Annotated in this window: 54 protein-coding genes and 1 tRNA gene (1 of these 55 running past the window's edge); 23 read left to right on the top strand and 32 right to left on the bottom strand. The window is 35.4% G+C overall.

The genetic code is table 11. The features are described 5' to 3' along the window. The 3 genes in view from B8977_RS00275 to B8977_RS00265 are tightly spaced (at most 45 nt apart) and all read left to right on the top strand, a layout consistent with a single transcriptional unit that may run on beyond the window. Positions 1–22 carry the 3' portion of a riboflavin synthase gene (locus B8977_RS00275; protein ID WP_084015276.1) on the top strand. 566 nt of this gene lie to the left of the window's left edge, so 22 of the gene's 588 nt are visible here — the last part of the coding sequence; the start codon falls outside the window, past its left edge; the stop codon is at positions 20–22. 45 nt (positions 23–67) lie between these two features. Next, positions 68–1486 carry a sensor histidine kinase gene (locus tag B8977_RS00270; protein WP_159447427.1) on the top strand — a complete coding sequence of 473 codons (1419 nt, stop codon included), beginning with the start codon at positions 68–70 and terminating at the stop codon, positions 1484–1486. After that, positions 1461–2165 carry a tRNA1(Val) (adenine(37)-N6)-methyltransferase gene (locus tag B8977_RS00265; RefSeq protein ID WP_245828370.1) on the top strand — a complete coding sequence of 235 codons (705 nt, stop codon included), beginning with the start codon at positions 1461–1463 and terminating at the stop codon, positions 2163–2165. The genes B8977_RS00270 and B8977_RS00265 overlap by 26 nt, the downstream gene beginning before the upstream one ends. Position 2166: 1 nt before the next feature. Here B8977_RS00265 and B8977_RS00260 read toward each other — a convergent pair whose 3' ends face one another. Beyond that, on the bottom strand, positions 2167–3135 hold the full coding sequence (locus B8977_RS00260) for an ABC transporter ATP-binding protein (RefSeq protein WP_084015273.1): 969 nt from the start codon (positions 3133–3135) through the stop codon (positions 2167–2169). Between the two features lie 117 nt (positions 3136–3252). Here B8977_RS00260 and B8977_RS00255 point away from each other — a divergent pair, with 117 nt between their 5' ends. From B8977_RS00255 to gmk, 5 genes are all read left to right on the top strand, one after another. After that, positions 3253–3915 (top strand): YceI family protein, encoded by a 663-nt coding sequence (locus B8977_RS00255; RefSeq protein WP_084015272.1) that lies wholly within the window; start codon positions 3253–3255, stop codon positions 3913–3915. Between the two features lie 107 nt (positions 3916–4022). Continuing rightward, positions 4023–5249 carry an imidazolonepropionase gene (hutI, locus tag B8977_RS00250; protein WP_084015271.1) on the top strand — a complete coding sequence of 409 codons (1227 nt, stop codon included), beginning with the start codon at positions 4023–4025 and terminating at the stop codon, positions 5247–5249. A gap of 252 nt (positions 5250–5501) precedes the next feature. Then, positions 5502–5801, top strand: a complete 300-nt coding sequence (locus B8977_RS00245; protein ID WP_084015270.1) for a DUF4143 domain-containing protein — start codon at positions 5502–5504, stop codon at positions 5799–5801. Between the two features lie 217 nt (positions 5802–6018). Further along, positions 6019–6879, top strand: a complete 861-nt coding sequence (locus B8977_RS00240) for a YicC/YloC family endoribonuclease (RefSeq protein WP_084015269.1) — start codon at positions 6019–6021, stop codon at positions 6877–6879. Then, the gene (gene gmk, locus B8977_RS00235) at positions 6879–7445 is read left to right on the top strand and encodes a guanylate kinase (protein ID WP_084015268.1); all 567 of its coding nucleotides are present in this window, start codon (positions 6879–6881) and stop codon (positions 7443–7445) included. The genes B8977_RS00240 and gmk overlap by 1 nt, the downstream gene beginning before the upstream one ends. Here the strand turns inward: gmk and B8977_RS00230 are convergent, their stop codons facing one another. The 3 genes from B8977_RS00230 to yiaA form a co-directional block, all read right to left on the bottom strand. Further along, the gene (locus tag B8977_RS00230) at positions 7446–7838 is read right to left on the bottom strand and encodes a DUF1801 domain-containing protein (protein ID WP_084015267.1); all 393 of its coding nucleotides are present in this window, start codon (positions 7836–7838) and stop codon (positions 7446–7448) included. A gap of 2 nt (positions 7839–7840) precedes the next feature. Beyond that, complete coding sequence (locus B8977_RS00225) at positions 7841–8941, bottom strand: T9SS type A sorting domain-containing protein (RefSeq protein WP_084015266.1); 1101 nt, start codon at positions 8939–8941, stop codon at positions 7841–7843. Positions 8942–9072: 131 nt separating this feature from the next. Further along, positions 9073–9549, bottom strand: a complete 477-nt coding sequence (yiaA, locus tag B8977_RS00220) for an inner membrane protein YiaA (protein WP_084015265.1) — start codon at positions 9547–9549, stop codon at positions 9073–9075. 119 nt (positions 9550–9668) lie between these two features. Between yiaA and B8977_RS00215 the strand changes: the two genes are divergently transcribed. After that, positions 9669–11144 (top strand): hypothetical protein, encoded by a 1476-nt coding sequence (locus tag B8977_RS00215; RefSeq protein WP_084015264.1) that lies wholly within the window; start codon positions 9669–9671, stop codon positions 11142–11144. A gap of 48 nt (positions 11145–11192) precedes the next feature. Here the strand turns inward: B8977_RS00215 and B8977_RS00210 are convergent, their stop codons facing one another. Continuing rightward, complete coding sequence (locus tag B8977_RS00210) at positions 11193–12383, bottom strand: phosphoglycerate kinase (protein ID WP_084015263.1); 1191 nt, start codon at positions 12381–12383, stop codon at positions 11193–11195. A 529-nt stretch (positions 12384–12912) separates the two neighbouring features. On the opposite strand from B8977_RS00210, the gene rpiB reads away from it, so the two are divergent. From rpiB to B8977_RS00195, 3 genes are read left to right on the top strand one after another with little or no spacing between them, the layout of a single operon-like run. Then, on the top strand, positions 12913–13344 hold the full coding sequence (rpiB, locus tag B8977_RS00205) for a ribose 5-phosphate isomerase B (protein ID WP_084015262.1): 432 nt from the start codon (positions 12913–12915) through the stop codon (positions 13342–13344). Between the two features lie 47 nt (positions 13345–13391). Further along, the gene (gene rnr / locus B8977_RS00200) at positions 13392–15551 is read left to right on the top strand and encodes a ribonuclease R (RefSeq protein ID WP_084015261.1); all 2160 of its coding nucleotides are present in this window, start codon (positions 13392–13394) and stop codon (positions 15549–15551) included. A gap of 22 nt (positions 15552–15573) precedes the next feature. Further along, positions 15574–16230: a LysE family translocator gene (locus tag B8977_RS00195; RefSeq protein ID WP_084015260.1), complete on the top strand. Its 657-nt coding sequence runs from the start codon at positions 15574–15576 to the stop codon at positions 16228–16230. On the opposite strand, the gene B8977_RS00190 is transcribed toward B8977_RS00195, so the two are convergent. The 3 genes from B8977_RS00190 to B8977_RS00180 are packed head-to-tail and all read right to left on the bottom strand — an operon-like array spanning position 16227 to position 19521. Continuing rightward, positions 16227–17225, bottom strand: a complete 999-nt coding sequence (locus B8977_RS00190; protein ID WP_245828368.1) for a glycosyltransferase family 9 protein — start codon at positions 17223–17225, stop codon at positions 16227–16229. The genes B8977_RS00195 and B8977_RS00190 overlap by 4 nt on opposite strands. Then, a complete protein-coding gene (locus B8977_RS00185; RefSeq protein WP_084015258.1) occupies positions 17212–19092 on the bottom strand; it encodes a monovalent cation:proton antiporter-2 (CPA2) family protein in 1881 nt (626 codons plus the stop codon). The genes B8977_RS00190 and B8977_RS00185 overlap by 14 nt, the downstream gene beginning before the upstream one ends. Positions 19093–19095: 3 nt before the next feature. Further along, on the bottom strand, positions 19096–19521 hold the full coding sequence (locus B8977_RS00180) for a SufE family protein (protein ID WP_084015947.1): 426 nt from the start codon (positions 19519–19521) through the stop codon (positions 19096–19098). 93 nt (positions 19522–19614) lie between these two features. On the opposite strand from B8977_RS00180, the gene B8977_RS00175 reads away from it, so the two are divergent. The 3 genes from B8977_RS00175 to B8977_RS00165 all read left to right on the top strand — a co-directional run bounded on the left by B8977_RS00175 (position 19615) and on the right by B8977_RS00165 (position 21301). Next, complete coding sequence (locus B8977_RS00175) at positions 19615–20562, top strand: 2-hydroxyacid dehydrogenase (RefSeq protein WP_084015257.1); 948 nt, start codon at positions 19615–19617, stop codon at positions 20560–20562. Between the two features lie 23 nt (positions 20563–20585). Further along, positions 20586–20659: transfer RNA gene (locus B8977_RS00170), tRNA-Ala, on the top strand. A 102-nt stretch (positions 20660–20761) separates the two neighbouring features. Next, positions 20762–21301: an NADPH-dependent FMN reductase gene (locus B8977_RS00165; protein WP_084015256.1), complete on the top strand. Its 540-nt coding sequence runs from the start codon at positions 20762–20764 to the stop codon at positions 21299–21301. A gap of 55 nt (positions 21302–21356) precedes the next feature. On the opposite strand, the gene B8977_RS00160 is transcribed toward B8977_RS00165, so the two are convergent. The 6 genes from B8977_RS00160 to B8977_RS00135 form a co-directional block, all read right to left on the bottom strand. Then, the gene (locus B8977_RS00160; protein ID WP_084015255.1) at positions 21357–22055 is read right to left on the bottom strand and encodes a YiaD family glycine zipper/OmpA-like lipoprotein; all 699 of its coding nucleotides are present in this window, start codon (positions 22053–22055) and stop codon (positions 21357–21359) included. A gap of 24 nt (positions 22056–22079) precedes the next feature. After that, positions 22080–22544, bottom strand: coding sequence for a lipocalin family protein (locus B8977_RS00155; RefSeq protein ID WP_159447426.1), 465 nt, complete (start codon positions 22542–22544; stop codon positions 22080–22082). A 187-nt stretch (positions 22545–22731) separates the two neighbouring features. Continuing rightward, positions 22732–23604 (bottom strand): class I SAM-dependent methyltransferase, encoded by an 873-nt coding sequence (locus tag B8977_RS00150; RefSeq protein WP_084015253.1) that lies wholly within the window; start codon positions 23602–23604, stop codon positions 22732–22734. Between the two features lie 22 nt (positions 23605–23626). After that, a complete protein-coding gene (gene mnmG / locus B8977_RS00145) occupies positions 23627–25495 on the bottom strand; it encodes a tRNA uridine-5-carboxymethylaminomethyl(34) synthesis enzyme MnmG (protein ID WP_084015252.1) in 1869 nt (622 codons plus the stop codon). A gap of 37 nt (positions 25496–25532) precedes the next feature. Beyond that, entirely contained in the window at positions 25533–25952 is a 420-nt protein-coding gene (gene ybeY / locus B8977_RS00140; protein WP_084015251.1) for an rRNA maturation RNase YbeY, read from the bottom strand. Between the two features lie 9 nt (positions 25953–25961). Continuing rightward, the gene (locus B8977_RS00135; RefSeq protein WP_084015250.1) at positions 25962–28151 is read right to left on the bottom strand and encodes a patatin-like phospholipase family protein; all 2190 of its coding nucleotides are present in this window, start codon (positions 28149–28151) and stop codon (positions 25962–25964) included. 110 nt (positions 28152–28261) lie between these two features. On the opposite strand from B8977_RS00135, the gene B8977_RS00130 reads away from it, so the two are divergent. Together B8977_RS00130 and B8977_RS00125 are read left to right on the top strand one after the other, a co-directional pair. Further along, positions 28262–29269 carry an aspartate-semialdehyde dehydrogenase gene (locus B8977_RS00130; RefSeq protein WP_084015249.1) on the top strand — a complete coding sequence of 336 codons (1008 nt, stop codon included), beginning with the start codon at positions 28262–28264 and terminating at the stop codon, positions 29267–29269. An 8-nt stretch (positions 29270–29277) separates the two neighbouring features. Beyond that, positions 29278–30066 (top strand): TrmH family RNA methyltransferase, encoded by a 789-nt coding sequence (locus B8977_RS00125; protein WP_084015248.1) that lies wholly within the window; start codon positions 29278–29280, stop codon positions 30064–30066. On the opposite strand, the gene recO is transcribed toward B8977_RS00125, so the two are convergent. The 14 genes from recO to B8977_RS00055 all read right to left on the bottom strand — a co-directional run bounded on the left by recO (position 30048) and on the right by B8977_RS00055 (position 44775). Beyond that, positions 30048–30761 carry a DNA repair protein RecO gene (gene recO / locus B8977_RS00120; protein ID WP_084015247.1) on the bottom strand — a complete coding sequence of 238 codons (714 nt, stop codon included), beginning with the start codon at positions 30759–30761 and terminating at the stop codon, positions 30048–30050. The two genes, B8977_RS00125 and recO, sit on opposite strands and share 19 nt — an antisense overlap. Continuing rightward, the gene (gene porZ / locus B8977_RS00115) at positions 30761–33025 is read right to left on the bottom strand and encodes a type IX secretion system anionic LPS delivery protein PorZ (RefSeq protein ID WP_084015246.1); all 2265 of its coding nucleotides are present in this window, start codon (positions 33023–33025) and stop codon (positions 30761–30763) included. Before porZ ends, recO begins: the two co-directional genes overlap by 1 nt. Before the next feature lie 61 nt (positions 33026–33086). Then, entirely contained in the window at positions 33087–33800 is a 714-nt protein-coding gene (locus tag B8977_RS00110) for an LOG family protein (RefSeq protein ID WP_084015245.1), read from the bottom strand. Positions 33801–33815: 15 nt separating this feature from the next. Beyond that, complete coding sequence (locus tag B8977_RS00105; RefSeq protein ID WP_084015244.1) at positions 33816–35180, bottom strand: exonuclease domain-containing protein; 1365 nt, start codon at positions 35178–35180, stop codon at positions 33816–33818. A gap of 1 nt (position 35181) precedes the next feature. Then, positions 35182–36705 (bottom strand): helicase HerA-like domain-containing protein, encoded by a 1524-nt coding sequence (locus tag B8977_RS00100; RefSeq protein WP_084015243.1) that lies wholly within the window; start codon positions 36703–36705, stop codon positions 35182–35184. Positions 36706–36738: 33 nt separating this feature from the next. After that, entirely contained in the window at positions 36739–37767 is a 1029-nt protein-coding gene (locus tag B8977_RS00095) for an endonuclease/exonuclease/phosphatase family protein (RefSeq protein ID WP_084015242.1), read from the bottom strand. After that, positions 37760–38599, bottom strand: coding sequence for a rhomboid family intramembrane serine protease (locus B8977_RS00090; RefSeq protein WP_084015241.1), 840 nt, complete (start codon positions 38597–38599; stop codon positions 37760–37762). The genes B8977_RS00095 and B8977_RS00090 overlap by 8 nt, the downstream gene beginning before the upstream one ends. 1 nt (position 38600) lies before the next feature. Then, positions 38601–39356 (bottom strand): rhomboid family intramembrane serine protease, encoded by a 756-nt coding sequence (locus tag B8977_RS00085; RefSeq protein WP_084015240.1) that lies wholly within the window; start codon positions 39354–39356, stop codon positions 38601–38603. 3 nt (positions 39357–39359) lie between these two features. Next, the gene (gene mutL, locus B8977_RS00080) at positions 39360–41138 is read right to left on the bottom strand and encodes a DNA mismatch repair endonuclease MutL (protein ID WP_084015239.1); all 1779 of its coding nucleotides are present in this window, start codon (positions 41136–41138) and stop codon (positions 39360–39362) included. Between the two features lie 139 nt (positions 41139–41277). Continuing rightward, complete coding sequence (gene ribH, locus B8977_RS00075) at positions 41278–41754, bottom strand: 6,7-dimethyl-8-ribityllumazine synthase (RefSeq protein WP_084015238.1); 477 nt, start codon at positions 41752–41754, stop codon at positions 41278–41280. Further along, positions 41744–42448 (bottom strand): tetratricopeptide repeat protein, encoded by a 705-nt coding sequence (locus B8977_RS00070; protein WP_084015237.1) that lies wholly within the window; start codon positions 42446–42448, stop codon positions 41744–41746. The genes ribH and B8977_RS00070 overlap by 11 nt, the downstream gene beginning before the upstream one ends. Positions 42449–42578: 130 nt before the next feature. Then, positions 42579–43193, bottom strand: coding sequence for an outer membrane beta-barrel protein (locus tag B8977_RS00065; RefSeq protein ID WP_084015236.1), 615 nt, complete (start codon positions 43191–43193; stop codon positions 42579–42581). A 44-nt stretch (positions 43194–43237) separates the two neighbouring features. Beyond that, on the bottom strand, positions 43238–44026 hold the full coding sequence (locus tag B8977_RS00060; RefSeq protein ID WP_084015235.1) for an ABC transporter ATP-binding protein: 789 nt from the start codon (positions 44024–44026) through the stop codon (positions 43238–43240). After that, positions 44026–44775 (bottom strand): MlaE family ABC transporter permease, encoded by a 750-nt coding sequence (locus B8977_RS00055; RefSeq protein ID WP_084015945.1) that lies wholly within the window; start codon positions 44773–44775, stop codon positions 44026–44028. The genes B8977_RS00060 and B8977_RS00055 overlap by 1 nt, the downstream gene beginning before the upstream one ends. Before the next feature lie 50 nt (positions 44776–44825). On the opposite strand from B8977_RS00055, the gene B8977_RS00050 reads away from it, so the two are divergent. After that, complete coding sequence (locus B8977_RS00050) at positions 44826–45419, top strand: SprT-like domain-containing protein (protein ID WP_143736258.1); 594 nt, start codon at positions 44826–44828, stop codon at positions 45417–45419. Then, positions 45419–46504: a mannose-1-phosphate guanylyltransferase gene (locus tag B8977_RS00045; RefSeq protein WP_084015233.1), complete on the top strand. Its 1086-nt coding sequence runs from the start codon at positions 45419–45421 to the stop codon at positions 46502–46504. Before B8977_RS00050 ends, B8977_RS00045 begins: the two co-directional genes overlap by 1 nt. Before the next feature lie 9 nt (positions 46505–46513). Here B8977_RS00045 and B8977_RS00040 read toward each other — a convergent pair whose 3' ends face one another. Genes B8977_RS00040 through B8977_RS00030 form a run of 3 tightly spaced genes read right to left on the bottom strand, consistent with a single transcriptional unit; the run spans position 46514 to position 51988 of the window. After that, positions 46514–46873 carry a cupin domain-containing protein gene (locus B8977_RS00040; RefSeq protein ID WP_084015231.1) on the bottom strand — a complete coding sequence of 120 codons (360 nt, stop codon included), beginning with the start codon at positions 46871–46873 and terminating at the stop codon, positions 46514–46516. Positions 46874–46890: 17 nt separating this feature from the next. After that, the gene (locus B8977_RS00035; protein ID WP_084015229.1) at positions 46891–48429 is read right to left on the bottom strand and encodes a phytoene desaturase family protein; all 1539 of its coding nucleotides are present in this window, start codon (positions 48427–48429) and stop codon (positions 46891–46893) included. Then, positions 48413–51988 carry a trifunctional MMPL family transporter/lysophospholipid acyltransferase/class I SAM-dependent methyltransferase gene (locus tag B8977_RS00030; RefSeq protein ID WP_143736257.1) on the bottom strand — a complete coding sequence of 1192 codons (3576 nt, stop codon included), beginning with the start codon at positions 51986–51988 and terminating at the stop codon, positions 48413–48415. The genes B8977_RS00035 and B8977_RS00030 overlap by 17 nt, the downstream gene beginning before the upstream one ends. Positions 51989–52175: 187 nt before the next feature. On the opposite strand from B8977_RS00030, the gene B8977_RS00025 reads away from it, so the two are divergent. Further along, entirely contained in the window at positions 52176–53225 is a 1050-nt protein-coding gene (locus B8977_RS00025) for a hypothetical protein (RefSeq protein WP_084015225.1), read from the top strand. Then, positions 53218–54192 carry a Gfo/Idh/MocA family protein gene (locus tag B8977_RS00020; protein ID WP_084015223.1) on the top strand — a complete coding sequence of 325 codons (975 nt, stop codon included), beginning with the start codon at positions 53218–53220 and terminating at the stop codon, positions 54190–54192. Before B8977_RS00025 ends, B8977_RS00020 begins: the two co-directional genes overlap by 8 nt. A 197-nt stretch (positions 54193–54389) precedes the next feature. On the opposite strand, the gene B8977_RS00015 is transcribed toward B8977_RS00020, so the two are convergent. Further along, a complete protein-coding gene (locus tag B8977_RS00015; RefSeq protein WP_084015221.1) occupies positions 54390–55535 on the bottom strand; it encodes a cystathionine gamma-synthase in 1146 nt (381 codons plus the stop codon). Between the two features lie 91 nt (positions 55536–55626). Here B8977_RS00015 and B8977_RS00010 point away from each other — a divergent pair, with 91 nt between their 5' ends. Continuing rightward, the gene (locus B8977_RS00010) at positions 55627–56715 is read left to right on the top strand and encodes an acyloxyacyl hydrolase (protein WP_084015219.1); all 1089 of its coding nucleotides are present in this window, start codon (positions 55627–55629) and stop codon (positions 56713–56715) included. A 16-nt stretch (positions 56716–56731) separates the two neighbouring features. Next, positions 56732–57475, top strand: a complete 744-nt coding sequence (locus B8977_RS00005) for a head GIN domain-containing protein (protein WP_084015217.1) — start codon at positions 56732–56734, stop codon at positions 57473–57475. Positions 57476–57671: the final 196 nt, after the last annotated feature.

Raw genomic sequence — 57671 nt, 5'->3', positions numbered from 1 at the left:
TAAAAGACTTATGAATAAATAACTAATGTTCAGGAGATTAAAACTATCACAAAGGATTTTTGCCGCGATGTTTTTAGTAATTCTATTGACGTCCGTTTCCATTTTGATAATTACAATTTATAATTTCCGACAACAAAATCATAAATATGCAGAAGATCTTCTCAAAAGTAAAGAAAAAGAAGTTATCGCTGCAATTGACTATGAATTAGATCGTTATCCTGATTTAGCAACAGATCAAAATGTTTATGATGTTTTTGAAAATGTAATTTTAGGAATTTCTGACATTCACAAAATAGACATCAATGTTTTTGACACACGAGGAAATTTGATGTTAACAACAGAGCCTGGAACAATTCCTTCACGCGTTTTGCCTCAAAAAGTTTTAGACAGTCTTTCTAGAAATTTAGAATATCTTGAAATCCCTATTGAATTAGCAAAAGGGAAAACTTACTTAACTACCTATCAATACATTAATAATTTCAAAAACGAACCTGTCGCCATTATTAACCTTCCTTACAAAGCTGACAATCATCTGTTTGAAGAAGATATGAATGTTTTATTACAACGCTTTGGGTGGATTATGCTTTTTATTTTAATTGCAGGCGGATTCTTATCATGGCTGATGGCAAATCAAATTACCAGAAAAATAAAAGTAATTTCCTCCAAAATTAAACAAACGGACGTTGTAATTCACAACAAACCAATTATTTACAAACACAATGATGAATTAAAAGGTTTAGTGGATGCTTACAATGAAATGTTGGAAAAACTTAATCAGCAATCCAACATGATGGCAATTACTGAACGTGAAGAAGCATGGCGCGAAATGGCAAAACAAGTTGCGCATGAAATCAAAAACCCGCTCACGCCGATGCGTATGATGATTCAGAATTATGTAAGAAAATATGACCCAAACGACTCGAATTCAGTTGAAAAATTAAATGATTTATCAGATACTTTGGTCACCCAAATTGACACCATGTCTGCGATCGCTGAGGCTTTTTCTGACTTTGCGCGAATGCCTTTGCGAAAAGATGAAAAGATTGAAGTTGTCGATACCATCCGGACTTCTCTTGAAATTTTCCCTGAAAATATCATCACTTTCAAACCTTTGGTTGATGAACTTCCGCTTTATTTTGATAAAATTTACCTCATCCGAATTGTTACCAATTTAACCAAAAATGCAATTCAGGCGATTCCAAACGATAGAAAACCCGAAGTAACGGTCATGCTCCAAAAAGTAAAAGATTGGGTCATCATCCGCATTTCTGATAATGGGATTGGAATTCCGCCACAATTGGGTGAAAAAATTTACGAGCCTAAATTCACAACAACGACAGGCGGAACAGGTCTGGGTCTCGCAATGGTTAAAAAAATCATTGAAGATTACAATGGCGAAATCCGCTACCACAGCGAAGAAAACCGCGGAACTGAATTTACAATCAAACTTCCTTATTTGAATGAGTCGTCATTTGTTCAGGTTTAAACAATTTTCGGTTCTTCAGGAAAAATCTGCCATGAAAATCGGAACAGATGGCGTTTTGCTTGGCGCTTGGGCAAATGCTAAAAATCCAAAAAAAATCCTAGACATCGGAACCGGAACTGGACTGATATTATTGATGTTGGCGCAACGATTTCCACAAACTAAATTGACAGGAATAGAAATTAATGAAAACGCTTTCACAGAAGCTTGGTTCAACATTTCTGAAAGTGTTTTCAAAGAAAGATGCTCAGTAATCCATTCTTCTTTGCAAGAATTTAATTCTGAAGAAAAATTTGATTTGATTGTCAGTAATCCGCCATTTTTTGAATTCACACACAAAGAAAATTCTGCCAGAAATACCGCTAGACAACAATCAGATTTAAGTTTTGAAGATTTGATTTCTCATGCTGAAAAATTATTAAGTTCAAATGGAAAATTTGCGGTGGTAATTCCTTTTGAATCAGAAAATCATTTCGTCAAACTATCAATAAAATTAAATTTATTTCCGGAAAAAATTACGCGGGTTAAAGGAAATGAAAATGCAGATTTCAAACGCAGTTTGATGCTATTTTCCAGAAAACAATTAGAAATAGAAATGGATGAATTAATCATCGAAATTTCAAGAAATATTTACACAGCAGATTACATTTCACTGACGAAAGATTTTTATTTGAAAATGTAATTCATATCAATCTGAAATTTTTAATTTTTAATTTAACAAATTGATTTTCAGTAATTAATATTGAATAAAATTTAAGTTTTGAATTTTTATGAATCGTTTCAATTAAATAATCTCTGCCACGAAATCTCACATCTGAAATTTCAAATTCTTGTCCTGATTCGTCTTCTGAAATTTCTTCCGGATAAATAATTGCTTTTTGGGTTTCTGAAATTTTAATTTGAAATAAATTCCACATTTCGTCAGCATTCAAAATAGAATATTCACCTAACAAACTCGCAACATATTCATTTTCAGGATTATTTCTCAAATTTTCCGGAGAATCATTTTGAATGATTTTTCCATTTTTCAGAATTATTATTTTATCTGAAAATCCCAAAGCATCATTGACATCATGCGTCGTCAAAATCACCGTACAATTCGTTTCTTTTGCCCAATTCCAAATATTTTTGCGGATTTCAAATTTCAAAGGCTGATCCAAATGGCTGTAAGGTTCATCGAGCAAAAGCATTTTAGGATTCGTGGCAATCGCCCTCGCAATTGAAACCCTTTGTCGTTGTCCACCACTTAATTGCGAAGGAAAATGATTTGCAAAACTATCCATTTTGACAACTTTCAACGCTTTCTTTGTATTTTCCGATTTTAAAGGTAGATCAAAGTTACTCAGGTATTTGCCTACATTTTCAGAGACATTTATGGAATCTAACAAATCAAATTCTTGCGGAACAAATTTCATTTTAGAATTTCCTGGAACCAAATTAAATTTTGGTCCGGTAACTTTATCACTTTCGTAGAAAATTTCTCCCGAAACAGTATCTTCCAAACCGTAAATCAATTTAAGCAAGGTAGATTTTCCGCTTCCGCTTTCACCCAAAATTGATAAAATTTCACCAGTTTTAACCTCAAAATTGATGTCCTCTAAAATCGATTGATTTTCATGAAAACTAAAACCTAATTGCCGGATTTCTAACATTGTTTCGCTTATGTTGCAAAAATACTAAACATTTTTCGCCTAGATTGCCAATTCCTTACCATACATCAACAATTTAGGCAGGGTTTTTGAGCTAAGTTTGCCTAAAATTTACAAAAAATGAAAAAAGTACTTTTAACTTTATCTGTTATCGGGATGACATTTCTTGCTTCATGTGGCGGAGGAAAAGACGCTGTAGAAGCTACAGACGCTCAGGAAACTTCAACTGCATCTGAAACTGCAACAGAATATGTTGTAAATACAGCGGTAAGTTCAACTAGCTGGAAAGGTGGAAAAATCTATGAAGATACTTCTAAGCCTGAAGAAGGACACTATGGTTCTGTAAAATTGAAATCAGGAACTGTAACTGTAAAAGACGGTGTGTTGGAATCAGGAAGCTTTGTTGCTGACCAGACTACGTTTGAAAGCGCTGACAAAAATGATTTACCTGATGAAAAAGCAAAATTGGACGGACACTTGAAATCTGGTGATTTCTTGGATGTTGAAAAATTCCCGGAAGCTAAATTTGAAATCACGAAAGTAACTAAATTAGATACAGGTGATTACAACACTGAAATTTCAGGAAACTTGGATTTCAGAGGAGTTCCTAAAAACGTGACTTTCAAAGCGAACGTAAAAGAAGAAGCTGGAAAAGTAACGATCAAATCTGAAGAATTCAAAATCAACCGTCAAGATTTCGGAATCACTTTCAAAGGTGGTGGCGGATCAATCATCAAGGACGATGTTTTGTTGCAATTAGATGTTACAGCTGACAAAAAATAATAATTGTTTTACAATTTGAGCCCAGGTCCCGAAATGTTTCGGGACTTTTTGTTTTTATGAAAAGTCTTAACTTTAAACCTTGAACGCAAAACTTTAAACATTTTTAAATGAAATTAATCGGTCCATTTTCACAAATCATCACACTTGCAGGAATTCCTTTGAAAGGCGCTGTCAAAGACGAACAATTGCAAATAATCGAAAACGGAGGAGTTCTCATTGAAAATAAAATAATCAAAAAAGCAGGCGATTTTAATTCATTAAAAAATGAATTTCAAAATGCTGATATTGAATTAATTGAAGGAAATAATGTTCTGCTTCCTGGGTTTGTCGACAGTCATACACACATTTGTTTTGGAGGAAATCGTTCGAAAGATTTTGCGATGCGATTAAATGGAAAAACCTATCTGGAAATTGCTGAAAGCGGTGGCGGAATCTGGAGTACAGTGACCAATACAAGAAAAGAATCCAAGGAAAATTTAGTAAAATCTACTTTAGAAAAAGCGAATATTTCACTCCAAAAGGGAATTACAACGACCGAAATCAAAAGTGGTTACGGACTCAGCATCGAAGATGAAATCAAAATGTTGGAGGCCATCAATGAAGTCAAATCTATATCGAAAGCCGACATCATTTCAACATTTTTGGGTGCACACATGAAACCACGGGATTTTGAAGGAACAAATTCCGAATATTTAGAATTATTGGTCAATGAAATTTTCCCGGTTTTAAAAGAAAAAAATCTCGCTAAGCGAGTCGATATTTTTACGGAAAAATCTGCTTTCTCGGTGGAAGAAAGCCGAATTTATTTACAAAAGGCCAAAGAACAAGGTTTTGAAATTACGATTCATGCTGATCAATTCACGCCGGGCGGAAGTTTATTATCAGTTGAATTTGGCGCATTGAGCGCTGACCATTTGGAATTTTCAGGAGAAGAAGAAATCAAATTTTTAGCGAAATCTGATGTCGTTGCAACAGCTTTGCCAGGTGCATCCATAGGATTAGGAATGCAATACACACCTGCGAGAAAACTTTTGGATGCCGGAGTTTGTTTGTCAATTGCTTCGGATTGGAATCCAGGTTCAGCACCGATGGGTGATTTGGTTACACAAGCTTCTATTTTAGCCACTTTTGAAAAATTATCAATGGCAGAAATCCTTTCTGGAATTACGTTTCGCGCGGCAAAAGCATTGAACTTGTCTGACAGAGGAATTTTGGAGACGGGTAAAAAAGCCGATTTTGTTTCGTTTCCGACCAATGATTTTAGAGATATTATTTATTATCAGGGACAAATGAAACCAAATAGTGTTTGGAAAAATGGGAAAAATATTGGTTAAAAAACATAACAATATGATATTATAATCATATAAAATTATACTTTTTTGATATTTTCAATAATATAAAAGAATTGAATACCAAAACATCCAAGAAGTTTTATTCAGAGGGAAAGCTATTATTTTGTTTGGAGCCAGACAGGTTGGAAAATTTTCATTGATAAAAGAAATCGTAAGTGGACAGGAATTTCTTTGGTTAAACGGAGATGAACCAGACATTTCACTTCTATTGGAGAAGAGAAAATCCTAAAGGATTTGGCAGAAGGATTTTTATACAAAGACAGTTTTAATCTTGAAGGAATTAAAAAATCATCCACATTACAACGGCTGGTTCAAATGCTCGCATTCCTTATAGGAAGTGAAATAAATTATTCTTCTTTAGGTAATGATTTAGGAATCAACCGTCTTACGGTAGAAAAATATGTTGATATTCTCGAAAAAAACTTTATTGTTTTCCGATTAAATACTTTCAGTAAAAATCAGGATAATGAGCTTAAAAAGGTACGAAAAGTTTATCTTTGGGATTTAGGACTCCGAAATCAAATACAGTGCTAACCAAAAAGTGCGGTTTACCAAAAGCTTTGTCAATATTTATGACCCTGTTGTAACTCAAGTAATTCACAATCAGAATTATTGGTAATTTATTTTATGAAATTTTATTTAAAAATCATATAAATATTCTTAACGACAATACAAACCCACTCAGGCTTTGGAAGGATGAAACGTTGGTATAAAGATTTTATGTACTTTTGACATTTAAATCTAATCGACAATGGTTCAATCGATGACAGGCTACGGAAAAGCCGTAGCAGAATTTTCTGACAAAAAAATTACGGTAGAAATTCGTTCGCTCAACAGCAAAAGTTTAGACCTCAATACGCGTCTTCCTTTTTTGTACAAAGAGAAAGAATTGGAAATCAGGAAATTACTGTCTGAGAAATTACAACGAGGAAAAGTTGATTTTTCTATCAATACGGAATCCAATGCTGTCAACAAAGCACAGCAAATCAACCCTGAAATCATCAAAGCTTACATCAGCGAATTTAAACAAATCGTTCCTGATGCTTCTGATGCTGAGCTTCTTACAATTGTTATGCGTCTGCCCGATGTAATGACTTTTACTTGTAAAGAAATCGAAGAAGATGAGTGGAACCAAGCGGTTGAAATGATTTTGAAAGCGATTGAAAATTTGACACAATTCCGTTTGGACGAAGGAAAAGTTTTGGAACAGGAATTCATTCAACGCAACAATTCGATTCTCAATTTATTGGAACAAGTTGAACCTTTTGAAAAAGAAAGAATTGAGACTTTGAAAGAGAGATTTATCAAAAATTTGGGTGAATTAACCACTGAATACGATCAAAATCGTTTTGAACAGGAATTGATTTATTACCTTGAAAAACTGGACATTACAGAAGAAAAAGTTCGTTTGAAAAACCATTGTGAATACTTTCTTCAAACTTTGAGTGGCGAAGAATTCAGCGGTAAAAAATTGGGATTCATCACGCAGGAAATCGGTCGTGAAATAAATACTTTGGGTTCTAAATCGAATCATTCCGGAATGCAGAAATTGGTCGTTCAGATGAAAGATGAATTGGAAAAAATGAAAGAACAGGTTTTGAATATTCTTTAATGAGCTCTGGAAAATTAATCATCGTTTCCGCTCCGTCAGGCGCCGGAAAAACTACATTGGTAAAGCATTTGTTGGAAAATTTAGATTCTATTGAATTTTCTGTTTCTTGTGCGACCAGAGGTCCAAGAGAAAATGAAATTCATGGAAAAGATTATTATTTCATTTCTGCAGAAGAATTCAAACAAAAAGTTGAAAATCAAGAATTTGCAGAATGGGAAGAAGTTTATGCCGGTTCTTATTACGGAACTTTGAAATCTGAAATTCAAAGAATTTGGGCTAAAGGTAAATCTGTGATTTTTGATATTGATGTCGATGGTGGAATTAACCTGAAAAATATCTATCCTACAAATTCACTTTCCGTTTTCATCATGCCGCCTTCGGTTGAGGAGCTTGAAAGACGTTTGCGCGCACGCAATACCGAAAGTGAAGACAAGTTACAGATGCGTGTAGAAAAGGCTGAAAAGGAGCTTCTTTTGGCGTCGAAATTTGATACGATTCTTGTGAATGAAGATTTGGAGAAAAGCAAAAAGGAAATTGTGGATTTGATTTCAGGATTTTTGAATTAATTATTTTAACCTTTCCAAAACACCTTTTCGTTTCACAATGTTTTTATAATCCCATTGGATTTCAATTGATTTTCCGAGCCAGCATTTCAAATCTTCTGAATTAATTTCATTCACAAAATTATAAAATATTGATGCATCTTTGAATTTTTCTCCTTTTTTGGACAAATTTTCCTCATCAAAATCCGCTCCGCTCCAAAACATCAGCCGAATTCCAGGTTTTTGTTTGCTGTAACCGACAATCGGATTTCCTTCCAAAAACCAAACCGGATGTGCATGCCAGATTTTGTATTCAGATTCTGGTAAATTTTCCTCAATTAATTCATACAATAAATTGCAGATTTCCTTTTCTGAATCGGTTAAATCATCATGGTAATTTTGAATTTCAGAAATCATATTTAGTTTTTTATGATTTTCTTGGTTTCAACTTTTCCGTTTTTCATTTGGATTTTGAGAATGTAAATGCCCTTGGATTCTTTAGATAAATTCAAAGTTTTCGAGTTTAAATTAAATTCTTTCAATTTTTGACCAATAATATTGAAAAGTTCAATTTTTTCAATCTGCGCACTTGTTTCTAAATGCAGATTTTCTTTTACAGGGTTTGGGTAAATTTTAATTTCTCCCTGATTTTCAAATTCAACATTTGATAATAAATCATGAACACTAACAATTCCTGTAATATTTAACAAACCTGTTTCTTTATACAAGTCCAAATTTCCTCCATTTAGATTTAAGGTAAATATTTTTCCGGAGTTCGTGTCGGCAATCAAAATTTTATTAAGGCCAGTCGAAAAAGTCATCGCTAAAATATACAGGTTTTGGTTATTTCCCGTATTGATAGGATATGTGTTAATTTCTCCCGAGAAAGTATTGATAGAGTAAAGGAAGTTTTGGTTTTGGGTATTTTTACCTATAAAATAGTGCAATCCGTTTTGAACATTATAAGCCATCGCTTCTTCAAAATAATTAGAACCCAAATTATCGATCTCAAATGATTCTGAGTTTCCGGGAGTTCCATCAGTAATGATTATTTTTCTATTTGTATTTCCCCATGCACTGTACAAACCTATATAAACATATTTCCCATCATTATTTATATTTAAACCAAAGCTTCCTGAACTATCGTCATCAAAATAACTATCTCCTCCGGCAGCAAAAACAAAGGTACAATCTCCTGTTTCCTTATTGACAAGTTGTACATCTTGGTTGGTACCACTCATAGGTCTGAAAATATAATTTGTTGTTATAAGGAACATTGATCTTGTTTCAGGACTGTAAGTCAGTGAATGGACCATTCCACCATCAAATGGATTGCTTGTACCATCATCTGATTCTATAAAATTCAATGCTGAATCTGAATAAATTTGGTTGGTAGATATGTTCACGTATTTCAGAGAAACCTCATTTCCATCTCCTCTTGATTGAAGAATGTAATAATCATCTTCAAACTGAGCAAATAATGAAATCGGAACGAAAAGCAATAGTAGAATTTTTTTCATAAGTTTTAATTTGAATTAAATATATTAAATAAATGCTGAAAATAAATCCAGCATTTTAATCAAAGTTTAAATATTAAATTTTTAGTAAAAAATCCCTGCAATATATTTCTAAATACCACAGGGACAAACCGCTAAAGTTTAGAATTATCATCTATCAACTTCGCATCTCTTGTGTTCTTTTGGACAGCAATCGATGCAAAGACGCCCAGCGCAAAAGACATTCCGTAAAATCCTTTTTCGCTCAAAAGCATATCGGCATTCCACAGTCCTATAATGAGCAAAACCAAGGAAGCAATGGTGGCAAACCAACTCAGACCATAGTAAATTTCCGTTACAGGCAATCCTTCGGCTTTGTCCCGAACACTTTTCTGCACGGAAATCACAGCAAAAAGTCCGAAAAGCAAAATCGTAAAATAATATCCTTTTTCGTTCAGTTCAATATCGGCATTCCAAAGTCCGATGCAAAAACTGATGGTTCCCAAGAAAAATGCAAACCAGGATGCACCGATAAAAGCAGGCGTAGGTTTCATGGGGTTTCTTTCGTTGTTAAAATTTCTTTTTTTTGAAGAAGTTTTTTCTGATTGATTCATTTCATTTAGCGGTTCCATAATTTTTTGTTTTAAAGATTAATTTGAAACAAATTTCAGTTGGAACTGATTTATAAAAAATTAAAAATTCTTAAAAAACTGACGATATATTTTTAATTTTATAGAAAAATAATCTTTGTATGAATTCACTTTATGAAATCGTATCAATTATGAATTCTGAAGATAAAAAGGAATTTATTAGATATTTAAACAAAAGAAATAAACGTTTAGACATCAAAAACATTTCTTATTTTAAAAATTTAGAAAATGACGATATAATTAAAGAAAAATATTTTAATAAACAAGCATACCATGCACTTCGAAAAAGATTGTACGATAATTTAATTGAATTTTTGAGCAACCGAACTTTTGAAAAAAATACAGATGAAATCCATGCTTCACTTCGATTTTTGGTTTTGAGCAATTTTTTTCTGGAGCATAATTTAGAAAAAGATGCTTTGAAATATTTAAAAAAAGCGGAAGAGAGAGCTATTCATTTAGAACAATTTAGCTTATTAAATGAAATTTATCAAACACAGATAAATTACCTGCATCTTTTTCCTAATCAGGATTTGAATTATTTGACTGATAAAATTAATTTCAACCTCAATCAAATTCAGAAAGAAATCCAGCTGAACATTGGATATGCTTTTATCAGAAAGGAATTGCAGAAAATTCATCAGGAGAAAAAAGTGATTAATTTTAAAAACTTAATCAATGATATTCTGATAAAACTGGATTTAAACTTTAACGAAATCATCACTTATAAATCGCTTTATCAGATTTTATTTATTGGAAATGAGTTTGGGAATATTCATCAGAATTTCTCTTTGATTGAGCCTTTTGTGAAATCAGGTTATGAATTTTTAGAATCGAAAAAAGACAATTCAGAAAATCATCTTTTTTACCACATTCAAATTGTTTATTTTTTGGCAAATTTTCATTTCAGAACCAATCAATTTGCGGAATGTCAACAATATTTAGATGAAATGAAAACTTTGATGCAAAAGAAAAATAAAGCTTATCTCAAAACATTTTATCTGAAATACAATTTGCTTTTCTCATTAAACATTCACTACAGCGGAAATTCGAAAATGGCAATGGACAAAGTAGAATCCGTATTGAAAAATTCTGCTAAAAAAGATAAAATTGAAGATTTGTATGATTTGAAATTAACGCTTGCTACTTTTTATGCACAACACAATGACAGAAAGGTTTTGAAGCTAATTTCGCAAATGAATCACACAGATTTTTGGTTTGAGAAAAAAATGGGAATGCTTTGGACAATTCGAAAAAATTTGTTGGAAATCCTCATTCAAGTCCAGTTTGAAAATACGGAACTCGCAGTTTCGCGATTGCAAAGTTTCAAACGACGTTACAAAAAATACCTTTGGGAAGTGAATGAAACGCGCGTTATGGATTTTGTTTCAATGGTAGAATCGATGGTTAAAAAACCTGAAATCATCAAGGATTTGAAATTCAAAGAAGAAATTTATAAAGTGTTTAAAACTGATGAAAACCTTGATCCGTTTATCTTGAGCTTTTGGGGATGGATAATCTGTCAAATAGAAAATAAAACGCCTTACGAAGCTACTTTGGAGTTGATTAAAAAGTAATAAAGCACGAAATATTTCGTGCTTTATCCATTTTCTATTTAAATTTTATCAATTCATCACTGCAGCTACGCCAGGCAATTCTTTACCTTCAAGGCTTTCCAGCATTGCGCCTCCTCCGGTAGAAACATAACTTACTTTTTCGTCGTAATTGTATTGTTTCACAAATGCAACGGAATCACCACCGCCAACTAATGAGAATGCTCCTTTTTTGGTTGCATCTGCAATCGCATCGCCCAAAGCAATCGTTCCTTTTGCAAAATTTTCCATTTCAAAAACGCCTAAAGGACCATTCCACAAAATGGTTTTAGATTCTTTGATGACATCAGCAAACAATTTATTGGTTTCCGGACCGCAATCCATTCCCATCCATCCGTCTGGAATTTCATAAACGTTAACCACTTTTTTGTTGGCATCGTTGCTGAAATTATCTGCGGCAACATTATCTTCAGGCAAATACACATTTACATCATTTTCGTCACAAGCTTTCAAAATTTCCAAAGCCAATTCTAATTTATCATCTTCAACCAATGATTTTCCGATGTTTCCGCCTTGAGCTTTGATAAACGTATAAGTCATTCCACCTCCGATGATTAAGTTATCAATAGCCGGTAAAATATTATCGATAATCGTAATTTTTGAAGAAACTTTTGCACCGCCCAAAATTGCTGTTACCGGTCCATCTCCGGTTTTCAACACTTTGTCAATTGCTTGTAATTCCTGTTTCATCAAATAACCGAAACATTTGGCTTTTGGAAAAAATTCAGCAATTACAGCAGTCGAAGCATGCGCTCTGTGTGCTGTTCCAAATGCATCATTCACATAAATATCACCTAAATCTGCCAGTTTTTTAGCAAAATCTTTGTCTCCATTTTCTTCTTCTGCATGAAAACGAACATTTTCCAACAATAAAACTTCTCCCGGCTTCAGGTTTTTAGCTTTTTCCTTAGCATCGTTACCTACAACATCATTTGCTACGATGACATTTACACCTAAAATTTCAGAAACTTTCGAAGCGATGTGTTTCAAAGAAAATTTATCTTCCGGTCCACCTTTTGGTCTTCCCAAATGCGTCATCAAAATTGCTGAACCGCCGTCTTTTAAAATTTTATCAATGGTTGGTTTAGCCGCTACAATTCTCGTATCGTCTGTCACTTTCAAATTATCATCTTGCGGAACATTGAAGTCAACTCTGATCAATGCTTTTTTGTCCTGGAAATTAAAATCGTCAATTGTTTTCATTCGAATATTTAGAATTAATTTTACTGAGAGCAAAAATAGCAGAATAATTCTTCACGTGCTGTTTTTAGTTGTTCACATTTCATATAATCATATTTATATTTTTTTAAAATTTAAAAAGAAAGAAAAGCATATGTGTATATAGCGATGTTCATTTGTGAATAACTAAACTTTAAATAATTTTATGGAAAGGAATTAAACAATTAATAATGCTTAATTTTGTTTTTAAATCAGGAATTTATAGGGTTATCAACAAATTTTGTTCATTGTTAAAAGTCCTATTTGATCATAAATTGATTGTTGATCTTATTCATAAGTACGTTGAAAATTTCCGTGCCAGAATGAAAAATAAGTCTTGCTTTATATTGTTAATTTTCTAATCAAAACTGAAATTATATTGTGCAAGTAATTAGACAAAAAATCAATCAAAAGTAATTGCACATTTATTAACATTAAATTTACAATTACTAAATCTTGATTTATAATTAGTTAAAGAAATTAAGAAAAATTAGGTGTTAATAAAACCAAAAACATGAAAATAGCAATAGGATCGGATCATGCAGGATTTGTTTATAAGTCAAAAATTGCTGAGTATTTAACAAGTAAAGGATTTCAAGTTCAGGACTTTGGAACGTTATCAACAGAATCTGTTGATTTCCCGGATTTCGCCCATCCTACTGCGTCAGCTGTTGAAAACGGTGAAGCAGAATTCGGAATTTTGATTTGCGGAAGTGGTCAAGGAGTGAACATGACTGCCAACAAGCACCAAGGCGTCCGCTCTGCACTTTGCTGGAATACCGACATTGCCAGGCTGACAAGACAACACAATAATGCCAATATCATTGCACTTCCTGCTCGTTTTGTAGCTTTGGAATACGCCATCGAAATGGTAGATACATTTCTTAGCACGGATTTTGAAGGTGGAAGACACGAAAACAGAGTAGCTAAAATTGCTTGCTCTTAAAAAAGTACATTATACATTGTGCTTATTACAGTAATACAGAAAAATAAATGCCAAATAGAAAATTTAACTCAAAAAATAAAAGGTCAACTTCAGGTAAGTTTACCAAACAAATCATAGAAGTATTGTTTAAAAATCCTGAGAAACCTCAGAATTACAAACAAATTGCAGCTTCTTTGAACTTAACCAATAGAATTGATAAAGAAATATTAATCAAAGACTTACAGTCACTTTTGGCTGATAAAAAAATAAAAGAATCTGACCGGGGAAAATTTAAAATCAATGCGGAAAGAGATTATTTGATTGGAACGATTGATGTCACGCAAAGCGGTTCTGCTTATGTAATTGTAGATGGAATGGATGATGACATCTTCATTGCCAAAAACAAAAAGAAAAATGCGCTGCAAGGCGATATGGTTCGTGTTTATCTATATCCGAAACTCAAAGGAAAATCGGACAAACCAGAGGGTGAAATCGTTGATATTGTAAAAAGATTCAAATCTATTTTTACAGGAATTTTTGAACCACAGCCGAGTGGAAAATATGGTTTTGTGGTGATGAACAGCCGAGCAATTCACGTTGATTTTTACATTCCAAAAGATAAATTCAACGGAGCCGAAATGGGAGACAAAGTAGTGGTTGAAATGTTGGATTGGCCCGATGATGCAGACAGTCCATTTGGACAAATCATAGAAGTTTTGGGCAAACCAGACGAAACCAAAACCGAAATGCACGCCATTTTGCTGGAATACAATTTACCGTATCAATTTCCTGAAGAAGTAGAAAGAGAAGCACAGGAATTGGATGTAAAAATCCATGAATCTGAAATTTTGAAACGACGTGATATGCGCTCTGTTCCGACTTTTACCATCGATCCGAAAGACGCAAAAGACTTTGATGATGCACTTTCCATTCAAAAATTAGAAAATGGAAATTGGGAAATTGGCGTTCACATTGCCGACGTTACTCATTATGTGCGTCCTGGAACTTTGCTAGAACAAGAAGCTTACAACCGTGCAACTTCCGTATATTTAGTGGACAGAGTGGTGCCGATGCTGCCTGAAAATTTGAGTAATGTCGCTTGTTCGCTTCGCCCGCATGAAGACAAATATACTTTTTCAGCCGTCTTTGAAATGGATGACAATGCCAAAGTTTTAAATGAATGGTACGGTAGAACTGCGATTCATTCTGACCGAAGATTCACTTACGAAGAAGCTCAAGAAATCATCGAAGGTGCTGAAGGAGACATGAAAGATGAAATTTTGACTTTGGATAAATTGGCTAAAACTCTTCGCAATAAAAGAATGAAAGACGGCGCGATTACATTTGATAAAATCGAAGTTAAATTTGAATTGGATCAAAATGACAATCCGGTTGGAACTTATTTCAAAATCAGCAAAGATGCCAATCATTTGATTGAAGAATTCATGTTGCTTTGTAACCGAAAAGTTTCAGAATTTGTTTCAACCAATAAAGACGGGAAGCCAAATAACAATACTTTTGTTTACAGGATTCATGACGATCCGGATATGGATAAATTGCAGGATTTGCGTTTGTTCATCAAACAATTCGGATACAGTTTAGATTTGAGTACAACAAAATCTATCACTAAATCCATGAATCAACTTTTGAGCGATGTAAAAGGTAAACCTGAAGAAAACCTGATTGAAACTTTAGCGGTCAGAACGATGAGCAAAGCGAAATATTCTACCGATAATAATGTGGGGCATTACGGTTTGGCATTCAGGTATTATTCTCACTTTACATCACCGATTCGCCGTTATCCGGATATGATGGCGCATCGCTTGCTTCAGCATTATTTAGATGGTGGAAAATCGCCTGCAGCTGCACCTTACGAAGAAAAATGTATCCATAGTTCGGCAAGAGAAAAATTAGCGACAGAAGCAGAAAGAGAATCCATCAAATTCATGCAGGTAAAATTCATGGAACAATTCATCGGCGAAGAATTCTATGGTTTCATCACCGGTGTTCAGGAATACGGAATTTTTGTTGAGATCCCTGAAACCCGCTGCGAAGGAATGGTTAGATTAAGAAATATGGAAGAAGATTCTTTCTATTTTGACCAGAAAAATTATTCGATTGTCGGGAGAAAATCTGGAATCACTTATCAGCTGGGAGACAAAGTTTTAATCAAAGTTGCCAAAGCAGATTTACGAAATAAGCAATTGGATTTTGAATTGTTAGGGTAAAACTCATTACCTTGCACACTGTATGGAAATGGTTAGTTCTGCCATATTGATTGGATTTATCCTAAGCCTCGTGCTCATCGGACCTGTTTTCTTTATGTTATTGGAAACCAGTGTTTCACGTGGGTGGAAAGCAGCGATTACTTTGAATTTGGGAGTGATTACAGCTGATGTACTTTGTATTTTCATTGCTTATTTCGGGAGTAAAGATTTGGCATTGGCTATTCAAAACAATCCTTCAATCTACATTTTTGGGGGATTTTTTATTTTGATTTATGGATTGATTATGTACATCACCAAACCCAATTTCAAAATGCGAAATGTAAATGTCGTTACCCGAAATTACTTCAGAACCTTCATGAATGGCTTCTTACTCAATATTTTAAATATTGGTGTTATTGTATTTTGGTTTTTCATTGTGAGTACTGTTGTTATTCAATATCCAAAAACCGAAGATACCTTTCTCTATATGGGAATTGTCCTTGCAACATTTTTCTCGATTGATTTAGGAAAGATTTTTTTGGCGCAAAAAGTAAAAGACAGTTTTACGATGCGCAGGATTTTTTATCTCAAGAAAACGATAGGATTTATTTTAATTATTTTTGGAATAATTGTCGTTTTGAAAGGATTTGGAGTTTTTGAACAAATCGACCGTCAGATTGAAAACAAACTTCCGATTTAATCCAGATAACTTTCAATTTTCTCAATAATTAATTTGGAAGAAACATTTTCGAAATAATTGACTTTCTTTGTATTAGAAGCTTCTTTTCCAAAAATCGAAGTCGGTCGCATTGTCAAAGTTTCATCTTGAATCACATCATCCATCGATTGTCCATAACCCAAAAATCCGGCAAATGGATGTGTATTTCCCCAAATCGAAATTACTCTCACTCCCACCAAAGAAGCCAAATGCATATTTGCAGAATCCATAGAAACCATCAATTTCAGTTTTTTTATCAATTCCAATTCACCTTTCAAATCGTATTGACAAACGGTTGAAATAATGTTTGGATTTAATTTTTCCCAAGATTTCAATTCTTCCAATTCAGCTTTTCCGCCAAATAAGTAAACTTTGAGGCCCTTCTCAGCTATTTTCAGTGCAACTGAGCGCATTTGTTCAATAGGATACATTTTGCCCTCATACATCGCAAATGGCGCAATTCCGATGGCGTTTTCTTTCTCAGAATTATTTTGGATTAATGTATGCGGCAATTCCAATTCAAAACCAAGTTCCCGAAATACATCAGCGTATCGTTCAGTCATCGGTTTCAACTGTTTTCTGATTTTATTTTCCTTGCGTGTCAATGCTTTTCTTTCGTCTCTTCCTTTATCTAAAACAGCAAATTTAATGGCGTGTGAAGAAAAATATTTCCTGAGAATTTTAGTGCGCAAAACATTGTGCAAATCAGCAATGGCATAAATGTCCAATTCTCTCAATTCTTTGTACAAACGGTACAAACCCCAAACACCTTTGTGTTTTCCATCCAAATCCGCCACATAAAAATCAACATTGGGAGAATCAATGAAAAGCGGTTTGAATTTTTCACGTGAAACAAAAGTAATTTTCACATAAGGATTTTGTTTAATGAATTCATTCACGACAGGAATCGTCATCGCAACATCGCCAAGCGAGCTGAAACGCATAATCAAAATACGGTATGGGCTATCTTTTTTCACTATCCTCCTCTTCTATTTCATCTTCAACCAATTCAAGGTTCATTCCCTCATTGAGCAAAGCTCTAATTCTTTCTGTTTCTTCACGAGAAACCGTAATGTATTCCTCTAGATTGTGTGAATGTTTAGATAATTTTTTCAATGAAGCTTTCTCTGCCACTTTGAAAATTTCTCCTTGTCTCACGGCATCCTCGTGTGAAACGCCAAGCAGTTCCAAGCAATCGACACCCGCTTGTAAAGCTGTATAAAAAGTTTCTCTGTACACTTTGTCAAAACCGTCATTGATGAATTCATAAGCTTCAAAACGATTTCTGGCACGCACGAGAATTTTCAAATTAGGGAAATGTTCTTTTGCTGTTTCTATCAATCTTTTGTTGATTTCCGGCGGATCAATTGCCGCAACCAGAATGTGCGCTTCATCTGCTTTTGCAGCACGTAATACGTTTAAATTAGTTGCATCACCATAATAAACTTTAAAGCCCATTTTTCGAAGCAAATTCACTCGGTCGCTGTCATTATCTAAAACCGTAGCCTGAAAACCTGAAAATTTCACAATTCGTCCAATCGTATTTCCGAAATCTCCATAACCGGCGATGATAATTTTTTTGTGGGATTCCGGTAAATCATATTCGATTTCTTCCGCGAATTTTCTTTTGCGCATCCCAATTAATGGTGCAATCCATTTCTCATTTATCATCAATAAAATAGGTGTAATTGTCATGGTTACAGCCGTTGTAGCCAACAGCAAATCATGCCATTCTTTTGGAATTAATTGTAATTGATTGGTTAAATTTAAAATCACAAATGCAAATTCTCCGATTTGTGATAACAACATGACAAACAAAATGTTTTGGGTTAATTTTAATTTGAAAATCCATCCGGCAACCAACAAAACAATCGCTTTTATGGTCATAATTCCCAATGTCATGAATAGAATGGTTAATGGATCATCAATGATTAAATTAAAATTAATTGTCGAACCTACTGCAATAAAAAACAATCCCAACAACAATGCTTTGAAAGGTTCTATGTCACTTTCCAGTTGATGTTTGTATTGACTATTTGCCAAGGCAACTCCAGCCATAAACGCACCCAATGCAGGGCTCAGTCCTACATAAGTCATCAAAACTGAAACACCTATTACAAGCATTAAAGCAAATGATGTAAACAATTCACGCACCTGAAGCCTTGCAATGTATTTAAAGAATGGATTGACAATATAATTTCCTACAAAAAATATAATCCCGATGGCAGACAAAATCGCCAAAGTTTTCATCCAGCCCGGCGCACCGTCCAAAAGTGTATCATGGGCATGTTCAGTAACAATTGTCGCATTTACAGCCAATAAAGGTAAAATCGCCAAAATAGGGATCACCATGATGTCCTGAAACAAAAGAACCGCAAAACTGGATTGTCCACTGGGTGTTTTGGTTAAACCTTTTTCAGAAAGAGTTTGCAAGATGATTGCGGTCGATGACATTGCTACTGCAGAACCAATAGCTAAAGAGGTTCCAAATCCTAAATTTAAATAATGAAAACAAATAGGCATGATGAGCAAAATGGTTCCGAAAAGCTGGATGCTTCCAATGCCGACGATTTTTTTTCTCATTTTCCAGAATTCATTTGGATCCAGTTCTAATCCAACCAAAAAAAGCATCATCACCACACCAAATTCCGCCGCGTGCATTATGTCTTCGCCGCTTTCGCCGGAGCTCAATCCCAAAAATGGACCCAAAACATAAGGACCAATCAAAACCCCGGCAATCAAATATCCCAAAACCGAACCGAGCCCGGAACGTTTTGCAATCGGCACACAAACAATTGCTGCCAAGAGATAAATGAATGCCTGAAACATTGAAAATCCGCCCATCTGCTATGATTTGTTTTTTGCCTTGAATGCGATTGCGTAAAATTTGAATTGCTTGATCATCGCCAAAAGTCCGTTCGCTCTTGTTGGAGAGAGAAACTCCTGCAATCCGATTTCTTCGATAAACTTAGTTTCAGAATTTAAAATGTCTTCAGGCGTTTGGTTGTTGTACATTTTAACCAATATAGCAGCCAAACCTTTGGGAAGAATTGCATCGCTATCTGCTTCAAAAATGATTTTGTCATTTTCCATTCTAGCATCAAGCCAAACTGTTGATTGACATCCTTTTATTATTTTATCTTCGGTTTTGTTTTCGTCAGGAATTTCCTTCAGGCTTTTGCCCAATTCTATCAGATGTTCATAACGTTCTTCCCAGTTTTCAAAAAATGAAAACTCATCTATAATTTCATTTTGAATTTCTTGTATGGTCATTTCACAAAGGTAATTAATTTGAATTTTAAAATTTGTATCAAGTATCAGGACAAAAGAAACAATTTCGATGAATTGAATCATTAAATTTGTAGAATGAAAATTTTAGCGCTGGACAACAACCATGATTTTTTGAATTCAGGTTTGAGAAATGCAGGATTTGTAGTCGATGAAGATTATAAATCTTCAAAGGAAGAAATTATGAAATTTATTTCTGAATACGATGGAATTATCATCAGAAGCCGTTTTCCGATAGATAAATCTTTTTTGGAAAAGGCAACAAATCTAAAATTCATTGGTCGTGTCGGTGCCGGATTGGAAAATATCGATGAAAAATTTGCCAAAGAAAGAAATATAAGATTGTTCAATGCGCCGGAAGGAAATAAGGACTCGGTCGGAGAACATTCTATAGCTATGCTTTTGATGTTGATGAACCGTTTGAAAATTGCGGACAATGAAGTTCGAAATGGAATCTGGCTTCGGGAAGAAAACCGCGGCGATGAACTGATGGGAAAAACTGTTGGAATCGTCGGTTACGGAAACATGGGAAAAGCTTTTGCGCAAAGATTGAAAGGTTTTGGTGTTGAAGTAATTTGTTATGATATTTTAGAAAATTTGGGTGATGAAAATGCGAAACAAGTTGAGTTATATGAACTTTTCCAAAAATCTGATGTAGTGAGTTTGCATACGCCACAAACAAATGAAACCAACCGAATGGTAAATTCGAATTTCATCAATTCATTTCATAAACCGTTTTATTTGATCAATACAGCAAGAGGCAAATCCGTTGTTACAAAGGATTTGGTAACAGCTTTAGAATCCGCAAAAATAAAAGGTGCTTGTCTGGATGTACATGAATATGAAAAATCTTCATTTGAGAATTTAGATTTAAATGAATTGCCGGAAGATTTCAGATATTTAATTAATTCAGATAAAGTCATTCTTGCGCCACACATTGCAGGCTGGACAATTCAGAGTAAGGAAAAATTGGCGAAAGCGATTTTAGATAAAATTTTGAACTGGAAAGCATCATTTCAAAAATAATCATTAACATTGCATGGGTTAACGGGGATGTAGCTCAGTTGGCTAGAGCGTTAGACTGGCAGTCTAAAGGTCGTGGGTTCGAGCCCCATCTTCTCCACATATACAGAGTATTTTGTATATATATTCTTATTTCATAAGAAAAAGTTTTATCGAATTAGCACTTCTTTTTGAAGTGCTTTTTTCTTTTTATATTTAGTTCATGAAAAAGATTTTAGCATTTACGGGAAGCAATCATTCCAAATCCATCAACAGACAATTACTCCAATTTGCTTTGGAATTAATTGACAAAAGAAGTTTTGAAATCACTGAAATTGATTTGAGAGATTATTCGCCTGTTATGCTTTCTTTGGATGAAGAAAAACAAAATGGTTTGCCCGCTGAAACTCAAAAACTGCATGAATTGATGCATAATTTTGACGGATACATCATCGCGAGTCCAGAACATAATAGTTCTGTTCCCGCATTTTTGAAGAATATTACGGATTGGCTTTCGCGTAAAGAATTGAAATTTTTCAACGAAAAACCGGTTTTGCTTTTGAGTACTTCTCAAGGCGGAAGGGGTGGAAAAACGAATTTAGCTGTACTGGAATCGGTTTACAGCAGAATGTTTTCAGCAAAAATTACGGGAACATTTAGTTTGCCTTCATTTTCGCAGAATTTTCAGGATGGAAAGATCGTAAACGATGAAGAATTGAATTTATTAAAAGAAGAGATTTCAAATTTCTCTGATTCATTTTAATAAAAAAAGTGGCTAGAATCCCAACCACTTTCCATATCATTTAAGTAAATGAAAATTATTGACCAGCTTGTTTCTGAGCGTCTTCTACCATTTTTTCGTTGGCAGTAATGGCGAACTCTACACGACGATTTTGAGCACGTCCTGCTTCCGTTTCATTGTCTCCACGTGGATTGGTCTTGCCTTGTCCAATTGATGACAAACGAGAAGATTTAAGCCCTTTTGATTTTAAATAACTAACCACAGACGCAGATCTTCTTTCTGACAAACCTTGGTTATAGGCGTCTGAACCTTTGCTGTCTGTAAATCCAACAACTAAAATATCGGTATCAGGATATTCGTTGAAAACAGTTACCAATTTATCTAAATTTGTTTTTGCCTGAGCGGTCAAATCTGATTTGTCGTATTCAAAACGAACATCAGATTGTTCATCTAAAATAACTTGAATTCCTTCAGCCGTCCTTACAACTTCAGCCCCAGGTAAAGTATTTTCGATTTTTTCTGCCTGTTTGTCCATTCTGTTACCTATTACCCCACCGGCAACTCCCCCAACGACTGCACCAATAAGCGCTCCCAAAGCAGCGTTATCTCCTTTTCCAACATTATTTCCAAGAACTCCACCGATTACAGCACCGGAAGCTGTTCCTACAGCGGCACCGCGTTGTGTATGATTTGTATTTTGAATGGCTTCACAGCTGGAAAGCAAAAGGCCTGCTGAAAGGGTTACTGCAATTAAATTAGTTTTTAATGATTTCATAATTTGTTGATTTAAAGCTGTTTATTAATTTTTTTGAAATGTATAATTGACACTGATTGGTTTTCCTTCAAACATCAAATCTTGTGTCAAAACCATAGAAGAACCTGTGTTTGAAATAATTCTCATTTTGTAGCCGTCAACTACATTTTTAGGCCTTTCTCCTTCGTAAATGCGTTTGAAATTGAAGAACATCTGTCCGTTTTCGTCAGTCACAAACCATTTGATTTTACTTGTACTTGAAGGGCAACCGTTGCCTCCGTTGAGTGTATAATTCCCGCTTGCATTATTTTGAACCAAATGCCAAGAACTTCTTTCGTAACATTCTGTTTTGGCTTCATCCAAAACTGTAATGTTCACGTAACTTTCATTGATTCCGCTTACGGAAACATCTGAAATTGTCCAGTCGCCACGCATCTGAACTTCATTGTCAACTACAGCCTTGCTTCCTGCGCAGGATGCAAGAAGAGTAAAAGCACTAAAACTTGACAAAATTAAAATTTTAAAAGAATTCACCTTAGATGAATTTTTTAGTTTGTTGATCGTTGATTTCATAGTCATATATTGTTTTTATTCACATTTTCATCAAAAAACGCCTTTTTTAAATCAATTCTAACGAATTTTTAGTAAAAAATCAACTCCGAAATTCGTGCTTAGAAATAAAGTCTCTTAAATCGCTTTAAATTGGATTTTTGGTGATTTTATAGACAACAGAAGAGAAATTTCCTGTAAAAATTCCAATCAAATTTGAAATGAGCGCAATAGCAACAGCTCTAAAAAAACCAAATTCTGTTTTTTTATATTTTTCGGAAAGCAAGCTTACGTAGAAGCTGTCAAACCACAATGCATATCTTTTTTCAATTTTCATACCAAAATTGTTAAAAAGCATATCCATGCTTTTTGGTGAAAAATGCCAAAGATGTCTTGGAACGTCATAAGCCGCCCAATGTTTTTTGTAGAATTTTGCGTCGAAAGAAAGATGGTTTGGAACGGCAATTAAAATTTCTCCATTCGGATTTAAATGCTTTTTTAATTCTTCAATGAATTCATACAAATTTGGAATGTGCTCCAAAACATGCCACAAAGTAATGATATCAAAAGTTTCAGAAATGTCTTTCAAATCAGAATTCAAAACGGAATTTTTGCCTACTTTTTTTTGTGTAATTTCTCTTGCGCTTTCATTAGGCTCTACTCCTAAAACATCTAAATCTTTACTTTTTGCAAACGCTAAAAAATCTCCGGTGCCACATCCGTAATCTAAAATTTTTGCTCCCTTTTTTATATTTCCCAACATCGAAAATTTATGTCGAATGTTGATGACTTTAATCAATTGATAAGTTTTATCTGAAATGCTTTTGTTAGAATCAGAATGAGAAATGTAATCTTTACTTTCGTAGTATTTATTTAAATTTTCTAAAGGCTGAGGATACGTTTCCAGAAAACCAAATTCAGGATTTTTTCTCAAAACAAAACCTTCTTGTGTCAAAAAATAATCTTTTAACTCAAGTATAAATTCAGATAATTCTCTTTCCTGTAAAGGGTTTTCGTTCATAGTTTCACGTGGAACATTTATATTATCGTCCCATATAAATTAATAAAATGCTGATATCTGATGGGGAAACACCACTCACTCGGGATGCGTGAGCAATTGTTGCCGGACGGATTTTATCGAGCTTTTGACGTGCCTCTGTTGACATAGAAACCAATTTGAAATAATCAAAATCAGCAGGAATTTTCAAATTTTCCAAACGTTTCAATTTATCTGCATTTTCCTCTTCTTTTCTGATGTAGCCTTTGTATTTGATTTGAATTTCTGCTTGTTCAATTTCTTCTTCATTCAATTCATTTTCTTCGAGGAAGTCGTTCAATCTTTGAAGTGATAAAAAGTCTCTTAATTTAATTTCAGGACGCGATAAAACCGTTACCATTTTCATGCTTTGGTTAATCGGAGAGCCATTGTTTTCTACAATAGCTGAATTGATTTCTTCCGGTAAAATGGAATTTACTTCAAAATAATGCACTAGTTTGCCTGCTTTTTTGAATTTATTTTCAACTCTTTTCAGTCGGTCATCAGACGCCAAACCAATCGAATTTGAAATAGCAGTTAACCTTTCATCAGCATTATCTTGTCTCAAAAGGATTCTGTATTCAGCTCTTGAAGTAAACATTCTGTAAGGTTCTTCAGTTCCTTTTGTGATTAAATCATCGATTAAAACGCCTATATAAGCCTCGTTTCTTTTTAGAATGAATGGGTCTTTTTCATTGATTTTTAAATGAGCATTGATTCCTGCCATCAAACCCTGACTTGCTGCTTCTTCATAACCTGTGGTTCCATTGATTTGACCTGCGAAGTAAAGATTTTCAATTAAATTAGTTTCCAACGTATGTTTTAACTGTGTGGGTGGAAAATAATCGTATTCAATGGCGTATCCGGGACGGAATATTTTAGCCTTTTCAAAACCTGGAATTGAACGCAAAGCTTTCGCTTGAACGTCATCTGGTAATGATGTAGAAAATCCATTTACGTAAACCTCTACGGTGTTCCAGCCTTCTGGTTCAGCAAAAATTTGATGTCTTTCGCGCTCTGCAAAACGATTGATTTTATCTTCAATCGATGGGCAATAACGAGGTCCTGTGCTTTGAATTGCGCCGTTAAACATAGGAGAACGATCAAAACCTTCTCTCAATAAATCATGCGTTTCTGAATTGGTGTAAGTAATATAACAGCTGCGTTGTTTGGTCAACTTTGGTGTATTTGTATAGGAGAATTTCTGTGGATTCTCATCCCCCTTTTGCTCTTCCATTTTGGAATAATTCAAAGACCTTCCGTCCACACGAGGCGGTGTTCCGGTTTTCATTCTACCGGATTCAAAACCAATTTTTGTGAGTTGTTCAGTGATTCCTGTAGCGGCTTTCTCTCCCATTCTACCTCCGCCAAATTGTTTGTCTCCTATGTGAATTAATCCATTTAAAAAAGTTCCATTCGTCAAAACAACAGCTTTTGAACGAATCTCTAGACCCATTCCCGTCTTTACTCCTACTACTTTATCTCCCTCGATTAAAAGCCCGCTTACCATGTCTTGAAAGAAATCGACATTGTGGATATTTTCCAAAGTTATTCTCCATTCTTCTGCAAACCTCATGCGGTCAGACTGCGCTCTCGGGCTCCACATTGCTGGCCCTTTTGAAAGGTTCAGCATTTTAAATTGAATCATGGTTTTGTCGGTTACAAGTCCGGACTGCCCGCCCAAAGCATCTATTTCGCGCACGATTTGTCCTTTGGCAATTCCTCCCATTGCGGGATTGCAAGACATCTGCCCGATGGCTTGTAAATTCATAGTGACCAAAAGAGTTTTCGAGCCCATATTGGCTGCGGCTGCGGTCGCTTCTGCTCCGGCATGTCCACCCCCTACTACAATTACGTCGTATTCTGTTAAAAACATTTCTTATGAAAATTGTGAATGTTCCACGTGGAACATATTAAATTAAATCTATAATTTTTGAGATGTATTGGCTTTCCATTTCTCTCATTTTTTTTGCTTCCTTATCGGTTTTGTCTTTGTAATTCATGAAGTGCAAAATGCCATGAATGACTACTCTTGCCAATTCGTTTTTGAATTCTATTTCATTTTGTTTTGCATTGTCTTCAATTCTTTCTACGCTGATGTAAATGTCACCCGAAATTACATTTCCTTCTGAGTATTGAAATCCTATTACGTCGGTATAATAATCATGTTGCAAGTATTCTTTATTGATTTGTAACAGGTATTCATCATCGCAAAAAATGTAATTGATGTCACCGATTTTATATCCTTCGTTAGCCGCTGATTCCTTCAACCAATTTTTCCAGGCTCGCGGCTTACTGATTTTAAAATCAGTTTCGTAAAAAAATGAAATCATGCTGCAAAGTTAAAACCAAAAACCGAGAGAAACATTGAATAGCCCTTTTTTTGTTTGTGGCGAATAAGTCCAAAATCCGCTTATCGGTCCCAGTGGGCTGTCATAACCGTAACTGATACCGTAACCAACATATTTGAATTTGATTAGATTTAATTTATCAAAATCATCTTCTATATTTGCTACATTATAAAAAGCGGATAAATAGTGATTTTTAAGGAATTTTGCCTGAATCGCTGAGCCTGTAACCATTTTATTATCACCAGTTGCTGATAAAAATGGCAAACCATAAAATCTTGTATAATTCATAAAGCGCTGCTCGACATATCCGCCCAAAGCAAATTTTTGAGAAATCGGCGGGAAATTACTTAAATAAGTTCCAAATGAACCAAAAAATCTTCCCGTAATCCAATGATTGATAGGTTGATTAATTTCCAAATTTGCAGTTAATAAAGAAGTTTCATTGAAATTTAAAGAATTTGAACTGAAAATATATTTGAAAATTCCATCAAATTTAAATCCTTGTGTGGGAAAATTAGGATTGTTTCTGTTATCTGCACGAAGAAATCCATAAACACTTGCAAAATAACTGCTTTCGGGTCTTCTGAGAGAATTTGAAGCAGGTAAATTATTGGTCTTTATTTCTAAATATTGATGTTCAATGCCTCCTCCTATAGCGTATTTTTCATAAAGTGTAGATTGAATGTAGGCTTGGTTTACGAATTCGTTGAACTGATAGTCTAATAAAACTGATTCATCACTCAAATTAAAATTAGAAATATCTGTTTCAGCATCAAATTGTTTGAATGAGGAATTGATTCCGAAACTTGGATAATAACCATTATCCACGTAATAATTGAGTTCATAACGTGGAAAATCTCCTAAAATTAAATCTGCAGAAAAAATAGAATTGTCAACCAAAAGATGTTTTGCAGTAAAATTTAATAACAATCCCGTTTTGAACAAATCATCATAATGCAATCCGAATTTTACAGATTGTTTCGATGGTTTTTCCCGAACGCTTATGACTAATTTTTTATATCCATTTTCACCTGTTACAATTCTATAAAAAACTTTGTTGAAATTTCCGGTTGAATACAAAGCCTGAACACCTTGGCTGATCTCATTATAAGTAGCCAGTTGAGGCGGTTTTATGCTCATTTTTCCTTTGATGTAAGAGCGGTTATAGGCATCTAAACCCTTAATTTCCAATTCTGTAATCAAAACATATTCATTAGACTCAATCGGCTTTCTTTTAATTTCTTTGTTTCCTTGCAAATCTGCAATTTTTTGAAGTTCAGAAAACATTTCCTGAGCCGCTTTGTAACCTGCATTTATAATGCTGTCTTTGTCATCAAAACTCGTTACACTAAATCCTTTTAAATTTGGTTTAATTGCCAAATCCACTAATTTACTTTGTTCTTCAGATTTTTGGGTAATATTGTAACTGATGATTTGTTCGATTACTTTTGTTGCGGAATTGATGTCTTCCTGTTTCAATAAACCTTCTTGTAAATCGACCCCTATAATTATATCTGCCCCTAAATCCATGACTTCCTGAACGGGATAATTATTTTTCACCCCGCCATCGATGTACATTTCCCCATTGATATGAACCGGTTCTAAAAGCGTCGGATAGGCTCCGCTTGCTAAAACAACCTGTGGTAAATAACCTTGATTAAATACAACAGATTCTCCATTGCTCAATTTCGTGGCAACACAAACAAAAGGAATTGGTAATTTGTTGAAATCGTTTATGTCATGAACGTGTCGGAAAAGATAAGTGAGCGCCTCTGAAGTTCCTTGTCCGGACGAAAGTGCATTGGGAAATCCCAATTTAAAATTATCAAAAGGTAGCTCAAGAATGTATTTTTCACGATAAGACTTATCAAAAAAAGGTAAATCGGTTCTTGTCTTTTCATTGAGAATCAAACTATTCAAATCTAATGAATACATGATTTTTTCTAATTCATCTGCTGAATAACCCGAAGCATACAGCCCGCCTATTATTGCTCCGATGCTGGTTCCGCCTATGTAATCGATTTTGATTCCTGCATCTTCAATGACTTTTAAAGCACCGATATGTGCATAGCCTTTCGCTCCGCCACCGCTCAACACGACACCGACTTTCGGGCGTTGTTTGTTTTGGGCAGAAATGAATCCGAAACTGAAAATTAAAATTAATAAAAAGGAAAACCGCATAAATCCTTATAATTCATCAAATGTACAATAAAAGCAATTCTCCTAAATTAACAAAAATCACCTCTGAAGTTGTTCATTTTGTGTTAATTTTGCTATAAATATTTTAAAAAATGAAAGTAGCAGTTGTTGGCGCAACCGGAATGGTTGGCAGAGTGATGTTGAAAGTATTGGAAGAAAGAAATTTCCCAATTTCTGAATTGATTCCAGTAGCTTCCGAAAATTCAATTGGTAAACAGATTGAATATAAGGGTAAACAGTACTCGATTGTCAGTATGCAAGATGCTATCAATCAACAACCTGACATTGCTTTATTTTCAGCGGGCGGAGATACTTCAAAAGAATTTGCGCCGAAATTTGCAGAAGTTGGAACGACGGTTATTGACAATTCATCTGCCTGGAGGATGGAACCCAATGTTCCTTTGGTTGTTCCGGAAATCAATGCAGATATGCTTACTGCAGATGATAAAATCATTGCCAATCCAAATTGTTCAACGATTCAATTGGTTATGGTTTTGAATCCATTAAACAAAAAATACGATATCAAACGTGTTGTGGTTTCCACTTATCAATCTGTTACTGGAACGGGAAAAGATGCAGTAGAACAGTTAGATGGAGAAATAGCAGGTACCAATCCGAAGAAAAAATATCCTTATCAAATCTTCAAAAATGCATTGCCACATTGTGATGTTTTTGAGGAAGCCGGTTACACCAAAGAGGAATTGAAACTTTCACGTGAAACACAGAAAATTTTGAATGACAAAACGATTGCTTTGACAGCCACTGCGGTTCGTGTGCCGGTTCAGGGTGGGCATTCCGAGTCAGTTAATATAGAATTCAATAACCATTATGAAGAAGCTGATGTAAGAAAAATCCTTCACGAAACTCCTGGTGTTGTCGTTCAGGACAGTCCGGAAACCAATACTTATCCGATGCCGTTGTACGCAGAAGGAAAAGATGATGTTTTTGTGGGAAGAATAAGAAGAGATTTATCTCAGCCTAATTCATTGAATATGTGGATTGTTGCGGATAATCTGAGAAAAGGGGCGGCTACAAATGCAGTTCAGATTGCGGAATATTTAGTGGTAAAGAATTTGGTTGGAAATAAAGTTATTGCTTAATTTTTCTGATGCAAATAGAAAGCCTTCAAAATCCGAAAATCAAAAATTTACTGAAACTTCAGGAAAAATCGCGCGAACGAAAAAAGCATGGGTTGTTTGTAGTAGAAGGTCTTCAGGAAGTAGGTTTGGCATTTGAGTCAGGATTTGAATTGAATGAAATTTTTATTTGTGAATCCATTTTTCAGAATCAGATTTCATTGCCTAAAATTCATACAAATTTCGTTTCCGAAGCATTGTTTGAAAAAATTGTTTACCGTGGAACAACGGGTGGAATTGTCGGCGTTTTCAAAATGAAGAAAAATGAGTTATCTGAAATTAAACTTTCTGATAATGCGTTAGTTGTCGTTTTAGAGTCCATTGAAAAACCGGGAAATTTAGGTGCAATTTTACGGACTTGTGATGGCGCTGGCGTTGAGGCTTTGCTGGTTTGCGATCCTTTGGTTGATTTTTATAACCCGAATGTGATCAGAAGCAGTGTAGGCACAATTTTTACAAATCAATTTAACTCAGACTCCAAAGAAAACATCATCAATTGGTTGAGATCAAATAAGATACAAATCATTTCTACTTATTTGAGAGATGACACCAAAACCCTTTATGAGATTGATTTCAAAGGGAAATCTGCGATTGTTTTAGGAACTGAAAATTCAGGATTGACGAAAGAATGGTTGGAGCATTCAGATTTTTTGGTTAAAATTCCGATGAATGGAATGGTGGATTCTCTGAATGTGAGCAATGCGGCAGCAATTTGCATTTATGAAGCACTGAGACAGAAGAATTATTCAAAAACTGAATAGAGTACTTCTAATGATTTTGGTCGTCGGAAATCGGAAATATGAAGCTCGTAATATCGAATGATAATTTCCAATAGTTTTTTTCTTTGAATTTGATTAAATTTTGAAGTTTCTTCTGCATTAAAATCCAAATCAATTAAATTTTTAAATAGAATTAATTCTTCTTTTTCGATGACAAATCCTGAAGAAAAATCATGGGTTGAAACACCGTTGGTCAAATCAAAAAATTGATAATTCTCAGAATAATTAGGAAAAAAGCCCAAAAATCTCGTCAAATTTATCAAAAACCATAAATGAAAATCAGCATAATTGGTTCTATTTGAATCAAATTCATTTAAACCACTACTTAAAAATTGATACAAAGAAAGATTCGTTTCTTCTTCCTGCAAAACAGAGTTCAGTATTTCTCCCAAGAATAATGTGATGGTTGTTTTTATTGGGTTAGAGTAAATGGATTGGTAATAAATTTCTGCGTCTGCTTCTTTCAGATAATTCAAATTGGAATTCTTTTTTTGATCATAAATGATTTTGATTTGATTCAAAATCAAGAAAACAGAAGATTTTTTATTTCTACCCGAAAAAGCATTTTTTAAAATAAAAGATTCTATTCCTGAATTTTGTGTATAGCACCTTATAATCAATCCATTGTCTCCATATTTTAATGAAGAAATTACAATGGCCGATGTTTGAACTTGCATTACCTTACGATAGCGATTTTGGTTTGTTTGGTTTCAGAAGCATCGCGATTGGTCATCAACACCAGATAGATTCCTGAAGCGACGGGTTTACCTTTCAAGTTTTTCGTGTCCCATTGTGCAATGCCGCCAGCTGCTTTGGTGTTGTAAATAAGATTTCCGACGACATCTACGATTCTCACGTCGGCATCATTGGGAAGACCTTTAATTACTACATTTCCGTTGAAACCTGGACGAACCGGATTTGGATAGGAATATACATCACCGAAAGATTCACCGACATCAACAGCATCGCTTCTATAAGAAACAATGCCTTTGTCTGTTGCGAAATAAACAACTCCGGTTGTGGGATCTACGTTGATGTCATTCACTTTATTAGATGGTAAAGGAGAATTTCCAGAAGTAAAATTAAATATGGTTTCCTCCCCATTTTCAGAAACATAGAAAACGCCGGAGGTTTCTGTTGCTATCCATTTTCGGTTGGCGCCATCTACTTCAATATCATTTATTTGAGTATCCATTAGCAGTGCTTCAGGAATTCCGTTTTGCTCAATAATAATAGGCTGAGTTTCAAAGCTTCCGGATTGTACAGTTTCTATTGGATTGTACAAAATTCTTAATCCCAATTCTGTTCCAATCCATAAAGTTCCATTTTGTTCAATAGCTACACAAACTACATAATCAGTAGGTAGTTTTCCATTGCTTGCAGAAGATGTTATACTATAAACACTGCTCATGTCAGAAATAAAAACACCTCCTCCCGCAGCACGCGGTGATGGAACGAAGGCAAACCCATTATAAACAATCGGTCTCATAGCACCGGTTTTACCCCCTAAGCCTATATAACTCCAAGCCCCGTTTGCATCTTTTTTTGCAAGCCCCATCGTCTGGTCGTTTACAAAACCTTGTGCCACCCATAAATTTCCTTGTTCGTCAAGTTTTGAACCAGCAATACGTTCTTTAAATTTTAAACCTGAATTTTCAGAATTATAATGATTTACCATCACATCATCAACCATTTTGAACATACCAATGTGTGTGTTTGCAGATAGAGGATTCCAATCTGGGAATTCCATCCAAGAGGAAACATAAACTTCAGATGGATTTTTTGTATTTACTTCTATATGTACTATGTCTTTGGCATTTAACATAGATTGACTTTTAATTTGTTTCCACGAAATCCCATCGAAATGATAATAGCCGTCAAAGTTAAATTGAGGCTGGCTAAAATCATTCACTCCCCCGGGCGCCACCCAAATTTGTTTATCAAATGCTGTTACAGACCAAGATTTGTTATTGTACGGACCATCTGGAATAATATTATTTAAGCCAGCAATCAATCCTTCTTGTTTTGAACCTCCATAGGTTACATTACCTATTTTTGCAGCAGTATTTAAATCTTGGGTAAAAGAAACAGTTTCAGTTAGGTTGAGATTATTATCAAAATTATAAGCAGAATTTAATTCGGATATAGTGAGTACATTTCCATTAATATTAATATCCCGCAGTGAAGGATAATTACCCATAAACATCCAGGAATTACCATCAAACCTATAAGTGTTTCCCCAAGTATTGGCTATGATATTTCCATTAAATGCTACAATGTCCTGATAAGGAGAGTTTGGGATGCCTTGAGGCTGCTGCCAAGAAGTGAAATTTGCAGTAAATCCATCTAAGGCATGAGTATGAATGCCTCCGTTTCCTGCAGAATAAATGATTCCATCCATAACCACTGATTCCTTGACTCCAAAATAATTTCCCCCAATGATGAAATATGTGGTTTCCATAAATTCAAAATCTTCCAAACTGAAAGTAACAATTCCCCATTCCCCTGAAATAATGGCGGTATTTTGATGGGTGGTAATGTGATTTATGATTTTACTTCCAGTATATCCTTGATGGAGGGGAACTTGTAGTAAGTTTCGATTTCCATCAGGAGTGAGAATATCTAATTCTCCACTTTCATAGCCAATGAAAATAATTTCGTTGTCGGGATTATAATTAAAAGCCGTAATTCCTACATCGTTTAGCTGCGTGGTTTTAGAAATTTTCTGAATTTCTCCGGAAACAGGGTCATATGAAAAAATACCATTTTCTGCACTACAAAAAATCAAGCCGTTTATTTCCCAAATGTGTTTGATGTTGTTGTAAGAAAAATGATCCTGCCAGCGTGTGCTTGTGCTCTGGGAAAAGACAAAGATGGTAGGCATTAATAAAAATAACCATTTCATGTAGGCAAAATTATATTTTTTCAGATGGTAATTCATAAAACAGTTTTCTATCTCAATCGAACGATTTGGATACGCTTTTAGTATAAATTTATATTTTTTAAAAATTTTGCTTCACCATGTATTTGTCATAAAAAGCTTTGATATGTCCAACGGCTTCTTCCGGAGTGTCTACCAAACGGTACAAATCAAAGTCATGTTCGCTGATGTTTCCTTCTTGCAAAACGGTTTCTTTGAGCCAATCAATCAATCCGGACCAGAAAGAGACACCTACCAATACAATTGGAAATCTTCCTGTTTTCTGAGTTTGAATTAAAGTTAAGGCTTCAAACAATTCATCTAAAGTTCCCATCCCTCCTGGAAGCACGATAAATCCTTGTGCATATTTGACGAACATCACTTTTCGGGCAAAGAAATAATCAAAATTGATGCTGTAATCATAATCTACAAATTGATTCAATCCTGTTTCAAAAGGAAGTCTGATTCCGATTCCGGCAGATTTTCCTTTACCGTGGCGGGCACCTTTGTTGGCGGCTTCCATGATTCCGGGTCCGCCACCTGTAATTACACCAAAACCCAATTCTGTCAGTTTATTTCCGATTTCTTCTGCCATTTTATAATAAGGAGAGTCAGGTTTAGTGCGCGCAGAGCCAAATATAGACACACAGGGGCCGATTTTAGCCATTTTCTCATAACCTTCCACAAATTCTGCCATGATTTTAAACAAAGCCCAGGAATCGTTTGTTTTTACTTCATTCCAATTTTTTGGAGCTAACTTTGCCCTTATTCTGTCATTTTCTTCTTTTTCTGTCATGATTGGGAATGTATTTTATGTGTTTAAGTTTATAATTTCTAAATATTTTTCTGAGAATAAAAATCCTCTCGCCATGGAATCCATATCATCATTTTCTTCGATAGGAATCATTCTTTTCTGAACCAATTTTTCTGTTTTTATCTGGTGATTTAAATCAAAATAACCATAACCTTTGCATACATTGTTTTTTATCCAAACAAAAGATTTTTCAGCCAACGTCCTGCCCTTTCCTATTATCAAAATGCTTTTTCCTTCCAAGCAAACTTTGCTTTGAAATGCTTCTACCCGTTTATTGTAATCATCTGGCGATTCTTTACCAATACAAGCTCCGTGACATTCTCCTACTGAATACCCAAGGCAGGGGCCGTCTCCCTGATAAATGTCGTTTATTTTGGAACAAAGCTCGTATTCTTCTGAAATGAGCGAAAGAAAACTCAACGCATTGTTATATGAATTCATCCTGAGAATATGGCTTTGTTTGCTATTATAATCAGTATGATCAATTCGCAACTGTTTGAATCCGTTTTTGAATCCGTTGTAAATTGTAAAGGGGAAATTTATTTTTTTCTGGTTTTCGTTGAGTGAAGGCTTTAAGGTTTTGATTTCATGATTTTCTTTTAACCAGGCAACCAATTCATTCCCTGTGGTTTCATACGTTATTTCTGTAGCAGAAATTTTTATTTTGTTGCTCAGATTTGATTTTCCTGTCAACAATATTCTTGCAGATTGTGAAATATTTTTACTTCTGGAAAGGTAAATAATTTGTTTATTTTTATTGAAAACATAAAAAATACCAGTTTCATTGGGTAAATCTTTCAGGAGAGAATCGTATTTAATAGACTTTTTTTTATCAGTAAATGTTTCTTTTAAAACAATGTCTTTTTCTGAGTCTTTGTCCTGCAAAAGTTTAAAAAGTTCAAGCGTAGCACGGGCATCACCTGAAGCTCTATGCCTGTCAGAAACGGGAATTCCAAGAGATTTACTCAATTTTCCGAGCGAATAAGACTCGGCATCTGGAAAATGTTTTTCACTCAACGGAAGCGTGTCGATGGTTTCTCGGTAATAAGTATAGCCCAATTTGCTGAACTCCTGCTTGAGCATCCTATAATCAAAATCTACATTATGACCTACAATGATGGCTCCGTCCGTAATTTCAATGATTCGTTTGGCAAGCTCATGGAATTTAGGTGCAGTGCTGACCATTTTCGGAGTGATTTGCGTAAGTTTTTGTACATACAAATCTATTTCTCTATCCGGTTGCACTAAAGAAATCAACTGATCGATTACTTTTTCCCCATCATAAAGAAATATAGCTACTTCGATAATAGATTCTTCTCCTTTTTTCCCGCCTGTGGCTTCAACATCTATTACTGCGTACACGTTATTTTTTCATTAATTTCCCGAAAATCCCTCTTATCAGAAGATTTCCGGCAGTTCTTAAAAAGCTTTTGGTCGTACTGTCAGTTAGTATAGTTTCAAGGGTTGATTTTTCTTTTTTAGGTCTTCCGGCAACGCGTTTTGGCTGTGATGAAACGGATTCTTGTGCACGTTCCATTTTTTTGCTCAAAATCTCGTAAGCAGATTCCTTGTCGATGTCATTTTTATATTTTGAAACCAATTCTGATTGATTGATCAAAGAATTAATTTCAGAATCGGACAAAACATCCATCCTCGAATTTGGGGAACGCATATATGTATGTGCCAACGCAGTCGGAATTCCTTTCTCGTTTAAAGCCGTGACAAATGCTTCTCCAATTCCCAGTTGTGTAATTACTTCATCTGCTTTGTAATAAGTTGAAATCGGATAGTTTTCCACCGCTTTTTCAATCTGTTTTCTATCTTTTGCTGTAAATCCGCGCAGTGCATGCTGGATTTTTAATCCCAATTGACTCAAAACCGCATCGGGCACATCGCCTGGAACCTGCGTACAGAAATACAATCCGACTCCTTTGGAACGGATTAATTTTACCATGGTTTCGATTTGATCCAAAAGGGACTTGCTCGCTTCTTTGAAAATCAAATGCGCTTCGTCGATGAATATCACCAATTTCGGTTTATCGCCATCGCCTGCTTCGGGAAGCGTTTCGTAAACTTCTGCCAGCAAACTCAACATAAAAGTTGAAAACAAGCTTGGTTTGTTTTGGATATCGGTCAGACGAATCACATTTACAACACCTTTTCCGTCCTTGGTTCGCATCAAATCACTTACTTCAAAAGAAGGTTCACCAAAAAACTGCGTTGCGCCCTGTTGTTCCAAAGCCACAATTTTTCTGAGAATTGTCCCCAATGAAGCCGGAGCTATTGCGCCGTAAGTTGAATTCAATTCTTGTTTTCCTTCTGCATTTTCACTTACATATTGAAGCACTTTTCGCATGTCTTCCAAATCAACTAATGGAAGATTTTTATCGTCACAATATTTAAAAATAATAGAAATTATGCTTGATTGCGTATCATTTAATTCCAGAATTTTACTGAATAAAATCGGTCCGAATTCTGAAACTGTAGCTCTTAACCTAACGCCATTTTCTCCGCTTAGAGAAAGCAATTCAACAGGCGAACCTGACGGTGTATAAGTTTCACCGATGAGTTTTTGCCTTTCCTGAATTCCTTTGTCATCTCCATTTCCGGACGCTGCAATTCCGCTCAAATCTCCTTTGATGTCCATCAATAAACTCGGAACTCCTTTCAGCGACAATTGTTCGGCAAGGATTTGCAAAGTTTTGGTTTTCCCGGTTCCGGTCGCGCCGGCAATCAATCCATGACGATTCATGGTTTTTAAAGCCACTGAAATTTCAGCATCGGTCAAAACCTCGCCATCTAGTTTAGCCTTTCCTAAAATAATTTTATCGCCTTTGTATTGGTAATTGGATTGGATTTCCTGGATGAATTTTTCCTTCAATGACATTTTTAGTTGGGGATTTGAGTCAAATATACAATTTTATGGCAATTTGAAATGCCCCACAACCGGATAATGGTCAGAAAGTTTTACATCATGAAGTACATCGTATTTTACAGGAAGAATTTCATCTGAGTGGAATATATAATCTAATCTAATCGGATATTTGAATTCATGAAAAGATGTTCCCACAGATTTTCCTACAACAGGATAAGCATCATTTAACCAATAAATAATTTGCTGGTATTCATAAGAATTTGGAGCAGAATTTAAGTCTCCTGCAAGTATAACAGGATGTTTGGAATTGGTAATGTAAGGAATCAGGATCTTAATTTGTTTTTCATGTTCAAGAAATCCACGCGTAAGCTTTCCTCCTATTTTCTTTGAATTTTCTTCAGCCATATCCTGATCCAAAGTTTCTTTTACCAACCCTTTATCAATCAACATAGATTCCAGATAAACATTGATGATACGAATGGTGTCTTTTCCGGTATCGATATCGGCATACGCCGCGTAAGCAGTTGTTCCGTTTTCGCCAGAAAGAATTTTCTTGGTTTCGATGATTGGATATTTACTAAAAAATTGGATGATTGAGTGCTTCTCGTGATAATAATCTCCAAACGTAGAATCTTTCAGTTGATTAAAAGCATCATTTCGCCAGTAAACTTCCTGCAAAACAACTAAATCGGCATTTTCTTTTTTGAAGAATTTATCAAATCCATCTTGTTTCAGATAATGTGCATTGAATGTAATCATTTTGAAATCCGGTTCCACAGTAACCTCTTTTCCAAAATATTGATAAGATTTTGTAAGCGGCTGGTATAATCCTGTCGAAAGAATCAGAAATAAAATTGCGTAAGCAATTCTCCTCCAAAACAATAGAAAAATTAAAAAAATGTTTCCCAATACCAAAAGTGAATAAAAAATAGGAATCAGCCCAAAATAGGGAAATGTAGAAGGCGCAATGTGAGGCGCAAGATAGATGGTGTAAGTAATTCCCAAAAAAAGCAAATGGAAAATAAAGAAAACAGGGTCAAACCCCGTCAATCTAAATGTGCTTTTTCTAGCCATTTTTCCCGGATTTGAATAGAAAATCTTTTTCTTCTTTGGTCAAAGTATCATAACCCGAACGCGAAATTTTATCGAGGATGGCATCTACTTTTTTCTGTTTAGCAACCTTTTGCGCATTAAATTCATAATCATCTTTGGGTGGTTTTGCTCTTTCGGTTCTTCTTGTTTTTTGTGAATTTTTTGAAGGAATTAATTTCATTAAAAAATTGCCCAAAAAATCATTTCCTTTTTCAAATTGTTTCATGTACAAAAATCCGAATGCAGCGCCTCCCAAATGCGAAATGTGTCCGCCGACATTATTCCCCACCAAAATCATGATCAAATCAAATCCCAGCAATCCATACGCCAGATAATCCAAAGGCAAATTAATGTTGACAATTGCCAATTGAAGCCTCATTTTGGGAACATAAGAAACCAATGCAAAAAACACCGAATAAACGGCTGCCGAAGCACCCACAAGAACCGCAGGAGCATCAATCAACGGTGAGAGAAACACAAAGAAAATTCCACCGAAAATGGCTCCGAAAATGTAAAATGTAAGTAAATCATGATTTCTGAAATAACGCAGGAAAAATTTTCCCATCACATACAACATTAACATATTCAGAATTAAATGAATCCAATTTCCATGAAAAAATGAATAAGTAAAAATCCCCCAAGGCTGACGGATAAATGATTCCCATCCGCTTCCCAAGCTGAAATAAGAATTAATGTGTACGTCAAACAACCCAAAAATCGCATCTACAATAAAAATCGTGACGCAGATAAAAATCAGCCGAATGCTTACATCGCCATTTTTGAAATTGTATTTTAATTGTTCTATTACGTCCATTTTAATATCCGGTATGTAAATTTTTCTTCCATGCACGAACCAACAAAAATCCTATAATCGCTCCGCCAATGTGGGCAAAATGTGCCACAGGATTCCAAGCATAATTCTGAATTGCCAAATAAAATTCAATCGCAATCATTACCGGAATGAAATATTTCGCTGCGATGGGAACCGGAAAAAATAACAATGCAAGCTTAGCATTCGGATAAAGCACCGCAAAGCCAACCAATAATCCATAAATCGCTCCTGAAGCGCCGACCATTGGCGTGACATAATAACCCATCAATTCTTTGGTTTTTTCTACATCACCAGAAGTTGGAACATTGTACATTCCATCTGTGCTAACTTTCAAAGATTTGATAAGTTCTGGAACATTTACGCCTGATGCGGTAACTACTTCTTTTAGAGATTCGACTTGTAAATAATTGGTGAAATTAAATAACACAAATGAACCTAATCCTGCAACAAAATAAAGAATCAAAAATTTCTTTTGTCCTATTGTATTTTCCACAGTTGAACCAAACATCCACAACGCAAACATATTGAACAAAATATGTGAAATATTTGGAAAAGGCGCATGCATAAACATATGCGTGACAATTTGCCATCCTTTGAAATTCACAGATTCTGGATAAAATGCCCCTAAAATATTTCCTAAATCAATTCCCCGAGAGCCAAAAACAATTGTTGCGAGGAAAAATAATCCATTGATAATTAAAAGGTTTTTGGTTATGGTTGGAATTGGCTGATTGAACATATTTTAATTTAATTTCTTGATGATTTCACTTTCGGATATTTGTACAAAAACGGGCTTTCCATAAGGTGAAAAATTGGGTTCGCCTAAAGTCAACAATTGTTGTGCCAAGTGCTTCGCCTGTTCGGGTAATAATCCTTCTCCTTTCTTTATGGCTACGTTTTTCGCGAGGATTTTTGCAATTTCAACTTCAAAACTGATTTTATCATGCAGTTCCAAATCTGTCAAAAAGTCCGAAAAAATTCCTGGAACATTTTCAGGTTCAACTTCTGTCGGCAACGCATTGACTAAAATTTGATCTATTGTAAATTCTACATCAAATCCAAACCGGAACAAATCAGTTTCTATATTTTTTAATTGCGAAATTTCAGTAGCATTGGAAATGATTTCCACCGGAAACAAAAGCCTTTGGCTCAATGCATTTTCGGTACTTGATTTTTTCAATTTTTCAAACAAAATCAATTGGTGCGCACGGTGCTGGTCGATGATGAGCAATTCACCTTTGTGGTGGGTGACGATGTATTTATTCTGCCATTGAAATGCATTAATTTCAAGCGAATCAAAATCTGCTTTGTCCAAAATCGTTTCAGGATGGTTGTTTTCCAATTCAAATTCAGAAAAAGATTTGTACAAATCATTCGTAGCCTGAATTTCTTTGTAGGAATTTGCCGAAGTTTCAAACGGATTGTAATTTCTATCTACATGGATTTCAGGTGCTTTTATCGTACCTCCTTTCGGTGCAGAAGGGATGAATGCCCAGTCAGGATTTTGATCAAAATCGAGCGAAGGCGTGATGTTGTACTGTCCCAAAGCATGTTTCACCGCCGCGCGCAAAACCGCATAGATGGCGTATTCATCTTCAAATTTAATTTCCGTTTTGGTCGGATGGATGTTGATGTCGATTTTAGAAGGATCAATTTCCAAAAACAAAAAATAGGAAGGCACATATTGGTTCGGAAGCAAATGCTCAAAAGCATCCACAATCGCCTTGTGCAGGTAATTGTTTTTGATAAATCGATTGTTCACGAAAAAATACTGCTCTCCCCTCGCCTTCTTGGCACTTTCCGGTTTTCCTACAAAACCTTTTACCGAAACGATTTCTGTTTCTTCCGCCACAGGAACAAGCTGAGGTTCTATTTTTCGACCAAAAACCTGAATGATTCTTTGTTTTAGATTTCCTTTTTTCAGCACATACAATTCCGAATCGTTGTGGTAAAAATTGAATTCGATGGCTTCATGCGCAAGTGCAACCCTTAAAAATTCATCTTGGATATGTTTTAATTCTATTTGGTTGGATTTAAGAAAATTACGCCTTGCAGGAACATTGTAAAACAAATTCTTGACGGAAATAGAAGTTCCGGTTCTTGCAGCCCTCGGTACTTGGTCTCTGACTTCTCCGCCTTCAATAATCAAACGCGTTGCTACTTCATCCTGATCTCTTTTTGAAACTGCATCGACCTGCGCTACTGCCGCAATCGAAGCCAAAGCTTCGCCACGAAAACCTTTGGTCTGAATGGAAAAGATATCTTCGGTTGTTCTGATTTTCGATGTCGCATGACGTTCAAAAGCCATCCGCAAATCGGTAACGCTCATTCCTGCGCCGTCGTCACTTACCTGAATCAGAGTACGCCCTGCATCTTTTATGATTAAAGAAATGGAATTTGCTTTGGCATCTACCGCATTTTCAATCAATTCTTTCACAACCGAAGCCGGACGCTGCACCACTTCTCCAGCCGCGATTTGATTCGCAACGTGGTCAGGCAATAGCTGTATTACATCTCCCATAGAAATCATAGGTTGCAAAAGTAGAAAGTTAATGGTAGAATTTAAAATCAATTTGAATTAATAAAAAAATTGATTGAAAACCAAAACAAAAAACCTCTGAACAATTCGGAGGTTTTTTGTTTTCTAGAATTAATTTTAGTTAAAATTTCGTCATGATTACCGCAGCAACAGCTGCTTCTACTCCTTTGTTTCCGTGCTTTCCGCCAGAACGGTCAAGAGATTGCTGCTCGTTGTCGTCCGTCAAAACACAAAAGATAACCGGAATGTTGTATTTGATATTGAGGTCTTTGATGCCTTGCGTCACGCCCTCACACACATAATCAAAATGTGAAGTTTCACCGCGAATCACACTTCCAATTACAATTACAGCATCCACTTCTCCCCTTTTGCAAAGTTGATTTGCACCATAAATTAATTCAAAGCTTCCCGGAACTTCATGCGAAGAAATGTTTTCTTCTTTCGCTCCTAAATCAATTAAAGTTTCGATTGCGCCTTTCTGCAGATTGTGCGTAATGTGGCTGTTCCATTGGGAAACAACAATGCCGAAACGGGAAGCCTCGGCATTTGGAAGTTGTGTTTTATCGTAATTGGATAAATTTTTATTTTCAGTTGCCACCTGTAGCGTATTTTAATCTTTCGATGTATTTTTCTACTTCTCCATTGTTTGCATTTGGATATTTATCTGCCAATGTCTGGAAATATTTCAAAGCATCAGCATTTTTCCCTAACTGCATTGCGATTTGTCCTGCTTTGGTGTAGTAAACCGTTTGCAAAACTTCCAATTCAGTCCCTTCGGCCGCTTTTACGTAATAGGGCAAACCTTCTGCAATTTTATTGGAATTAACCAAAGCGTTTCCGATCATACCGTTTTTCTGCGCAAGCAAAATGTTGTCATCTGTACTGAATTTTTCCAAATTAGAAACTGCTGAAGCAAAATCTCCTAATTTGTAATAAGCAACTCCGGCTTTATAACGAGCGATGTTTGCACCGTCAGTTCCGCTATAGTTTTCGATAATTTGCTCATAACCCATGAAACTTCCCGGGCTTCCTTTCAATGCAAGCAATACAGAGTCTTGTTTGAAATATTCATCTGCCTGAACCATTTCGGTAAAAGCTTGTTCAGATTTTGGCTCCAACACATATTTCAGGTAAACAAAATATCCGATGGCAGCGATTGCAATCGCACCGAAAACCCCGATGATGATTTTAGAATTTTTTTCGAAGAAATTTTCTGCTTTGTACGCAGTTTCGTTGAGGCTGTCAAGAACTTTCTCAGTTGTATATTCCTGTTTTTTATTTGCTTTCGCCATTTTATTTTAATTTCAAGTCTGCAAAAATAGAGTTTTTTAAGAAATCAAACTAAAATAAAAGCGTAAAAATAAAAATCCTCAGAGAAATTATAATTCTCTGAGGATTAGTATGATTAAATTTCTAATTAATTTAGAAGAAATATCCAACCGAAAGGTTCAACAAATTTGAACGGTTTTCCGTTTGAAATTCGCCTGCTCCTGCGATGTTGTATTTCGTAATATTTTTATTTAAACCAAACTCATAACGCAAGTCAATGTTCAATCCTTTCAAATTTACACCCGTTCCGATTTGCCATCCCAAGCCGATTTCGTCACGTTCCGTTGCATCAGGAAAATTGATTCCGTCAGAATCGATTGTATCTTCGAAGTTCAATGAAAAAACCGGTCCAGTTTGGATTTGAACCAGTCCCATTGCAAACGTCTTACCGATGTTTACAGGGATGTCCAAACGGCTTTTTTTCACATCAATAGTTTCTCCAGCTTCTTCAAATTCATTTTTAAAAGCAGTATAGAGTAATTCCGGCTGTACATAAATTCCGCCAGCTTTTATTCTTACCATCGCTCCACCCTGAAAACCTACAGACCCCTTGCCTTTTTCATCTATAGCGCCATTTAATGCTTTGAAAGCACCTTTGTCGGCATTATAAACCATACCCACTTTCAGACCGAAATCTACAGTTTGTGCAAAAGTGTTGATTGCAAAAAGGGAAAATCCCAATAACATTAATTTTTTTCTCACATTCATGTTTATTTGTTTTTTGTGTTCGCAAATCTTCAATTTCATAATTTTTAGAATTTATTTGTTGAATTAGATTTTTCTTTCAATAAAACTTCTCGAAGCTTCGTAAATAACTTTGATGAATAAACGAAATCGATGACCGCTTCATTGTCCGCAGTCAAAATTTCATTTTTATCACCTTCCCATTCTTTGAATCCACCTTTTAGGAAAAGAATGTTCTCACCGATTTCCATCACAGAGTTCATGTCGTGGGTATTGATGATGGTGGTAGTGTTGTATTCCACTGTTAGTTCGTGCAACAATTGATCAATGACCATCGAAGTTTTTGGATCTAATCCTGAATTGGGTTCGTCGGCAAACAGATATTTCGGTTTGTTTACAACCGCACGTGCAATTGCGACCCGTTTTTGCATTCCTCCCGAAATTTCAGCTGGGAACTTGGTAAATGATTCTTTGGTTAAATTTACTCTTTCCAAAACTTCTTCTGCCCTTTTGTTCATTTCACGCATGGAAAGTTTTGAAAACATCTCCAGCGGAAATCTTACATTTTCCAAAACCGTCATAGAATCAAACAAGGCACTTCCCTGGAAAACCGTTCCGATTTCACCTCTCAATTCCTGTCTTTGCTGAAAATTGTATTTCGTCGTATCGTTTCCGTCAAATAAAACTTCTCCGGATGAAGGCGTTATCAATCCCGTCAAACATTTCAAAAGAACTGTTTTTCCCGAACCACTTTGTCCGATGATCAAATTTGTTTTTCCCGTTTCGAAAGTGGTTGAAATTCCTTTGAGAACCTCTATATCGTCAAACGATTTTTTTAGATTTTTTATTTCTATCATCAGCTAAGGATCGTTTGTGTTAGAATTAAATTCATAATGATTATAATCACCGAAGTCCAAACAACAGCAGAAGTACTGGAGCGACCAACTTCCAACGAACCACCTTTTACATAATAACCGTAATAAGCCGGAAGCGTCGCGATGATAAATGCGAAAACAATTGTTTTTACAAAAGTATAGATAAACATCTTTCCAGCCATAGGCATTTGTAAACCAATGACATAATCTGAAGTTGACCACATTTGTGTCGCTTCTCCAATTAAATATCCGCCGACCAATCCCATTCCGATACTAATCATAATCAAAATCGGATTGAAAAATACAGCTGCGATGATTTTAGGCTGCACCAAAAACGAGGGCGCATTGATTCCCATTACATCCAAAGCGTCGATTTGTTCAGTAACTCTCATCGTTCCGATACTCGATGCAATATATGAGCCAACTTTTCCTGCAAGAATTAAGGAAATAATTGTCGGGGAGAATTCCAGAATCAATACCATTTTCGTGGCATAAGAAATATAATAATCCGGAACCGGAATGTCCGCTCCCTGAAAATTTTGTGCCATCTGGATCGCCGTTACGGCACCCATAAATAGTGAAATGAAAGCAACAAGCCCCACGGAACTCATTCCCAAATCATAAATTTCACGCATCACGAGCTTCCAAAATACTTTAAATCCCTGTGGCTTTTTAAAAACTTTTCCGAGAAAAATGAAGTATGCACCTATGAACCCTAATAGTTTCAACATGGTTGCAAAATTAGGATTTTTTTTCTGAGTAAGTTTTTTATCTTGCGTTAATGAAATCCAAACATTTTGAATCATTTCTTCCCCATGATGCTTTGACTTTTGTGAATAAATGGGTAGACAATGAAAATTTAACAATCAAAATCAGAAATACACGCAAAACCAAATTGGGCGACTACAGGTTTTTAAGAGAATTCAATGCCCATGAGATTACCGTCAACAAAGACATTTCGTCCGAAGCTTTCTTTTTTGTGCTCACACACGAAATCGCTCATCTGCTCGTCAGGGTTAAATTTTCATCAAGTGTGAAATCTCATGGAATGGAATGGAAACTCACTTTTGGAAAATTATTATTGGAATCTATTGAAGTTTATCCTGAAGAGTTAAGACCAGTAATTTACAGACATGCAGTCCGACCGAAAGCGAGTTTGAATGCAGATAAAATTTTGATGAATAATTTATTTCAAATCGAACAAGATGAGTCCAAACGCATAGAAAATCTGATGGAAAACCAAAAATTCAGATTGGGGAAAAGAATTTTTGAACGAGGAAAAAAACGAAAAATACGGTATCTTTGTAAGGAAATTCAAACCGGAAAATTGTACACGGTAAGCGGAAGTGCAATTGCAGATGAAATTTTTGATTGATGAAAAACAATAACTTCGCAGTGATTATGGCAGGTGGTGTAGGTTCAAGATTTTGGCCTCTGAGCACGACTTCTTACCCTAAACAGTTTCACGATATATTAGGTACAGGCAGGACTTTTTTGCAACAGACATTTGACCGTTTGGTGAAAATCATTCCGCAAGATCAAATTTATGTAGTAACATTGGATGAATACGTAGATTTGACGCTGGAACAGTTGCCGAAACTTTCTTCAGAACAGGTAATTGCCGAACCAATGGGTATGAATACCGCGCCATGTAATCTTTATGCGGCGATGCTCATCAATGAAAAAAATCCTGAAGCAAGAATCGTAGTTGCTCCTTCAGATCATGTGATTTTGGATGAAAAGGTTTTCATTGAAAAATTAAATTTTGCATTGGAAGAATCTGCAAAAGAAGAAAAATTAATCACGCTTGGAATCCAGCCGACGAGACCAGATACGGGTTATGGCTATATCCAATTTATCGAAGACGAAGAAAATGACAGCGAACTTAAAAAAGTAAAAACGTTTACCGAAAAACCCGGAATCGAATTAGCTGAAGTTTTTTATAAATCCGGCGAATTTTTATGGAATGCGGGAATTTTCATATGGCACGTACAAACAATTTTGAAATCTTTCAAAGAGAATTTGCCAGACATGTATGATTCATTCAAAACCATCAAAAAAATGCTTTCTTCATCTGAAGGAATTGAAGAAATGAGAAGAGTTTACGGAACCGTTCAGTTTATTTCTATCGACAATGGAATCATGGAAAAGGCTGAAAATGTTTACGTTATACCTTCTTCTTTTGGTTGGTCAGATTTGGGAACATGGAAATCTTTGTATGAAAATTCAGAAAAAGACAAGCAAAAAAATATCAAAAGAGGCAAACCGATTTTGACTTATAACACCAAAAATTCATTGATTTACACGAGTCAAAATAAAGCTGTAATTGTTGATGGTCTAGAAAATTACATCGTAGTCGATACTGAAAATGCACTTTTAATCTGTCCGATGGACAAAGACCAAACGATTAAAACTTTTGTGAGCGATTTGAAGTTGAACAAAGGAGAACAGTTTACTTGATTTTAATTTCTACAAACTTTCTAAGTTCTTTTTGGTTAATTCATTTTCAACATTTCCTGTATTTAAGGTAGTTGCAGGCTCGAAGAGCATTACAGAAACTTCTTTCTCTGCAACAGGTTTATGTTCAGTGCCTTTTGTTACGATTAAAAATTCGCCTGCAGATAATTCTACAGTTTTATCACGAAACTCTATTTTTAAATTTCCGTTTATTACATAAAACATTTCGTCTTCATGATCATGTTTATGCCATGTAAATTCTCCAAGAAATTTAGCAATTTTGACATGTTGACCATTCAATTCACCTAGAATTTTTGGAGACCAATGCTCCGAAAACAAGGATAATTTTTCTTCTATATTAACTTTTTCCATGAAAATATTTTTAAGTATTAAAGGTTGAATTTTTGATGATAAGCCAGATTAATGTTATCCAATAACTCTTTTCTCCCCACAAATTCCGAACAAGTCAAAACTGCGCTAATAGTTACACCCAAAATTCCGTGCATATTAATGCTTTGTCCTGTCAGAAACAAATTTTTGATTTTCGTTTTAGGGGAAAGATAAGTTTTCAAAGGCGAATTTGCATCTTTCACAAACCCATACATACAGCCTGTTTCACTACCGATGTAGTCGCGGTAAGTTAATGGTGTCGCAACATAAGTGGAAAGAATACATTCTCTCAGATTCGGAAATTTTTTCTCCAATTCATTCAATAAAATCTCCGTTTTTTCTGCTTTGAACTTTTCATATTCATCTCCTCTGTAATCTTTTTCTGCAACGGTATTAAACGAATTTTCCCATTGTTTCACTTCTTCGTAACGCATGTACGTCAAAACACTTATACCATCCGTCCAGATATCATTTTCATTTTTCGTATTAAACGAAACCATGTAACTTTCTGGCCAATTTTCAGGCTTGTAATTGATACTGTCCCAGACTTTTGATTCGTTTTTGTAATGGTAATAATTTTTGTTCAGATAAGGAAAAGACTCCGGTTTCAAAGTGATGTACAAACTGAATGATGAGATTGTATCTTCTGATTCCTTGATTCTTCTCAAATAAGATTTTCTGATGGGAAAACCTTTAATCAAAGACATGGTTTTTTTCGGATCAATGTTGGAAATGAACTGTTTACCTTTATAAGTAAATCCATCTTTTGTGGTAACTGCTTCCACTTCACCATCTTTGATTTCAAATGAATCTACTTCCTTGTGTTTCAATACTGATCCGCCTAAATTCCGAATTTGCTTGATCAGTTGTTTCGAAATCTGACTTCCGCCATTCAAGCACCTCCAAGAACTTTCAATGTAAGAATTGATCGAAAGCGCATGCACGTAAAAAGGAGTTTTGTCTTTGATTCCCGCATACAAAAAATTAGTTCCGGCAAGTATCGCACGCAATTTTTCGTTTTCGGTAATGCTGTTGATTATTTCGCTCGCTTTCAGTGGAATGATTTCTTCCTTTGAGAGATAATCAACATCTGCATCCAATCTGTAAAGCGGAAAACTATCACAAACTTCTTTCATTTTAGAAACATATCGACGGATACTTTCTTTTTCTTCCGGGAAAAATAGAGACAATTGATGGACAAAATTTTCAGTACCCTGTGCGTATGGATATTCATTTTCGTCTTCATCAAAAGTTACCAAATCAAATCCATCTAAATCCATTTGCTGGATTTTGAGTTGGTCTGCAATTCCTAGATAATGGAAATATTTATGCAGATTTTGTCCGGGAAGCAGTGCACCGATGTAGTGAACACCGGTATCGAAAACCACTTTGTCACGGGAAAAAGTCTGAAGATTTCCACCGAATTGCTGGTTTTTTTCCAACACAAGAACTTTGTAACCTTCACGGCACAGAATATTGGCGCAGACCAAACCGCCCAATCCACTTCCGATGATAATGATGTCAAATTCTTCCTGCATTTTTTTTCCTGAAAATCCTTAATTCATTTTCCTCAAAAATATTTTGCCAATCCTCTAAATTAACCAAATTTTCAAATCTTGTCAATTCATCTGAATTTTGAAGAATTACAAATTCAAAATTATTCAATTCTTCGGGTAAATTTTCCGTGAACACAACCGGAAATCTATTGACTGTAAAGGTATTTTGAGCGATTGTTATTTTTTCAGCATCGGCATCCCAAGCGACAACACTTCTACGCGCAGAATCATAAACCAAAAGGAAATCCAAAACACCATAACCACAACCCAAGTGCAGAATTTTTCCTTTTACAGGAATTAAATTCAATAGTTTATGATAGGTTTTTTTGTTTAAATTAAATTCAGCATTGAATTCTTTCTGAATGTATCTTGGTTTATATAAATAATTGAATCTCAGTTTGTTTTTGAAATAATTTTCATCTTCATCAACTCTTTTCAATTCAATGAATTTTTCTTTGAAATATGTGCTGATTTTTTTAGTTCGTTCCGAATGCGTTTTCCCAAAATTCTCATCATCAGGTTTGATCAAAGGAAGGTATTCGATTGTTAATTTACCCGATTTCAAAACATTGTCATTTTTCGGAAGCAAATCTGCATTTCCACATACCAAAACGGGTAAAATTTCTAAGTTTAGTTCATTCGCCAGGAAAAATGCACCCTTGTGAAAACGCTGAATGGCAGAGGTTCTGGAGCGCGTTCCTTCTGGAAAAATGATGATCGAATAACCCTGCCGAATTTTTTCGCGCAAACCATCTAAGCCTTCTTCATAATTATCAGAAACCGAATAAAATCCAGCCATTTGAATAGCTTTTCCGAAGAATTTTGAATTCAGAACACGGTTATTGACCATAAAAATCGATTTCGGATGAATCATTCCCAAAGTAGGTGTGTCGAGCTGTGAAGTATGATTGGCGATGATAATTCGCGGTCTGTCAAAGTTTAAATTTTCTTTTCCAATGATTTTAATTTTCACAAATGGCGTTCCATGAATCAAAGTTTTGAAATACAAATGAACCGTTTTATGGAAAAATTTAAATTTTTTCTTTTTGCTGACTGGGGCGATTGGCAGAAGAATTTGGGCGAGAATATTTAATAAAAATCCTGCCACAAAGAAATATCCAAAAGTTCCGAAAGTCATGATGATATTAAAAATAGTTCGCGGCGTATTTCCTTTTTCCTGAGGTTTTTGAATGAAAAAATTGAACAGCCATGGTTGGATGGTAAATGACATCAAAACTACAACACAAAGTCCGATAATCGGAATCCAGGAAATCGAATAAATCGCAGGATGTTTCGCAAAAACCAATACACCAAAACACAAAATCGTCGCCAAAGCCGACATCAAAATTCCGGATCGGAATGCCGCCATTTCATCGGTTCCATACGTGTATTTTTCAATCAGTCCGCGCGTGACGAAAATCGAATAATCAACACCCAGTCCAAAAATCAAAGTCGTGATGATGATATTAAACGCATTGAAATTTAACCCGAAAAGTCCCATCATTCCGAGCGTGACGAGCCAGCCGACAAAAATCGGGATGTTTGTGATGAGGGTTAATTCCAACGAACGGAAAAATAACATCAAAATAACAAAAATAACAATCGAAGAAATGAAAAATAATTTGTTGAAATCCGCTTCCAGATTGGAAAGAAATGTTTCAGACAAATGTTTTCGATCAATGACCAAAACGTTTTCATTTTTTGCTGAAAGCTCATTGATAAGTTTTTCTGTGTTTGGGTTTTCCGTTTTGATAATCGAAGTAATCGTTGTGAAATCTTTTTCGTTTGAAACAAATTCATCCAAAAATAGATTTTTCAAAAGTTCATTTTGGCTTAAATTTTCAGAAGAATAAGTTTCATTCAATTTCGCAAAAAATGGTTGAAATGTATTTTCCTTAAATCCAAACTTTTTTCCTTCAGAAATCATTTGATTTTGAAGGGATTCAATTTTTTCAGGCGTCCAGAATTCATCCCATTGTTTGATTTTTTCTATTTGTTTTTCTTCCGAAAGTGCAATTCCACCAATCGAATTAAAAGTCAGAATTTCTTTGTTTGATTCTAAATTTTTTAAGTTTTCAAATAATTCAGAATTGGCTTTGGAAGCGGCTTCGTAATCTTTTCCATAAGCCGCTATATAAATAGATTTGGATGAATAATTATTTAATTTATCCAAATTATTTTCGGCAGTTTTTAAATCTTTCGGAAAGAAATTCAATTTGTTCAAATCATTTTCAAATCCCACATTTTTATAGGTAAATAAGCTGATGAGAATCAACAAAACAGAAATTCCCAAGAACCATTTGTTTTTACTGAAATCATATCGGGAAAGTTTGTCGATGATGGTGTTTTGTTTGAATTCAATTGAATTCTTCGGTGAATAAACCTGCGGAACAAAAATCAATGCAAAAAACGCCGCTCCCAAAACGCTCACCGCTGCGAAAACGCCCAAATCTTTCAACACATCGGAATGCAGAAAAAGCAGACACAAAAAATCAGCAGCCGTAAAAACTGCGCAGACAATCAGAGGTTTGGTGGTGCTTTGAAAAAGTTTTTTGATGTCGCCTGTGCTTCGGTAATGGCTCAAAATGTGGAGCGAATAATCTAACGTCAATCCCAATAAAACCGATCCTATTCCGATTGAAATTGCCGAAATTGTTCCTTTGATGAGGTACAAAATGACAATTCCCAATAAACTTCCAAAAATCGCCGGAATCAAAATGATAAACGGAATGCTGAATTTTCGGTAAAAATAAATGAACAGCGCAAAAAGCAAAACCAAGGAAATACTTAGCGTGAGGATTATATCGTTTTTGATTTGTTTCGCATTGGCAACAGAAACGGGCGTCGCACCAAAATATTCGGCTTTGACATTTTTGTATTTTGAATTCAGGAAATTTATATTTGAATTTAAAGATTCAACCAAAAAAGCATTTTGCGACGTTTCATTGGCTTTGGCTTTGGGAGAAACGAAAACGAAAAGATTTTTCCCGTTTTCATGGATTAAATAACCATCTTTCAAACTGAAATTATCACCAGACTGCAATCTTCGGAATTTATTCAAAGCCAAAAAAGAAATGCCAAATGGATCTGAACGGATCATTTCTGTCGTAATCATTCCCGACGGAGAAACGATGGAATGATAAGAATCTCCAACTTTCTGTTTGATCAAATCAGGCTGTAAAAGAGAATCAATTTTTGTGTAATCCGAATCTTCGAGATAGAGGGGGAGATGAGCTGAAACGAAATCCAGCAAGTCGAACATTTGATCGTCCTCAAACTTGGATTGGAGTTTTCCAATGTATGCCGAATCTTTTTGCAGCAGACTATCGAGTTCATCAGCGTAATTTTGTAATTCCCCTGGATGAATCGAATCTGAAGTTGAAACATTGACGATAATTTTGTCTGCGAAATTGGTGTTTTGGAGTACTTTATTGATTTGTTGTGAATCCTCAGCAGAGGGAATTAATTTCGAAATATCTTCCTCGAAACTGATACGCGAAGCCCAATAGCCAAGCAGTCCAAAAACCACAATAACTCCCACAAAAAAAGGAAGTTTTCGTGTTTTAAAAAATATATAAATCGAAAGAAAAAAAAGTATCAAACCTAAATCAGCTATAAATCAAAGCAAATATATAAATTTGTACCGCTTAAAATCTGACTGTTTACAGTTGCTAATGATTTTACCCAATAAATTATATAAGTTATATTTACCCAAATTTTACTAAAAAATGAGTCAGGAATTTAATAAAAACAATAATCAGGAGGAAGTAGATTTGATCAGGTTATTGAATTATTTCAAAAACGGAGTAAAATCTTTTTTCTTAGGATTATGGAGAATTGTCGAAGTATTTATCGATTTTATATTACTTCTCAAAAAATACTGGATTATAGTTGTAGGACTTGTTGTCTTAGGTATTGTTTATGGAAAATTCATTGAACCGGCAATGGCTTCAAACGACCATAAAAAATATGAGATGGTTGTCAGAACCAATCCTATAGGAAATTATGAACTTTATTCTTATGCAGTAGAGGTAAATAATGGTGCTACCAACAATCAAGCAGTGAAAGAAATTGGATTGACAAATACCAAAATAGGATCTCTGACGATATCTCCTATACCAAAATTAGAAGACGAGATTCAAAACTATTTCCAACAAATTGAGACTGCAACTATTAGAGGCTATGAAACAGATACGTTATACTATCAAAATTATGATATAAAAGGGTTTAAAAATAATATTGACAAAGTCGATTATCCTTTGCAGAAAATTGTAATTTCCACAAGTGGAGATGTAAATGCCCGTGAAATTCAAGAAAAGTTCATCAATTATTTTAATAATCTTTCTTCTATAAAAAATGAACAGCAAGCAAAATATAAAGCTTTAACTGTTTTGGAAAAAGAAGTTCAAACTGATTTAAATGCGATTGACAGTTTAATGTTCAATAGAGCAACTGCAGCTAAAAACACAAATCCTGCAACATCCGAACAAGTATTGGTAAATACAGCTTCCAGAGGAAACGTAGAAGGTGAATTATTATACCATTCAGAGAAACTCACAAAAAGACTTTTTGGTATCCAGCGCATGAAATCCGAAGCAGAAAGAGGAATCACCGTGATTTCTAATTTAAGAATTTCCAAAGATGAGTCCGTTATTCACAATCCGGTATTGAAATATGCACTTATCGGATTCGTTTTAGCATCAATCGTTATTTTAGCTATTCAATTCAACAAATACCTAGATATTTATTCTCAAAGAAGAAGAAATCCAAATGCTTAAATTTTCCCTATTAGGCTACGGACACATCGGCAAAGTTCACAGACAGGCAATAGAAGAAACAATAGGAGCGGAACTCATATCCATCATCGATATGAATCTTCAGGACGAAGATTTAGACGTGAAAACCTATACCACTTTAGAAAGCTTTCTTACAGAAGACACCGAAACCGACGTAGTCATCATCGCAACACCCAACGGACTTCATCGCGAACACGCCGTTCGCTGCTTAAATGCAGGAAAACATGTGCTGATAGAAAAGCCCATGGCGCTTACCACGGATCGAGCACAGGAAATCCTGACCGTTGCAGAAAGCAAAGGACTTCGCGTTTTTTCTTCTATGCAGCTGCGATTCTCCCCGCCCGTTTCTTATGTGAAACAACTTTTGGAAAACAATTGTTTGGGAGAAATCTATATGGTCAACATCCAATGTTACTGGAACCGTAACAAGAACTATTATAAAACCCGCGAGTGGCACGGCACCAACGAAATGGACGGCGGAGTTCTATTCACGCAGTTTTCCCATTTTATAGATATTGTAAATTATTGGTTCGATGAGGTAACTTGTACCAATTCATCTTTTTACAATTTCAACCACCAAGGGATTACCGAGTTTGCCGACAGCGGAAAACTCGATTTTAAAGCCAATGAAGCAGCAGGAAATATGATTTTCACGACCTCCACATACGAAACCAATTACGAAAGCAGCATCGTCATCATTGCCGAAAAAGGAACCCTCAAAATCGGAGACCAATACCTCAATGAACTCAAATACAGCAACCTCAAAAACGTAGTTTGTTCTGAGAAAAACCTTTCCACCACCGTCAAAAACTTCCACCCCAAAGCCATCGCCGAAATCGTGGAAGCCATTGCTGAGAACCGCAGCTCCGTGCTAGACGGTCACCACGCAATAAGATTGGTTCAGTTCATCGAAGAATCTTACAATTTAGCAGAGATTAAACAAGATTAAAATTTGGGCGCCTTATCGGGCTGGCGGCACTCGTTTTCCCGAGAAAAACGGGAAGAGCTCAGACACACGAGTGAAGCGAACTGCCGAAGGAAATGCCTTCATCCCGGGCGCAAAGCGTTATAATAATTTCAATTTGTTATAAAAAACTAGAGACGGATAATTATCCGTCTCCCTGATTATTTCTATTTTAAATTTATTTAAAGAAGACCCAAAGCATTTTCCAAATCTGCAAGCAAATCCTCGATGTCCTCGATGCCGACACTCAATCGCACCAAATCATCTGTGATTCCTTTTTCAGCGCGTTTTTCAGCAGGGATAGAAGCATGTGTCATCGTCGTCGGATGGTTGGCCAAAGATTCCACACCACCTAAACTTTCCGCTAGTGTAAACACTTTCAGGCTTTTCAAAAACTTCGCTGCATCTTCCTGTTTACCCGATTTAAAGGTAAAACTTACCATTCCCCCGAAATCTTTCATCTGCTTTTTAGCCACTTCATGGTTCGGATGAGAAGTCAGTCCCGGATGGAAAACCTTGTCAATTTTAGGATGATTTGCTAAAAATTCTACAACCGCTTTTCCGTTTTCACAATGCCTTTGCATTCTCACATGCAAAGTTTTGATTCCTCTCAAAACCAGATAAGAATCCTGTGGTCCTAAAATTCCGCCGCCGGCAAACAACTGGAAATGAATTTTTTCAGCCAATTCCGGATCTTTCACAATCAATGCTCCGGCAACCACATCTGAATGTCCGCCCAGATATTTCGTAGCGGAATGCATCACAATATCAGCACCCAAATCCAACGGACGCTGCAGATAAGGAGAGGCAAAAGTATTGTCCACCGCAACCAGTATATTTTTTCCTTTCACCAAATTGCAAATCGCTTCGATGTCAGCGATTTTCATCAAAGGATTGGTCGGTGTTTCAACCCAGATCAATTTGGTGTTGGAATTAATTTTATCTAAAATATTTTCAGGATTTGTCATGTCCACAAAGTGGAATTTCAATCCATATTTTTCATAAATACGCGTAAACATACGGTACGAACCACCATACAAATCATCGATGGCGATGATTTCATCACCGGGATTGAGCATTTTCAAAACACTGTCCGTCGCAGCCAATCCTGAACCGAAAGCAAATCCATGCGTTCCGTTTTCGATGCTTGCGAGTGCATTTTCCAATGCCGTTCTAGTCGGGTTCGCAGCGCGCGAATATTCGTATCCTTTGTGTACGCCCGGACTGCTTTGTGCGAAAGTTGAAGTTTGGTAAATCGGTGTCATCACAGCGCCTGTTGAAGGATCATGCTGTTGATTTCCGTGTATGGTTTTGGTATTGAATTTCATTTTGAATTAATTTGTCTGCGTTGCAAACTTACAGAGAATTGATAAATGAGCAGACGTTTTAACTTTTGTTTATATTTGGGAACTTAAATCTATGAAAAATAGGATTCTAATATTACTGATTTCCATTTCTTATGTTTGTTTAGCACAACAGAAGCAATATACAGCAGATGTGAATTATTTCTATGGAAGCATTTTGCCGCACAGCCAAAAGATTCAGCATTTGATTACAGACCATCCGGAAGGTGTTTTTGTGGCGGTAAATCAGAAAACATTTGGCGAAAAAGAGTGGGAGTCAAGGTTCAGTTATCCCGATTTCGGTGTTTCATTTCATTTTCAAAACAATAAAAATAAGTCGCTGGGTGATATGTACGGTTTGTTTTTGCATTACAATTTTTATTTCCTCAAAAGAAATTTAATGTTGAGAATAGGGCAGGGCGTAGCTTACAATACCAATCCGTATGACAAAGAAGAAAATTACCGAAATGTCGCTTACAGTACACATTTGATGCCCTCTTCTTATTTCATGTTGAATTACAAAAAAGAAAACATCATCGATGGATTTGGAATACAAGCAGGAGCGTTTCTCATTCATCATTCCAATGGCACAATGAAATCACCCAATACGAGTACCAATACTGTCGGGGCAAATGTCGGAATTAATTACGTGCTCGATTCAAAAAATGAAAGAGAACTCATTCTACGAATGAAAGATTCTACTTATACAGAACCGATTAAATTTAATTTGGCATTGCGAAGCGGCGTGCAGGAAAGCCGTGTCATCGGCACGGGCCAATATCCATTTTATTTTATTTCGGCTTATGCGGATAAAAGGTTTACAAAATCAAGCGCAGTACAGGCTGGTGTAGATGTTTTTATTTCTCCTATGTACAAAAATGAAATAAAGTATATGTCGATTGCTTTTCCTGAATTAAATATAAATCCCGATTTGAATTCTACCAGAATTGGACTATTTGCCGGGTATGAATTGTTCATCAACCGATTGTCTTTCGAAGGACAGTTAGGTTTTTATGTTTTGGATGAATACGAAGCCAATACAGCCCTGTATCAAAGATTAGGTTTGAAATATTATTTCTGGAAAGAATTCTTTGCAGGAACAAGTTTGAAAACACATTTCTCTAAAGCAGAAGCGATGGAGTTTTCGGTAGGAGTGAGGTTATAAGGCAAAAGTAAAATTTATGAAAGGTATTGGATTTCTGTTTTTGATAATATTTTGTTTTTCTGGGTGCAATTCAGAAGAAGGCTCAGACTGTTTCAAAAAGCAGGGAGAACAAATAACTGAAGTGATTTCGGTAGAAAATTTCTCCAAAATCCACATTTCAAAAGGAGTTGAATTAATTATAAAAGAATCTGACCAACAAAAAGTAACGGTTACGGCAGGCAAAAACTTAATTAGCAACGTAACGTTTGAAGTTATAAACGGCGAATTATTTGTAAAAGACAACAGCGGTTGTCATATGTTCCGGAATGTGAGTATTGCAAAAGTTTATGTTTCGACGCCTGTTTTGGAAAAGATTTATTCGGCCTCGCAGTTTTCGATTCATTCAGAAGGCATGTTGCATTTCCCGGACTTGACTTTGGAGTCGGGAACTTTAAGCGAAGATGTGCCTTCCAGTGTATTTGATTTAGAAATAAACAATCAAAATTTGACCATCCATGAAAATGTTTCTTCCGTTTTTAAAATCAAAGGAAATACAGAAAACCTAAACGTAAATTTCTGGGGAAGTAATGGCAGGCTCGAAGCACAAAATTTAATTGCAAAAAAAATAAATGTCTTCCACAGAAGTACCAATGATATGATTGTTTACCCAACAGAAAAGATTTCAGGAACACTTTACAGCACAGGAAATTTAGTTTTGAAGAATTTCCCTCCAATAGTAAATGTTGAGCAGCTTTATACAGGGCAAGTGGTTTATCCTTAATGAATTCATATAATTTTTAATATTCCAAAATATCCTCAGGAGCCGAATTTCCTGTATTTAGGTATTTTTATCAATTAATTTTTTATACAATAATCTGCTATTTTTTTTGTTTTCCTTAACATAATTAATTAAGTTTGGAATTCGTTAAAACTAAGATTATGAGAACCAACCTATCGCTTAGCGGCATCCTGCCGTG

It is taken from the genome of Moheibacter sediminis (genome assembly GCF_900176425.1).
GTDB classification, from domain to species: domain Bacteria; phylum Bacteroidota; class Bacteroidia; order Flavobacteriales; family Weeksellaceae; genus Moheibacter; species Moheibacter sediminis.
The sequence above is the reverse complement of the archived record's forward strand: the minus strand, read 5'-3'. Positions and strand labels throughout refer to the sequence as shown.

Bases quoted from the DNA above. Each gene is read 5' to 3' on its own strand.
- B8977_RS00255 (WP_084015272.1), top strand. From the start codon at position 3,253: ATGAAAAAAGTACTTTTAACTTTATCTGTTATCGGGATGACATTTCTT.
- B8977_RS00035 (WP_084015229.1), bottom strand. From the start codon at position 48,429: ATGCAGGAAGAATTTGACATCATTATCATCGGAAGTGGATTGGGCGGT.
- yiaA (WP_084015265.1), bottom strand. From the start codon at position 9,549: ATGGAACCGCTAAATGAAATGAATCAATCAGAAAAAACTTCTTCAAAA.
- rnr (WP_084015261.1), top strand. From the start codon at position 13,392: ATGCCAAATAGAAAATTTAACTCAAAAAATAAAAGGTCAACTTCAGGT.
- B8977_RS00015 (WP_084015221.1), bottom strand. From the start codon at position 55,535: ATGAAATTCAATACCAAAACCATACACGGAAATCAACAGCATGATCCT.
- B8977_RS00195 (WP_084015260.1), top strand. From the start codon at position 15,574: ATGGAAATGGTTAGTTCTGCCATATTGATTGGATTTATCCTAAGCCTC.
- B8977_RS00040 (WP_084015231.1), bottom strand. From the start codon at position 46,873: ATGGAAAAAGTTAATATAGAAGAAAAATTATCCTTGTTTTCGGAGCAT.
- B8977_RS00100 (WP_084015243.1), bottom strand. From the start codon at position 36,705: ATGTCATTGAAGGAAAAATTCATCCAGGAAATCCAATCCAATTACCAA.
- B8977_RS00045 (WP_084015233.1), top strand. From the start codon at position 45,419: ATGAAAAACAATAACTTCGCAGTGATTATGGCAGGTGGTGTAGGTTCA.
- B8977_RS00230 (WP_084015267.1), bottom strand. From the start codon at position 7,838: ATGATTTCTGAAATTCAAAATTACCATGATGATTTAACCGATTCAGAA.
- B8977_RS00085 (WP_084015240.1), bottom strand. From the start codon at position 39,356: ATGTTCAATCAGCCAATTCCAACCATAACCAAAAACCTTTTAATTATC.
- hutI (WP_084015271.1), top strand. From the start codon at position 4,023: ATGAAATTAATCGGTCCATTTTCACAAATCATCACACTTGCAGGAATT.
- mutL (WP_084015239.1), bottom strand. From the start codon at position 41,138: ATGGGAGATGTAATACAGCTATTGCCTGACCACGTTGCGAATCAAATC.
- B8977_RS00050 (WP_143736258.1), top strand. From the start codon at position 44,826: ATGAAATCCAAACATTTTGAATCATTTCTTCCCCATGATGCTTTGACT.
- B8977_RS00175 (WP_084015257.1), top strand. From the start codon at position 19,615: ATGAAAATTTTAGCGCTGGACAACAACCATGATTTTTTGAATTCAGGT.
- B8977_RS00065 (WP_084015236.1), bottom strand. From the start codon at position 43,193: ATGAATGTGAGAAAAAAATTAATGTTATTGGGATTTTCCCTTTTTGCA.
- ybeY (WP_084015251.1), bottom strand. From the start codon at position 25,952: ATGATTTCATTTTTTTACGAAACTGATTTTAAAATCAGTAAGCCGCGA.
- B8977_RS00150 (WP_084015253.1), bottom strand. From the start codon at position 23,604: ATGAACGAAAACCCTTTACAGGAAAGAGAATTATCTGAATTTATACTT.
- B8977_RS00185 (WP_084015258.1), bottom strand. From the start codon at position 19,092: ATGGGCGGATTTTCAATGTTTCAGGCATTCATTTATCTCTTGGCAGCA.
- B8977_RS00020 (WP_084015223.1), top strand. From the start codon at position 53,218: ATGCTTAAATTTTCCCTATTAGGCTACGGACACATCGGCAAAGTTCAC.
- B8977_RS00180 (WP_084015947.1), bottom strand. From the start codon at position 19,521: ATGACCATACAAGAAATTCAAAATGAAATTATAGATGAGTTTTCATTT.
- B8977_RS00130 (WP_084015249.1), top strand. From the start codon at position 28,262: ATGAAAGTAGCAGTTGTTGGCGCAACCGGAATGGTTGGCAGAGTGATG.
- B8977_RS00095 (WP_084015242.1), bottom strand. From the start codon at position 37,767: ATGGCTAGAAAAAGCACATTTAGATTGACGGGGTTTGACCCTGTTTTC.
- rpiB (WP_084015262.1), top strand. From the start codon at position 12,913: ATGAAAATAGCAATAGGATCGGATCATGCAGGATTTGTTTATAAGTCA.
- B8977_RS00010 (WP_084015219.1), top strand. From the start codon at position 55,627: ATGAAAAATAGGATTCTAATATTACTGATTTCCATTTCTTATGTTTGT.
- B8977_RS00025 (WP_084015225.1), top strand. From the start codon at position 52,176: ATGAGTCAGGAATTTAATAAAAACAATAATCAGGAGGAAGTAGATTTG.
- B8977_RS00125 (WP_084015248.1), top strand. From the start codon at position 29,278: ATGCAAATAGAAAGCCTTCAAAATCCGAAAATCAAAAATTTACTGAAA.
- B8977_RS00160 (WP_084015255.1), bottom strand. From the start codon at position 22,055: ATGAAATCATTAAAAACTAATTTAATTGCAGTAACCCTTTCAGCAGGC.
- B8977_RS00270 (WP_159447427.1), top strand. From the start codon at position 68: ATGTTTTTAGTAATTCTATTGACGTCCGTTTCCATTTTGATAATTACA.
- B8977_RS00055 (WP_084015945.1), bottom strand. From the start codon at position 44,775: ATGTTGAAACTATTAGGGTTCATAGGTGCATACTTCATTTTTCTCGGA.
- B8977_RS00215 (WP_084015264.1), top strand. From the start codon at position 9,669: ATGAATTCACTTTATGAAATCGTATCAATTATGAATTCTGAAGATAAA.
- porZ (WP_084015246.1), bottom strand. From the start codon at position 33,025: ATGAATTACCATCTGAAAAAATATAATTTTGCCTACATGAAATGGTTA.
- B8977_RS00210 (WP_084015263.1), bottom strand. From the start codon at position 12,383: ATGAAAACAATTGACGATTTTAATTTCCAGGACAAAAAAGCATTGATC.
- B8977_RS00005 (WP_084015217.1), top strand. From the start codon at position 56,732: ATGAAAGGTATTGGATTTCTGTTTTTGATAATATTTTGTTTTTCTGGG.
- B8977_RS00260 (WP_084015273.1), bottom strand. From the start codon at position 3,135: ATGTTAGAAATCCGGCAATTAGGTTTTAGTTTTCATGAAAATCAATCG.
- recO (WP_084015247.1), bottom strand. From the start codon at position 30,761: ATGCAAGTTCAAACATCGGCCATTGTAATTTCTTCATTAAAATATGGA.
- B8977_RS00135 (WP_084015250.1), bottom strand. From the start codon at position 28,151: ATGCGGTTTTCCTTTTTATTAATTTTAATTTTCAGTTTCGGATTCATT.
- B8977_RS00110 (WP_084015245.1), bottom strand. From the start codon at position 33,800: ATGACAGAAAAAGAAGAAAATGACAGAATAAGGGCAAAGTTAGCTCCA.
- gmk (WP_084015268.1), top strand. From the start codon at position 6,879: ATGAGCTCTGGAAAATTAATCATCGTTTCCGCTCCGTCAGGCGCCGGA.
- B8977_RS00240 (WP_084015269.1), top strand. From the start codon at position 6,019: ATGGTTCAATCGATGACAGGCTACGGAAAAGCCGTAGCAGAATTTTCT.
- B8977_RS00165 (WP_084015256.1), top strand. From the start codon at position 20,762: ATGAAAAAGATTTTAGCATTTACGGGAAGCAATCATTCCAAATCCATC.
- B8977_RS00070 (WP_084015237.1), bottom strand. From the start codon at position 42,448: ATGGCGAAAGCAAATAAAAAACAGGAATATACAACTGAGAAAGTTCTT.
- B8977_RS00090 (WP_084015241.1), bottom strand. From the start codon at position 38,599: ATGGACGTAATAGAACAATTAAAATACAATTTCAAAAATGGCGATGTA.
- B8977_RS00265 (WP_245828370.1), top strand. From the start codon at position 1,461: ATGAGTCGTCATTTGTTCAGGTTTAAACAATTTTCGGTTCTTCAGGAA.
- mnmG (WP_084015252.1), bottom strand. From the start codon at position 25,495: ATGTTTTTAACAGAATACGACGTAATTGTAGTAGGGGGTGGACATGCC.
- B8977_RS00225 (WP_084015266.1), bottom strand. From the start codon at position 8,941: ATGAAAAAAATTCTACTATTGCTTTTCGTTCCGATTTCATTATTTGCT.
- B8977_RS00060 (WP_084015235.1), bottom strand. From the start codon at position 44,026: ATGATAGAAATAAAAAATCTAAAAAAATCGTTTGACGATATAGAGGTT.